The following is a 56,841-nucleotide window of genomic DNA, read 5'->3' on the forward strand; positions in this document are numbered from 1 at the left end:
GCTCGGGCACCCCGGCGCCGGTCAGCACGGCGAGGTGCTGCTCGGCGGGCACGTTCGCGTACGAGATGTCCTTGCCGGTCTGCGCCGCGACCTCGGCGGCGTACTCGGCGAAGCTCCACGCGATGTCGCCGCTGAGCTCGTAGACCTTGCCTTCGTGGCCCTCGCCGGTCAGGACGGCGACGGCGGCCGCGGCATAGTCGGCGCGGGCGGCGGAGGCGACGCGGCCGTCGCCCGCGGAGGCGACGACGGCGCCGTGCTCCAGGACCGGGGCGAGGTGCTCGGTGTAGTTCTCGTGGTACCAGCCGTTGCGCAGGAAGGTGTGCGGCAGGCCGGAGTCGAGGATCAGCTGCTCGGTCGCCTTGTGCTCGGCCGCCAGGTCGAAGTCGGCGTCGGGGCCGCCGAGGATGCCCGTGTAGGCGAGGAGCGCGACGCCCGCCTCGCGCGCGGCGTCGACGACCGCGCGGTGCTGCGGCACGCGCCGCCCGATCTCGCTGCCGGAGATCAGCAGCACGCGGTCGCCCGCGGCGAAGACGCCGCGCAGGCTCTCGGGGGCGCTGTAGTCGGCGACGCGCAGCTCGACGCCGCGCTCGGCGAGGCCGGCGGCCTTGTCCTTGTCGCGTACGACGGCCGCGATGTCCCCGGCGGGGACCCGGGCGGCGAGCAGCCCCTCGATGACGAGACGGCCGAGGTGTCCGGTGGCTCCGGTGACGACGATGCTCATGTCTGGTTGCTCCTGTTACGTCCGGTGGAAGTCGGTATGACACCCACCTTAGGAGCAGCGCTAACTTTCCGTAAGTACCCACTTTGAAGTAAGGTACTGGCATGGACGTAAGTACCTGGAACGTCGCGGGCGAGGAGATGTGCCCCCACCGCCTCGTCCTGGAGCACGTGACGAGCCGCTGGGGCGTCCTCGTCCTGCTCGCCCTGGAGGAGCGTTCGTACCGGTTCAGCGAGCTGCGCCGCGAGATCGGCCGCGTCAGCGAGAAGATGCTGGCCCAGACCCTGCAGACCCTGGAGCGCGACGGCCTGGTGCACCGCGACGCCAAGCCGGTCATCCCGCCCCGCGTCGACTACTCCCTCACCGGGCTCGGCCGCGAGGCCGCCGAGCAGGTGCGGGCCCTCGCGGCCTGGACGGAGCGGCGCATGGGGGACGTGCAGAAGGCGCGCACGGCATACGACGAGGCCCGGTCCTGACGGATCAGGACCGGGCCTCGCGCCGAGCAGGTCGGGCTAGCCGACGACCGTCCATGTGTCGCCGCCCGCGAGCAGTGCGGCGAGGTCGCCCTTGCCGTCCCGCTCGATGGCGGTGTCGAGCTGATCGGCCATGAGCGTGTCGTAGACCGGCCGTCGGACGTTGCGCAGGACGCCGATCGGGGTGTGGTGCAGGGTGTCGGGGTCGGCGAGCCGGGAGAGCGCGAAGGCCGTGGTCGGCGACGTGGCGTGCGCGTCGTGGACCAGGATGTCGGCTTCGTTGTCCGGGGTGACGGCGACGACCTTGAGGTCGCCGGTCACCGCGTCGCGCACGACGCCCTTCGAACCGTCGGCGCCGAAGCGGATCGGCTGCCCGTGCTCCAGGCGGATCACCGCCTCCTCGGCCTGCTGCTTGTCCTTGAGGACCTCGAAGGCGCCGTCGTTGAAGATGTTGCAGTTCTGGTAGATCTCCACCAGCGCGGTGCCGGGGTGCGCGGCGGCCTCGCGCAGCACCGAGGTGAGGTGCTTGCGGTCGGAGTCCACGGTGCGGGCCACGAAGGACGCCTCGGCGCCGATCGCGAGGGAGACCGGGTTGAAGGGCGCGTCGAGCGATCCCATGGGCGTCGACTTGGTGATCTTCCCGACCTCGGAGGTCGGGGAGTACTGGCCCTTGGTGAGGCCGTAGATCCGGTTGTTGAACAGCAGGATCTTCAGGTTCACGTTGCGCCGCAGGGCGTGGATGAGGTGGTTGCCGCCGATGGACAGCGCGTCGCCGTCGCCGGTGACCACCCACACGGACAGGTCGCGGCGCGAGGAGGCCAGGCCGGTGGCGATGGCCGGGGCGCGGCCGTGGATGGAGTGCATCCCGTAGGTGTTCATGTAGTACGGGAAGCGGGAGGAGCAGCCGATGCCCGAGACGAAGACGATGTTCTCCTTCGCCAGGCCGAGCTCGGGCATGAAGCTCTGCACGGCGGCCAGCACGGCGTAGTCACCGCAGCCGGGGCACCAGCGCACCTCCTGGTCGGACTTGAAGTCCTTCATGGACTGCTGGGCGTCGGCCTTGGGCACCAGGGAAAGCGCTTCGATCGTGCTCCCGGTCCCCTCCGGCCCGGCCGTCTTCGTGTCAGCCATCGATGGTCTCCTTGAGAGCCGTGGCGAGCTGCTCGGCCTTGAAGGGCATTCCATTGACCTGGTTGTACGAGACCGCGTCCACCAGGTACTTGGCGCGGATCAGGGTGGCGAGCTGACCGAGGTTCATCTCGGGGATCACCACCTTGTCGTAACGCGCGAGGACGTCGCCCAGATTCCGCGGCAGCGGGTTGAGGTGGCGCAGATGGGCCTGCGCGATGGGGACACCGGCCGCGCGCAGCCGGCGGACGGCCGCGGTGATCGGGCCGTACGTCGAACCCCAGCCGAGCACCAGCGTGTCGGCGGTCCCACCGGCGTCGTCGACCTCCACGTCGGGCACGGCGATGCCGTCGACCTTGGCCTGGCGGGTGCGGACCATGAAGTCGTGGTTGGCCGGGTCGTAGGAGATGTTGCCCGTGCCGTCCTGCTTCTCGATGCCGCCGATGCGGTGCTCCAGGCCCGGCGTGCCCGGGATCGCCCACGGGCGCGCGAGGGTCTGCGGGTCGCGCTTGTAGGGCCAGAAGGTCTCGGTGCCGTCGGCCTCGGTGTGGTTGGGCCCGGAGGCGAACTGCACGCGCAGATCGGGGAGTTCGTCGACCTCGGGGATGCGCCACGGCTCGCTGCCGTTGGCCAGATAGCCGTCGCTCAGCAGGAAGACCGGCGTGCGGTAGGTGACCGCGATGCGGGCCGCCTCCAGCGCCGCGTCGAAGCAGTCCGCCGGGGTCCTCGGCGCCACGATCGGCACCGGCGCCTCGCCGTTGCGCCCGTACATCGCCTGCAGCAGGTCGGCCTGCTCGGTCTTGGTCGGCAGGCCCGTGCTCGGACCGCCGCGCTGGATGTCCACGATCAGCAGCGGCAGTTCGAGCGAGACGGCCAGACCGATGGTCTCCGACTTCAGCGCCACACCGGGACCGGACGTCGTCGTCACCGCGAGCGACCCGCCGAACGCCGCGCCGAGCGCCGCCCCGATGCCCGCGATCTCGTCCTCGGCCTGGAAGGTGCGCACGCCGAAGTTCTTGTGCTTGGACAGCTCGTGCAGGATGTCCGAGGCCGGGGTGATGGGGTAACTGCCCAGGTACAGCGGCAGATCCGCCTGCCGGCCCGCCGCGATCAGACCGTACGAGAGGGCCAGGTTCCCCGAGATGTTGCGGTAGGTGCCGGTCGCGAACGCCTGGGCGGCGGGGGCGACTTCGTAGGAGACCGCGAAGTCCTCGGTGGTCTCGCCGAAGTTCCAGCCCGCGTGGAAGGCGGCGATGTTCGCCTCGGCGATCTCCGGCTTCTTGGCGAACTTGGCCCGCAGGAACCTCTCGGTGCCCTCGGTCGGCCGGTGGTACATCCACGACAACAGCCCCAGCGCGAACATGTTCTTGCTGCGCCCGGCGTCCTTGCGGGACAGGTCGAAATCCTTCAGCGCCTCCACCGTCAGCGTGGTCAACGGCACCGGGTGCACGCTGTAGCCGTCCAGGGAGCCGTCCTCCAGCGGGGAGGTGGCGTAACCGACCTTCTGCATCGCGCGCTTGGAGAACTCGTCGGTGTTGACGATGACTTCCGCGCCGCGCGGCACGTCACCGATGTTCGCCTTCAGTGCCGCCGGGTTCATCGCCACCAGCACGTTCGGCGCGTCGCCCGGCGTCAGGATGTCGTGGTCGGCGAAGTGCAGCTGGAAGGAGGAGACACCCGGCAGGGTCCCGGCGGGTGCGCGGATCTCGGCGGGGAAGTTCGGCAGCGTCGACAGGTCGTTGCCGAAAGAGGCGGTCTCCGAAGTGAACCGGTCGCCCGTGAGCTGCATTCCGTCGCCGGAGTCACCCGCGAAGCGGATGATGACCCGGTCCAGACGGCGCACATCCTTGTCACCTGCGGGCTTGCGTTGTCCTCCGACGACTGCCCCGTCGGCCTGCTCGGCTTGGCTACTGACCTGGCTGGTCACTGAACTGGACCTCCCTCGAGGCGACTGTGCGGAATCGCCGGGACGGCCGGCGCTCCCAAGGTCCACCCTACGTCTGTAAGGGTCGCCTTCCTGGGCTTGCTCGCATTCTGGATGCGTTTCTGAGACGCCGTGTCGCACTGGTTTGCCATGGTTTGCCTCGCCCCCCGGTCCTTCATGGATGACGCTCCCCGCTCATCCTTTGGTTCTAGGACTTGCCTTGACCGACTCCGTGCTCGTGACTCTCTGTGTTCACGCCCGTTCACGCCCGTTCACACCTGTTCATACCTGCCCGGGCCGGAGGGGCGCTCGATTCCGGGTGCCGCCCGACACCGTCTGGCAGGCTGTCAGTCGTTCACGAATTGAGATAGGTGAGGACCGCGAGCACGCGGCGGTGATCCCCGTCACTCTGTGACAGGCCGAGCTTCAGGAAGATGTTGCTCACGTGCTTCTCGACGGCACCGTCGCTCACCACGAGCTGCCGGGCCACCGCAGAGTTCGTCCGTCCTTCGGCCATCAGGCCGAGTACCTCGCGTTCCCGTGGTGTAAGCCCCGCGAGCACGTCCTGCTTGCGGCTGCGGCCCAGCAGCTGCGCCACGACCTCCGGGTCGAGCGCCGTGCCGCCCTCCGCCACCCGCACCACCGCGTCGACGAACTCCCGCACCTCGGCGACCCGGTCCTTGAGCAGATAGCCCACGCCGCGGCTCGACCCGGCGAGCAACTCGGTGGCGTACTGCTCCTCCACGTACTGCGAAAGGACCAGGACCCCGAGGTCGGGGTACTGACTGCGCAGATACACCGCCGCGCGCACGCCCTCGTCGGTGTGGGTCGGAGGCATCCGCACATCGGCGACGACCACGTCCGGCAGGGCGTCCTGCCCGGCGAGGTCGGTGATCGTCTTGATCAGCGCCTCGGCATCGCCCACACCGGCGACCACGTCGTGCCCGCGGTCGGTCAGCAGGCGGGTCAGGCCCTCCCGAAGCAGCACTGAATCCTCGGCGATGACGACCCGCACTTTGTCCTCCATTTTTTGGCCCCCCGGCACTTTTTGGCCCCCCGGCGCGCTTGTCTGGCCCGCATCGGTCCGACAGCGGTCGCGTCGGCCGAACACTCGGCTCCTCAGTATCGCGCGATCCGCCGCCGCCCACCGGGCCGGTCGCCGGACTGTTGCACCCCGGACCACGGGACAGCGCGCGGCCCCGGCTCTGGGGGAGAGCCGGGGCCGCGCGCGGGCGGGTGTCGGGGCCGGTGTCGGATCAGGCCTTGCGCCACGGCAGTTCCGCCGTGACCGTCGTCGGGCCGCCCGCCGGCGAGTCGACGACCAGGATCCCGTCGACCGCGTCGAGCCGCTCCGCGAGGCCCGCAAGGCCGGAGCCCGCCGACACGTCGGCGCCGCCCGCCCCGTTGTCGCTCACCTGGAGCATCAGCCGGTCCTCGGCCCGCCAGACGTCGACGCTCGCGGCGCTCGCCCCGCTGTGCTTGCTGATGTTCTGCAGGAGCTCGGAGACCGTGAAGTACGCGATGCCCTCGATCGCCGCCGCCGGGCGGCTCGTCAGATCCACCTCCATCTGGACCGGCACCGTGCAACGGGCGGCCAGCGAGGAGAGCGCCGCGTCCAGGCCGCGGTCGGTGAGGACGGCCGGGTGGATGCCGCGGGCCAGGTCGCGCAGCTCCTGCAGCGCGACCTTCACCTCGCCGTGCGCCTCGTCCACCATGCGCGCCGCGGCCTCCGGGTCCTCGGCCAGCTTCTCCTTGGCGAGCCCCAGATCCATCGCGAGGGCGACAAGCCGGGCCTGCGCGCCGTCGTGCAGGTCGCGCTCGATGCGGCGCAGGTCGGCGGCGGCGGTGTCCACGACGACACCGCGGTCCGACTCCAGTTCGACGACGCGGGTCGCGAGCCGCGAGGGGCCGAGCAGCCCGGACACCATGACGCGGTCCACGGTCGTCAGGGCCCGCAGGATCCACGGGGTGGCCAGCGTGATGAGGAGACCGGTCGCGGCGGTGATGCCGAGCTCGAACGGATTGTCGAGGTAGATGCGGTGGCCGTCGTCGCCCCCGTAGAGCTGGATGCCGTCCTGCCCCCCGTACATCGGGAAGAGCCAGAACCAGAGCGGATACGTCAGCATCAGCCAGCCGTACGACCAGAACACCGCCGCCACCGCGAACGAGAAGAGCGACCACGGCAGCATCAGCAGCGAGTACAGCAGGTGCCGCCAGGACGCGCCGCTCTTCAGGACGGCACCCATGAGCGCCAGCAGGCCGCCGCCCTTGGGCCGCAGCGGCTCCGGCGGCGCGATGTCCAGACCGAGCAGCCCGCGCGCCCGCGTCCGCTCGATGGCGCCGATGCCGCGGCAGCCGGCCAGACCCGCCGCGAGCACCGGGATGCCGATGAAGGTGATCAGGAGGCCCACGCCGAGCGAGAGCATCGTGATGGCGAAGACGAAGGACGTGATGCCGATCGGCAGGCTCAGCAGGGTGTAGCCGAACTCCCGCCAGGTGCGCGCCTCGATGGGCGCGCGCAGCCCGGCGGGCAGGCGGTGCCGCCGCTCCTCGACGTCGGTGCCCCGGAATTCCGGCCGGTCCATCCGCGCGTACCCCTGTCCGTAGTCCGTGGCCATCGCTGCCGTCCGTTTCTGCGTCTGTGGCTCAGAGGCCCTGTGGCTGGCTCTGTGCTTGTGGTGTCCGCTGTAAGTGCCCTGGTTACAGACTCGTCGGCGCGGCCGCTCGCGACCATGGAGCGGGTCGGCGTCTTCCACCGGGGGTTTTCCCTACCCCACGCGGTCCCGCCACGGCAGCTCCGCCGTGATCGTCGTGGGCCCGCCCTGCGGCGAATCGATCACGAAGAGCCCGTCCACGGCGCCGAGCCGGTCCGCGAGCCCCGCCATGCCCGTCCCGCCGTCGAGCCGCGCCCCGCCGCGCCCGTCGTCCCACACCTGGATGAGCAGCCGCTCCTCCGAACGCCAGACGTCGACGCTCGCGGACTTCGCCCCGCTGTGCTTGCTGACGTTCTGCAGGAGCTCGGAGACCGTGAAGTACGCGATGCCCTCGATGGCGGCCGCCGGGCGCGCCGGGAGCTCGGCGGTCACCTTCACCGGGACCGTGCAGCGCGACGCGACGGAGGAGAGCGCGGCGTTGAGGCCGCGGTCGGTGAGGACGGCCGGGTGGATGCCGCGGGCCAGATCGCGCAGTTCCTGCAGCGCCAGCTTCACCTCGCCGTGCGCCTCGTCGACCATGGAGGCCGCGGCGTCCGGGTCCTCAAGGAGCTTCTCCTTGGCGAGGCCGAGCCCCATGGCGAGGGCGACAAGGCGGGCCTGCGCGCCGTCGTGCAGATCGCGCTCGATGCGGCGCAGGTCGGCGGCGGCGGTGTCCACCACCACGCCCCGGTCGGACTCCAGTTCGGCGATGCGCCGCTCCAACTCGTCGGACGGCGACAGCAGTCCGCGCACCATCGCCCGGTCGGCGTTGGCGAGGCCGCGCGCGATGAAGGGCAGAACCGGCCAGAGCACGAAGAGCCCGGTGAGGGTGACCGTGAAGGTCACCACGCCCCACGGCAGCCGGATGAACGCGTACAGCATGGTGCGCCAGCCCACCGGGTCCTTCAGGTTCGCCCACAGCCGGCCGAGGAAGCCCTGCCCGCGGTGTCCCGGCATCGGGCTCGGCTCGTCGACCCGGACGCCGAGCAGTTTCCTGGCCCGGCCCCGCTCGGCCCTGCCGATGAGGCGCGCGCCGAGCAGCCCCAGCGCGAGCAGCGGCAGACCGATCACCGTCACCGTCAGGCCGGTGCCCACGGCCAGCACGGTGATCGCGTAGACGAAGCCGGCGATCCCCATCGGCAGGTTCACCAGGAGGTGTGCGATCTCCTTCCAGGTGTGCCGGTCGTACGCGAAGCGCGCGGGCGGTGGCCGGTCGTCCTGCGGAGACGTGGTGCGTGCGGTCATACGCGCTAGGGTGCCCGGCTCGCCGCCGCGACGCCATGAGGGCGGCCGCCGGGGCAGCCGGGGGATAACCCCACCCCGGCCGGATCATTGCGTGACGCTCTGCTTACTGAACCTTTAGCAGGCCCTAGACTCCCGTGCGTACAGATCGTCGAAAAGGGTCAGGTTCAGGGAGTGACAGGCGGTCAGGGAGTGAGGGAGTGACGTGCACGTGACGAACGTCGCGGCAAGCTACTACCAGTCGTACTCCGTCGTCGGACTGCTCGCCGTCGTGGGCGTGCTGTTCGTCGCCGTGGCCTTCGGCGCGGGGCGGCTGCTGCGCCCGGTGGTGCCGACCCCGGAGAAACTCCTGACGTACGAGTGCGGCGTCGACCCCGTCGGCGAGGGCTGGGCCCACACCCAGGTCCGCTACTACGTCTACGCGTTCCTCTACGTGATCTTCGCCGTCGACTCGATCTTCCTCTTCCCCTGGGCGACGGTCTTCGCCGCGCCCGGCTACGGCGCGACGACACTCGTGGAGATGTTCATCTTCCTCGGCTTCCTGGCCGTGGGCCTGCTGTACGCATACAAGAAGGGCGTCCTGACGTGGACGTGACCCCGGAGACCGAAGGGCGGCCGCGGCCCGTGCTGCTCCCCGAGCCGAAGAGGCTGGGCGCGCTCGCCCGCCTCGCCCCCGAGCCGATGAAGGTGGTCCTCAACTGGGGCCGCCGGTACTCCCTCTGGGTCTTCAACTTCGGCCTCGCCTGCTGCGCCATCGAGTTCATCGCCGCGTCCATGGCGCGCCACGACTTCATCCGGCTCGGCGTCATCCCGTTCGCGCCGGGCCCGCGCCAGGCCGACCTGATGGTCGTCTCCGGCACGGTCACGGACAAGATGGCGCCCGCGGTCAAGCGCCTGTACGAGCAGATGCCCGAACCGAAGTACGTCATCTCCTTCGGCGCCTGCTCCAACTGCGGCGGCCCCTACTGGGACTCGTACTCCGTGACGAAGGGCGTCGACCAGATCATCCCCGTCGACGTGTACGTCCCCGGCTGCCCGCCCCGCCCCGAGGCGCTCCTCCAGGGCATCCTCAAGCTCCAGGAGAAGATCGCACGGGAGTCGCTGGGGGAGCGGTACGGGAACGGGTCCGGCACCGGGGCCGGGGCCGACGCCGCGAACGGTACCGGGAGCGGTTCCGGTGGCCGGCCCTCGGCGGCCGCGCTCCAGAGCGGCCTGGTGAAGGCGCCCGCGCCGGGGGAGGACCAGGCATGACCGGCTGGCTGCCGAGCCCCGTCGAGGAACTCTTCGGCGCGGAGGCGACGGCCGACGAGTCGTACGACGTACTCACCGTCGACGTCCCTGCCGCCGCGTGGACCACCGCCCTTGAAACCGCCCGCACCACCCTGACCTGCACCTATTTCGACTGGCTGAGCGCGGTCGACGAACCGGGCACCGGTTTCAGGGTGGCCGCCCACGTCGTGGCGCTCTCTCCCGTACGCCGCCTCCTGCTCCGTACGACGGTCGCGCACGACGCCCCGGTGCTCGCCTCCGCGGTCGGCGTCTACGCGGGCGCGGCCTGGCACGAGCGCGAGACGCACGAAATGTTCGGCGTGACCTTTGAGGGCCACCCCGGGCTGACCCCGCTGCTCCTGCCCGACAGCTTCGAGGGCCACCCCCTCCGCAAGGACTTCGTGCTCGCGGCCCGCGTCGCGAAGGCCTGGCCGGGCGCCAAGGAGCCGGGGGAGTCCGAGCACGGCGGACCCAAGCGCCGCCAGATGCTGCCGCCCGGCGTGCCCGACCCGAACGAATGGGGCCCTCTGAAGGGCCAGCTCCCTCCGGCTCCGGCACGTCCGGCGCGCGGGGCGGGGCGCGCCGCCGGGGAACGCCCTGTGCGGCGGACCCGGAGCGTGAGCGAGGGCTCTGCCAGCCAGGCCGCGCCGACGCCTCCGGCGGAGGGCGCATCGGCCACGCCCGCCGAGCGGGAGGCGCCGGCCCGGCCCCCGAGGCGCGCGCGCAGCGCGAGCCAGGGATCGGCGTCACAGCGTGCGCAGACTCCGCCCGAAGCCACGGTTCCGGCCGCAGCTCCGGCCGATGTGGAACCCCAGGCTCCGCGCAGCTCCGACGCTCCCTGGCACCACGCCCGCCCGACGTTCGACACCACGAAGCAGCCCAAGTCCGAGTCCGAGTCTGGTCCTGACCCGACGGCCGAGCCGGAAAATCCCCGTACCGAGGACACCGGAAGCACCGGCGCCACCGAAGACACTGGAGGGAACGAGTGAACGACGCCCTCGACGTCGCCCTGCGCCTCGTCATCGTCTTCGCGGCGTTCCTGGTCCTGCCCCTCGTCGTCGGCCAGACCGAGCACAAGGTGATGGCCCACATGCAGGGCCGCCTCGGCCCCATGCACGCGGGTGGTTTCCACGGCTGGGCCCAACTGGTCGCCGACGGTGTGAAGTTCGCCCAGAAGGAAGACGTCGTCCCGGCCAAGGCCGACCGCCGCGTCTTCCAGCTGGCACCCGCCATCGCCCTCCTCCCGTACCTCCTCGTCCTGATCGCGATCCCGATCGGCCCCGGCGAGGGCGCGGTCGGCGAGGTCGTCGACGCGGGCATCTTCTTCGTGCTCGCGGTCATGGGCGTCGGCGTACTCGGCTCGCTCATGGCGGGCTGGGCCAGCGCCAACAAGTTCTCCCTCCTCGGCGGCCTCCGCACCGCCGCCCAACTCCTCGCGTACGAACTGCCGATGCTGCTCGCCGCCGCCTCGGTCGCGATGGCCGCGGGCACGGTCTCGCTGCCCGGCATCGTCGACGCGTTCGAGTGGTGGTGGCTGCCCTGGCAGATCGTGGGGGCCCTCGTCTTCTTCGTCGCGGGCCTCGCCGAACTCCAGCGCCCGCCCTTCGACATGCCGGTCGCCGACTCCGAGATCATCTTCGGCGCCTACACCGAGTACACCGGTCTGCGCTTCGCCCTCTTCCTCCTCGCCGAGTACGCCGGAATCGTCGTCCTGTGCGGCCTGACCACCGTCCTCTTCCTGGGCGGCTGGCACGGCCCGTGGGGTGCCGACGGGCTCGGCTGGGTCTGGACCCTGCTGAAGACGGCGGTCCTCGCCTTCGTCGTCATCTGGCTGCGTGTCAGCTACCCCCGTCTCCGCGAGGACCAGCTCCAGAAGCTCGCCTGGACCCTCCTCGTCCCGCTCGCCCTCGCGCAGATCGCGCTCACCGGCATCGTGAAGGTGGCGATCAACTGATGCCTCCGATCCCCGGGTCAGGCCTCGCCAAGGGCCTCGCCGTCACCCTCCGCACGATGACGAAGAAGACCGTCACCGAGCAGTACCCCGAGCACCAGCCCGAACTGCCGCCCCGCACCCGGGGCGTCATCGGCCTGTTCGAGGAGAACTGCACGGTCTGCATGCTGTGCGCCCGCGAGTGCCCCGACTGGTGCATCTACATCGACTCCCACAAGGAGACGGTCCCGCCCGCCGCCCCCGGCGGGCGCGAGCGCAGCCGCAACGTCCTCGACCGCTTCGCCATCGACTTCGCCCTCTGCATGTACTGCGGCATCTGCATCGAGGTCTGCCCCTTCGACGCGCTCTTCTGGTCGCCGGAGTTCGAGTACGCCGAGACCGACATCCACGAACTCACCCACGAGCGCGACAAGCTGCGCGAGTGGATGTGGACGGTCCCCGCCCCGCCCGCCCTGGACGCCGGCGCCGAGGAGCCGAAGGAGCTCGCCGCCGCCCGCAAGGCCGCGGAGAAACTGGCCGCCGCCGAGGCCGCCGAAGCCGCCGAAGCCGCCGAGGCCGCCGAGGCCCCCGAGACGAAGGGCGAGGAGTCGTGAACGAGGTCGTGCACATCGCCGCCGAAACACACGGCTTCCTCTCCCCGACCGGCGTCGAGATCGCCTTCCTCCTGGTCGGCATCGTCACGCTCGGCGCGGCGGTCATCACGGTCACGACCAAGCAGCTGGTGCACGCCGCCCTGTGGCTCGTGGTCGCGCTCGGCGGACTCGCCGTCGAGTACCTCCTGCTGACCGCCGAGTTCATCGCCTGGGTGCAGGTCCTCATCTACGTCGGTTCCGTGGTCGTCCTCCTCCTCTTCGGACTGATGCTCACCAGGGCGCCCATCGGCCGCTCCCCGGACGCCGACTCGGGCAACCGTCCGGTCGCGTTCGCGGTGGCCCTCACCGCGGCCGCCGCCCTGGTCTGGGTCGTCGTGGACGCCTTCCGCACCACGGTGATCGACCTGGACGGCGCCGCCCAGGGCTCCACCGATGTGACCGGCTCGGTCCTCTTCCGGCACTGGGTGCTCCCCTTCGAGGCGCTCTCGGTCCTCCTCCTCGCCGCCCTCGTCGGCGCGATCGTCCTGTCCCGCAAGACGGCCAAGGGCACGTCCGCCCCGGACGGAGACCGCTGATGCACCTCCACCTCGCCTATCCCGCCGTCCTCGCCGTCCTCCTCTTCAGCGTCGGCCTGTACGGAGTCCTCGCCCGCCGCAACGCGATCCTGGTCCTGATGTCCGTCGAGCTGATGCTCAACGCCGTCAACCTCAACCTCGTCGCCTTCGACGTCTGGCTCCGCGACTCCCTCCACGCCGGCCAGGCCCTGACCCTCTTCGTCATCGCCGTTGCCGCCGCCGAGATCGGCATCGGCCTCGCCATCGTCCTGGCGGTCTACCGCAACCGCGGCAGCTCCGCCGTCGACGAACTCCGCGACACCGCCGAGGCCGCTGGAACCGCCGAGGCCGCCGCCGAAGAGCCCGACCCCGCACAGCAGCCGCCGTCGGCGCAGACGTCGAAGAAGGCTGAGGCCACCGCGTGACCACGACCACCCTCGCCGTCCTCGTCCCCCTCCTTCCGTTCCTGGGCGCGGCCGCGGGCCTGCTCCTCGGCCGCCGCGTCCCCGGCCTCGTCCGGCCCCTCGCGGTCCTGCCCACCCTGACGGCCCTCGTGCTCGCCGTGCTCGTGGCGGCCCGGCAGGGCGGCGGCACCGGCGGCGGCAAGGCCCCGGTCGACGCCGCGACCGAGCTCACCCCGACCGGCTCGGTCCCCATCGAGCTCGCCCTGCACATCGACGGCTTCGCCGCCCTCGTCGCCGTCCTGGTCGGCGTCGTCGCCTCCTGCGTGCAGATCTACTCGACGGGCTACCTCCGCGACGACCGCCGCTACCCCTCGTACGCCGCTCTCGTCTCCCTCTTCACCTCCGCGATGCTGCTCGTCGTCTACTCCGGCGACCTGATGGTGCTCCTGGTCGGCTGGGAGATCATGGGCATCTGCTCGTACTTCCTGGTGGGCCACTACTGGGAGACCCCCGAGGCGCGCGCCGCCTCCCTGAAGGCCTTCCTCGTCACCAAGCTCGGCGATGTCCCCTTCCTGATCGGTCTGTTCGCGCTCGCCGCCGACACGGGCTCCTTCCGCGTCACGACGATCCTCGCGACGGTCACGGACGGCGGCCTGGACCACCCCACGCTCATCGCCCTGCTGCTCCTCGCGGGCGTGGCGGGCAAGTCGGCGCAGTTCCCGCTGCACACCTGGCTGCCCGACGCGATGGCAGGCCCCACGCCCGTCTCCGCGCTGATCCACGCCGCGACGATGGTCGCCGCCGGCGTCTACTTCGTGGCCCGGCTCCTCCCCGTCTTCGCCGGCTCCGACGCGGCCCTGGTCGTCCTCGCCGTCATGGCCGCCGTCACCATGGCCGGGTCGGCCCTCGCCGCGCTCGCCCAGGACGACATCAAGCGCGTCCTCGCGTACTCGACGATCGGCCAGCTCGGTTACATGACCGGCGCCCTCGCCGTCGGCGACCGCGGAGCCGCCGTCTTCCACCTCCTGTCCCACGGCGCCTTCAAGGCGCTGCTGTTCCTCACCGCGGGCGTGCTCATCCACGCCGCCGGCACCAACTCGCTGGCCGCCATGTCCCGCATGAAGGGCCTGCGCGACCGCGTCCCCGACGCCTACTGGACGATGACCGTGGCGCTCCTCGCGCTCGCCGCGATCCCGCCGTTCAGCGGCTTCTTCTCCAAGGAGGCCGTGCTCGGTGCCGCCGAGCACACGGCCACGGGCCATGCCGCGACCGCGCCCACCGCGGCGGGCTGGATCGTCCTGGTCGCCGGGCTGCTCACCGCCCTCCTCACCGCCGCGTACGCGACGCGGCTCTGGCTGCTCGCCTTCAACGGCCGGGGAACCGAAGCCCCCCGGCACGGCAGGCAGCCCGTCGCCATGACCACCGTGCTCTGGGTGCTCGCCGTCCCCTCCCTCGTCTTCGGTCTGACCGTCGGCGTCCTGCCGGACTGGTTCGACGGCCACTCGCTCGCCCCGACGCTCACCACTTCCGTCGTGGGCACGGGTCTCGCGCTCGTCGGCGGTCTGGTCACCTATGGCGCGTGGCGGCACACCACGGCGCTCACCGCCCGCGTCCCGATGGGCGCGGTCGCCGCGAGCCCCGAGGGTGACGGCGGCCTGGTCGAGGCGGAGGCCATCGCCACCCACGCCCCCGCGTACGGAGACGTGGCCTCGGCACCGGACCCGGCCGACCCCGGCCGCCTGCTGCTCGGACCGCTGCACCGGCACGCGGCCGCCGGCTTCCACCTCGACGCCGTCTACACCGCCCTGTTCGTGCGCCCTGTCCGGGCCGCCGCGGGACTCGTCCGCTTCCTCGACCGCGAGGTCGTCGAGACGTACGTGCGCGGCGCGGGCGCCGCACCCCGCTGGCTCGGCGCGGCCGTCCGCCGCGCACAGACCGGCAACGTGCAGACCTATCTGAGCGCGCTGCTCGCAGGCACGGTCGTCCTGGCCGTCGCCGCCGTCCTCGTCGCCACCGCCGGAGCGTGAGCAGCCGTGATCGGTATCAGTGAGTCCGTGATGCAGTTTCTTCTGGCGTTGATCGTCGTCGGCCCGCTCATCGGTGCCGTGGCCGCCCTCCTGCCGGCCCCGCCCGGGCTGAAGGGAAAGTCGCCCGACCAGGCCGTGCTGCGCCACGGCGTGACCGTGACCGGCGTGATCCTGCTCGCCGCGATCGTCCTCGCACTCGGCTTCGACCACGACCAGCCGTCGAAGATGCAGGCCACGACCGATATCAGCTGGATCCCCGCACTCGACGTGCGCATCCATCTCGGCATCGACGGCATCTCGCTCCCCCTTCTGGTCCTGACCGCGCTGCTGACGTTCCTCTGTGCGCTGTACTCCTACTTCAAGCTGCCTGCGGGCCCGTCCCCCAAGGCATTCGTCGCACTGATCCTCATGCTCGAGTCCGGCACCCTCGCGACCTTCGCCGTCCTCGATCTGCTGCTGTTCTTCCTGGCGTTCGAGATGGTGCTCATCCCGATGTACTTCCTCATCGCCCGCTGGGGCGGTGAGCAACGCACGCAGGCCGCCTGGAAGTTCATCCTGTACACCCTGCTCGGATCCGTCGTGATGCTGCTGGGCCTGCTCCTCATCGGGCTCAAGTCCGGCACATTCGACATGGTGGCACTCGCCACTGACAACGGCCGGGGCCTGACCACATCCGTGCAGGTCATCGCCGTTCTGGCAATCGGGATCGGGCTCGCGGTCAAGACGCCGATGTGGCCGTTGCACAGCTGGCTGCCCGACGCCCACACCGCCGCGCCGACCGTCGGCTCGGTCCTGCTGGCCGGCGTGCTGCTGAAGATGGGTACGTACGGGTTCGTCCGGATCATCCTGCCCATCGCCCCCGACGGAATGCGGGAGTTCGCGCCGTACCTCGCGGCCTTCGCGGTCGTCGGGATCATCTACGGATCCCTGGCCTGCCTCGCGCTCGCCAAGCAGGGCGCGAAGGGTGACCTCAAGCGCCTCATCGCGTACTCGTCCGTCGGTCACATGGGCTTCGTCCTGCTCGGCATCGCGACGATGAGCCCGACCGGCGTGAACGGCGCGCTGTTCGCCAACATCGCCCACGGCCTCATCACCGGCCTGCTCTTCTTCCTCGTCGGCGCGCTGAAGGACCGCACCGGCACCACCGACCTCGACGCCCTCGCGCGGGAGTCCGGTGCCGCGCTGTACGGCAAGGCGCCCCGCCTCGGCGGCCTCCTGGCCTTCGGCGCCGTCGCCTCCCTCGGCCTGCCGGGCCTCGCCGGGTTCTGGGGCGAAATGCTCGCCCTGTTCGGCGCGTTCGAGCCCGCCGCCGACCTGAGCCGCCCGGCCTTCCTCACCTTCATGGCCATCGCCGCCTTCGGCACCCTGCTCACCGCCGCGTACATGCTCATCGTCGTACGCCGTGTCTGCATGGGTCCGATGCCGCAGACCGCCACGGCCGACGAGCCGGCCCCCAAGGCCCTCGCCGACGTCCACGGTTACGAATTCGCCGCCTGGACCCCGCTCGTCGCCCTCACCGTCCTCGCCGGGCTCTGGCCCGCGGCTCTCCTCGGCCTGACCGACCCGGCCGTGCAGAAGCTCCTCACTGGAGGCAAGTCGTGACCGTGGCCGCCGAAAGCGCCGCCAGCCTCGTCCAGTCCGTCGACTGGCTCGCGATCGCGCCGCCGACCATCGCCGCGGTCGTCGGCCTCGTCGTGCTCGTGGCCGACCTCTTCGTGAAGGACGGCAAGAAGGCGCTCCTCGGCTGGCTCTCCGTGGCGGGTCTGGCCGCGGCGGCGCTCTCCCTGCTGCCCCTCCTGGACGACGACCGCTCGACCTTCTGCCTGACCGGCGGGGGCACGCACGCGTGCAGCTACACCGCCGACCGCTTCACCCTCGTCATCCAGCTCCTCGTCCTCGGCGGCGCCCTGCTCGCCGCCCTGCTCTCGATGAGCACCCTCAAGGACTCGGGCGACGAACTCCCCGCAGGGGAGTTCTGGTTCCTGCTGCTCTCCTCCGCGGCGGGCGCCGCCCTGCTGCCCGCCTCGCGCGACCTCGCGACGCTCATCGTCGCCCTCGAAGTGGCGTCCCTGCCGGCGTTCGCCCTCGTCGGCCTCAGGCGCGGCGACAAGCGCTCCTCCGAAGCGGCCCTGAAGTTCTTCCTCTCCTCGGTCACCGCGACCGCGGTGAGCCTCATGGGCGTCAGCTTCCTGTACGCGGCGACCGGCACCCTGCACCTCACGGAGATCGCCACCCAGCTCCAGGAAGTCGACGGGCAGCTCCACACGCTCGCCCAGACCGGTGTCGCGCTCACCCTCGTCGGCTTCGCCTTCAAGGTGGCCGCCGTGCCCTTCCACTTCTGGGTGCCGGACACCTACGTAGGCGCGCCCCTGCCCGTCGCCGCCTACCTCTCCGTCGTCGGGAAGGCCGTCGGCTTCACCGGCCTCATCCTCGTCACCGTCGTCGCCTTCCCGTCGTACGCGGACGTGTGGGGCCCCGCGCTCGCCGTCCTCGCTGCGCTCACCATGACCGCGGGCAACGTGGCGGCCCTGCGCCAGCAGTCCACGCGCGCGTACAGCGCGGTACGCCTCCTCGCCTGGTCCTCGGTCGGCCAGGCCGGGTACCTCCTGGTCCCGATCGCCGCCGCCGGGTACGCCGACAACGAGGCCGCCGCCGAGAAGGCCATCGGCTCCACCGTCGCGTACGCCCTGATGTACGCCGCCGTGAACCTCGGCGCCTTCGCCGTGGCCGCCCTCGTCGGCCGTACGCAGCGCCTGAACCGCGTCAGCGACTACCGCGGCCTGTACGCGCGGAGCCCCCTCGCCGCCCTCGTCCTCGGCTTCTTCCTGCTCTGCCTGGCGGGACTGCCGCCCGGCATCATCGGTCTCTTCGCGAAGGTCACCGTCTTCTCGGCCGCCGTCGACGCGGGCCTCGGCTGGCTCGCCGTGGTCATGGCCGTGAACGTGGTGATCGCGCTCTTCTACTACCTCCAGTGGACGGCGCTCCTGTTCCGCGCCCCGGAAGGGGAGCCGGTCAAGCACCGCGTCCCCGCCCCGCTCACCGCGGCCATCGCGCTGACGGCGGTCCTCGGCATCGCGCTCTCCGGAGCGCCCCAGCTGGTCCTGAGGTTCTCGGACACCGGCCTGTTCTGACGGCCCGCTCCGACAGAGCGCCCCGGCCGCCCCCGGCCGTCACCCGCGCGGCCTACACCGCTCATGCGTGCACAAGGGAACTAGTGCTCCCCGCCTGGCGTTGACCAGTACGGGAGGGTCCACTGAACAGTGGAAGCACCAGTCAGCAGAGGGTTCCCCCACGCACCACCAGGAGGGCGTACCGTGCACCGCCGGCACAACGGGTTGAAGACCGCCGTACTCCTCGGGGGACTGTCCGCGCTCATCCTTGTCATCGGCAGTTTCTTCGGGCGTACAGGCCTGATCGTCGCGCTCTTCGTGGCGCTCGGCACCAACGCGTACGCGTACTGGAACAGCGACAAGCTCGCCCTGCGCGCCATGCGGGCCCGCCCGGTGAGCGAATTCGAGGCCCCCGAGCTGTACCGCATGGTCCGCGAGCTCTCCACCCAGGCCCGCCAGCCCATGCCCCGCCTGTACATCTCACCCACCGAGGCGCCGAACGCGTTCGCGACGGGCCGCAACCCCCGCAACGCGGCGGTGTGCTGCACCGACGGCATCCTCCGCCTCCTCGACGAGCGCGAACTGCGCGGCGTCATCGGCCACGAGCTCAGCCACGTCTACAACCGCGACATCCTGATCTCGTCGGTCGCGGGCGCCCTCGCCTCCGTGATCATGTTCCTGGTCAACTTCGCCTGGCTGATCCCCGTCGGCCGGTCGAACGACAACGAAGGCCCCGGCATCTTCGGCATGCTCCTGATCATGCTGCTCGGCCCGCTGGCGGCCTCCGTCATCCAGCTCGCGATCAGCCGCTCCAGGGAGTACGAGGCCGACGCGTCCGGCGCGCAGCTCACCGGTGACCCCCTCGCCCTCGCGAGCGCCCTGCGCAAACTCGACGCGGGGACGAAGCAGTTGCCGCTGCCTCCCGAGCCCCGCCTCGAGACGGCGAGTCACATGATGATCGCCAACCCCTTCCGTCCGGGACAGGGCATGTCCAAGATGTTCTCCACACACCCGCCGATGGCGGAGCGCATCGCCCGACTCGAGCAGATGGCAGGTCGCCACCAGTGAAGACAATCCTGAACGTCATATGGCTCGTCCTCTGCGGCTTCTGGATGTTCCTGGCCTACTTGGTCGCGGGTGCGATCCTCTGCGTCACGATCATCGGCATCCCGTTCGGCCTGGCCAGCTTCCGCATCGGCCGCTATGCCCTGTGGCCCTTCGGCTACACCACGGTCGAGCGCCGCGACGCGGGCGCGCCCTCCTGCGTGGGCAACGTGCTGTGGCTGCTCCTCGCCGGCTGGTGGCTCGCCCTCGGCCACATCTTCACCGGCATCCTCCTGTGCGTCACGATCATCGGCATCCCCCTGGGCATCGCCAACTTCAAGCTGATCCCGGTCTCGCTGCTGCCCCTCGGCCGCGACATCGTCCGCACCGACCAGCCCTTCGCCGCGCGCTACTGAGGCGCGGTGCCCTGAAAGACGCGCTGGAGTCCGGCGAAGGAGACCTCGGCCCGGGCTCGATTGTCAGTGCCGGGGTCCACCATGAACTCATGAACAACAGCGAGCAGTTGCTGGCCCGTGTCGCCACCGAGGCGCGCGCCACCCGTCCCTGGGGCTGGGACACCCTCCCCACCCCCGTGGACGCGGCGACCCTGGCCCGGGCGGAGGCCTCCCTGGGCTTCACCCTGCCGCCCCTGCTCGCCGCGCTCTACACCCGCATAGGCGACGGCGGCTGGGGCCCGGAGTACGGCTTGTTGCCCCTGCTCGAAGGCAAGTCGTCAGGAGGCGAGCCGGCCGTCGTCGAGGAGTACTTCACGATGCGCGGCTCCGAGTGGGGCTGGCCCGAAGGCGTCCTGCCGATATCCCACTGGGGCTGCGCGATGTACGCGTGCGTGGACTGCCACACCGACGACGCGCAGGTCCTGCTCTTCGAGCCCAACGGCGGCGACCCGCGGCACGCCTGGTTCGTCGACTCCCCGGACCTCACGACGTGGCTCACCGCGTGGCTCGACGGCACGGGCTGGTACGAGGAGGACAGCGACGGCCTGGACCTGCCGGCCTGGCAGGACGCCCGCACGCGCGCGTAGGACACCCGTCCCGCAACCTCGGCCAGAGCACCCCCTCAACCGTCAGTGCCACCGCCCCGCACTCGCCCCCGCACCCCATAGGCGACGACACCCACCGCCAGCACCAGCACCCCGGCCACCACCGACGACACCGGCAGGGCGAACGCCAGCGTGACGCAGCCGATCGCGCCCACCAGTGGCACGACACGCGCTGTCGGCTCCGGACTCAGCGTCCAGGCCGACGCGTTGGCCACCCCGTAGTACACGAGCACCCCGAAGGAGGAGAAGCCGATCGCCCCACGCACATCCGCCGTCGCCGCCACCACCGCGACCACGGCCCCGACGGCGAGTTCCGCGCGGTGCGGCACCCGGAAGCGCGGATGCACGGCCGCGAGCGCCCCCGGCAGGTGCCCGTCCCGCGCCATGGCCAGCGTGGTCCGCGAGACGCCCAGGACCAGCGCGAGCAGCGAGCCGAGCGCCGCCACCGCCGCGCCCGCCCGGACCACCGGCACCAGCCCCGGTGCCCCCGCCGCACGCGCCGCCTCCACCAGCGGCGCCGACGCACCGGCGAGCCCGTCGGAACCGAGTACGGTCAGCGCGGCCACCGCCACGGCCGCGTACGCGCACAGCGTGATGCCCAAGGCCAGCGGGATCGCCCGCGGAATGGTCCGCGCGGGGTCTCGTACCTCCTCGCCGAGCGTCGCGATCCGCGCGTACCCGGCGAAGGCGAAGAACAGCAGCCCGGCCCCCTGCAACACCCCACCGAACCCACCCGAGAGCCCCACGTCGAGGCGTCCCGCGTCGGAGGCCCCCGATCCCGCGCAAGCGGCCACGACGGCCGCCAGCACGGCGAGCACCACAGCGACGATCCCGCGCGTCAGCCACGCCGACTTCTGCACACCCACATAGTTGACGGCGGTCAGCAGCACCACGGCTCCGACGGCCACCGCGTGCGCCTGCCCCGGCCAGAGGTACGCCCCCACGGTGAGCGCCATCGCCGCACACGAAGCGGTCTTGCCGACGACGAACGCCCAGCCCGCCAAGTAGCCCCAGAACGCTCCGAGCCGCTCCCGCCCGTAGATGTAGGTCCCACCCGACGCGGGGTAGCGGGCGGCGAGCCGTGCCGACGACATCGCGTTGCAGTACGCCACCACGGCGGCGACGCCGAGGCCGATCAGCAGCCCCGACCCGGCGGCTCCCGCGGCCGGCCCGAGCGCCGCGAAGATCCCTGCGCCCATCATCGAGCCGAGGCCGATCACCACCGCGTCGAAGACGCCGAGCGTCCGCCGAAGCTCCGGCTGCTGTGTCATACGCCGCACCCTACGGATCACCGCAACCGCGACTCTCCGTAGAGACGTCCTTCAGGACAACAGCGCACAAAAGCTCACCGCGCGAGAAAGGCCGGGTCACCGCATGGGCATCATCAGCTGGATCGTTCTGGGACTGCTGGCCGGAGCCGTCGCCAAACTGCTGCTGCCCGGTCGCGACCCGGGCGGCTTCATCGGCACGACCGTCATCGGCATCGCCGGCGCCTTCATCGGCGGCTGGATCTCCGCCCGCTACCTCGACCACCCCATCGCCGACGACTTCTACGACGGCGCCACCTGGGCGGCGGCCATCGGCGGCTCACTGGTCCTGCTGGTCGCGTACCGCATCCTCTTCGGCCACTCGCGGCGCTGAGACGCCGTCCCCCGATCTGCGGCCAGCAGCAAGGGCGGGCACCCCACCCGGGGCGCCCGCCCTCCGTCGTCCGTACGGCAGCGGACCACCGGCCGTACGACCGGCAGTGCTACCGGTAGTTCACGAACTGCAGCGCGAAGTCGAAGTCCTGCCCCTTGAGCAGCGCCTGTACGGCCTGGAGGTCGTCGCGGCTCTTCGAGCTGACCCGCAGCTCGTCGCCCTGGACCTGCGCCTTGACGCCCTTGGGGCCCTCATCGCGGATGATCTTGGCGACCTTCTTCGCGTTCTCCTGGGAGATGCCCTCCTCGATGGAGGCGAAGATCTTGTACTCCTTGCCGGACAGCTGCGGCTCGCCCACCTCCAGCGCCTTCAGCGAGATGCCGCGCTTGACCAGCTTGGACTGGAAGACATCGAGGATCGCCTTGACCCGCTCCTCGCCGCTCGCCTCCATCAGGATCTTCTCGCCGGACCACGAGATCGAGGCGCCCGTGCCCTTGAAGTCGTAACGCTGCGAGATCTCCTTGGCGGCCTGGTTGAGGGCGTTGTCGACCTCCTGCCGCTCGACCTTCGAGACGATGTCGAAACTGGAGTCGGCCATGTCCTGTGGCTCCTTGTATCGGGGTATGCGTACTCAGCGGTTACACGGCCGACTGACGCTGGCCGCATCCGCAAAGCCTAGCCACCGCCCCCGCGCGGGGTGCCGCTCAATCGGGTGGCGAAGCACCCCTGTGCATCAGGTATCGTTTACGTCGTTGCCACGGAGCGCCGCGAAAGCGGAGCTTGGCGACAAACCCGGCGGTGTGCCCGAGCGGCCAAAGGGAGCAGACTGTAAATCTGCCGGCTCAGCCTTCCCAGGTTCGAATCCTGGCGCCGCCACATGAAGGTAAACCCTCTCCGATCTGCGGAAACGCAGATCGGAGGGGGTTTCTTCGTATGCGGCGGTGCGGGTGTTCAGACCGTGCTGAGACGCCCCCGTACGACTTTCGTGGACTCCGGCAGCAGATGGGCGCCGACAAGGGCGGTGTCCTCGGGGACACGCAGAGTGAGCAGGGAGCGCACCCTCTCCAGGGTGCTGAGGTCGATGCTCGGCTGGAGCGTATCGATGGTGAGCTCGCACAGTTTGGGGAAGAGGCCCAGCCAGTCCCAGGTGGATCCCACGTCCGCCTCGACCCACAGATGGGTGAGGCGCTGCCCCGGGCACGTGGCGACGAACTCCTCGACGGTGAATTCGCCCGTGATCCTGATGCGGGAGCGGCCGCCGAAGCTGCGCAGCGCGCGCAGTTCGTTCAGGTTCGACACGGGGAAGTGGAGCCCGTCCTCAGCGAGGTGAGCGACCACCTCCTGGCCGTACAGCTCGGTGTCGTACCGCCCCCACGCCTGGGCGAGTTCATTGCGTACCCGCAGGTCAGGGTGGTTGCGGTAGAGGGCGAGCACCTCGATCGCGGCATACGTGGCGATGGGCGTGGCGGTCAGCACGGTGAAGTACGCCTCATCGGCCACGACGCGGTAGGCGGCCTCCGCCGCCGCGGCCGCCGCCTTCTGCTCTTCCGTGGCGAAGGGGCCCGGGGCGTTCGGGCGCGTGGGCAGCTCCCGGGGGCCGGACAGCAGCTCGATGACGACGGGACCGATGGCCGCCAGGGCGCGCGCCTGGTCCGGCGAACGCGGCGGGATGAGGGCCGCGGCCCGCTCCTGCACCTCCGCCCGTACCGAAGGGGCGAGCTCGGTCGCGTGCTCCAGGCAGGCGGCCGCGAGGAGGTGGAGCCGGTCCATGCCCTGACGCGAGGTGTCCTCGCGCCTGATGAGGCCGGTGAGGAGATACGTCCGCTCGGTGGGCCGCGCATGGGCGACGGCCATGCGGATGACGTCCTCCCACTGGTCCAGGTGCGCGTTGGCGATGAGGAAGTCGAAGTCGAGCCCTTCGACCGCCGCCTTGGCGCCCAGGTAGTCCTGGAAGGTCCGGTGGACGAAATCCATGGAGTCCGCACTCGGTTCCCGGAGGAGGCCGCTGCGGACGAGCAGATGCCTGTAGACCTCCTCCGGAGTGCCCTGTTCGGCGACCTTCGGCATGGCCGGCAGGACCTGGCCCAGGAGCTCCACCGCGTCGGTGCGGTTCATCTCGGAGCGGCCGTTGCGGATCATCCAGTAGGCCAGTTTCTGGATCAGCTGGATGTGCTCGGCCTCGCTGATGTGGATGGGCCCGGACTTGTGCACACCGCGCTCACGGTCGCGCCGGAAGAGCAGCATGGACAGGGCCGCGTCGTAGATCTCCTTGCGGCCCTCGGGCAGGAAGCCGCGGCGGTCCTGGTGCAGTGCGCAGATCAGGCCGCACATCAGCGGGTTGATCGCGAGCCTGCTCAGGTCCTCCTGGGCGCGGACCGCACGCAGCAGCTCGGTGGCGTACTGGTCACTGATGCCGGCCGCCTTGTGCCACCGCTGGATGAACTCCGCGATGTTGGCCCGGTTCATGGGGGCGAGGTCCAGCTCGGCGAAGTCGTCGTCGGTCAGCCAGCGTTCCCGTACGGCAGACGGCCGGGAGGTGACGAGCCAGCGGTTGTCGGGGTAGGCGCTGAGCAGCTCCCGCAGCCAGCGACGGGCGTCGTTGCGGTCGTCCTCGGGCACCTCGTCGATGCCGTCGACCAGGATGAGCCCGCGTCCCTCCTGCAGCACCCGGTCGATCCAGCCGTGCGGCTGGCTTCCGGCGATCGGGCAGTCCACCGCGGCCAGGAAGCCGTCGGGAGCGGGCAGCGGAGCGCCACTACGGGTCAGGGTACGCAGAGGGAGGACGAAAGGCACGACTCCGTAGAGGTACAGCAGCTGCTCATCCAGGGACTTCTTCGCCGTGGTCACCGCCAGCCACTGGATGAGAGTGGTCTTTCCGGAGCCGGCCACACCTCGTAGGAGTACGCGGTTACGGCCCGCCAGGACGTGGTCGGCCGAGACCACGCTGGGAGTGGCGCTCAACGCGTCGGCGGCCGCGTCCAGCCTGAGGTAGGCCACGTCGAGCCGCCAGCTCTCCGGGGCTCCGGACAGGTCGAGGCCGAAGATGCTCAGCTTGCCGTGCTTGGTCGCGATGTAGTGCGCGTACCGCTCCTCGAACGGCCCGTCAGCCGGGGAGGGTGACCGGGTGATCAGGGAGTCGATCTTGCGGGTCAACTCCTCGATGCCGCGGCTCTGTTCGAGCAGGGTGCGGGGGACGAAGGTGGACCGCTGGGTGAAGAAGTTCAGGATGTGCAGGCACGCGGTGTCCAGCACGCCGGCGTGCAGGGTGACCGCGTCGTGGGACAGGCCGAGCGTCGCCGTCCGGTTCTGGGCGCGCAGGTGCCGGGAGAGCTCCAGATGACCGAGCCGTACGGCCTGCACATCGTCCATGTCGAGTGTGCCGAGGGTGCGCAGGGAGTCGGTGACGGCGTGGATCACGGCCTGTTTCTCGAAGGAGGGCAGCAGCTCTTCCACGCCGGTCGAGTGGGCGGCTCGCTTGACCAGCTCCTCCGCGATCTTGTGCAGATCCTTGTCGGAGAGCGTCCGCTTCTCACCGCGGAACGAGACGAGCCGCGACACCCGGACGGGTCTGTCGACCAGCTCGGCTCCGGCGCCCTCGGACACGAACAACTTCCTGACCAGCGGTCCCACGATGCTCGAGGCGAGCCGGGCTCCGATCACGGCGGGTTCCATCAGCCCAGCCCTCCGAGGCGTTCCGCGCGGCGTGCGCGGCCCGAGCCGCCGACCGCCCTCGCGGCAGGATAGGGCCGAACGCGGGACGGAATGCCCAACTTCCCGGATACGTCACCCAGTTGGGAGTCGCTTCTTTGACCTGCCGGAATGCTGGAGGGATGAGTGTCCGTACGTACTTTCGGAGCGTCTGGTCACGGCGCGCGGCCACGCCGCCCGCACGGGCACACTGATCCCATGTCGTCCCGTCGCAGAAACTGCCCGGAGTGCCGCCGCGAGATCGCCGTCGTCGGCGGCCGGTTCGCCCGCCACGACCCGCCGGGCCCGCGCGGCACCGGTGACCTGATCTCCTGTCCGGGGTCCCGCAGGCAGGCCCCGCTGGGAGCCGCACAGGCGGCTCTGGACGGCTATGTGGTCCCGGACCACCCCGGGCAGCTCCCGCTGTTCTGAGCGGGCCTCAGAAGCCGTCCTCGGACCGGCCGAACGGCGATCCCGCGAACCTCAGTTGCCCGCGACCGACTTGACCGCCACCGACACCGGCACGGACCCGCTGACCAGCTCCAGCGTCAGCCCGGCCGTCGCCGGTGTCTCCAGGAGCTCCGCGAGCACCGCGGCGACGTCGTCCCGTGGGACCGGCCCGCGCCCGGTCGACGCCTCCAGGCGTACGAGGCCGGTGCCCGCGTCGTCCGTCAGCATCCCGGGACGCAGGATCGTCCAGTCGAGGGCGGCACGCGCGCGTACGTTCGCGTCCGCCTCGCCCTTGGCCCGCAGATAGGCGTCGAAGACCTCGTCGCCCTGGTGCTCGGGGTCGGCGCCCATCGACGACACGACGATGTAGCGCCGCACCCCGGCCCGCTCCGCCGCGTCCGCGAAGAGCACGGCCGCGCCACGGTCCACGGTGTTCTTGCGGTCGACGCCGCTGCCCGGCCCCGCGCCCGCCGCGAAGACCGCCGCGTCGGCGCCGCGCAGCCGCTCGGCGACCTCGTCGACCGACGCCGACTCCAGGTCGCACAACACCGGTTCGGCACCCGCCGCGCGCAGATCGGCCTCCTGATCGGCGTTGCGGATCACCCCGGCGACTTCGTCACCACGCGCGGCGAGCAGACGCTCCAGCCGCAGCGCGATCTGACCATGACCCCCAGCGATGACAATGCGCATACTCCCGACCGTACGGCAGGGCGGACGCGATCGCTCAACGCGCGCGTGGGGACCACGGGGAACACGCGCGTGCGCCCCACGGGAACATGCGCGTGGGGCCTGGGAAACACGCGCGGGGGCCCGGGCCCCGCCCGCGTGGGACCCGGAAATCACGACAGCGAGGCACGCCACGCACGCGTGGAGGCCGTCCAGCCCTCAGGAGGACGGCTCGTCACCCTTCGGGCGTCCGGGCGTCGCCCCCGTCGACCGACCCTGCCGCGGCAGGTCCAGCGCCACCGCCACCGCGGAGTCGCAGTACTCGCGCACCGCACTGGTCCGCGCCACGACGCGCCCTCCGTGCACCACGATCCGGCTGTACGCGAGCGACAGCGCCCCCGCGAGCCGGTCGCCGCGCACGGCGAGCAGTTCGGCGGGAAAGCCCGCCTCCACCCGCACCTCGGGCAGCCCCATGGCCGTCCGCGCGGCCCCGCTCACCGCTCCGTAGGCGTCCTCGGGCCGCAGCCCGAACCCCGTGGCCAGCAGGTACGCCGCCTCCAGCGGATCCCCGCGCCCCACCGGGTTCGACACGTCCCGCATCGCCCCGCTGCCCGCGGCGACCCGCACCCCGGCCGCGCGCAGCAGCCGCACGGGAGCCGTCCTGCGCCGTTCCGCGCTCCCGCAGCCGCCCTGAGGCAGACACACCACCGTCACCCCGGCCGACGCGAGCTGCTCGGCGGTGCGCGAGGCCACGTCGGCGGGCAGCCGTCCGAGACCGCCGCACGGCCCGACCGTCACCCCGGCCCGCAGACCGGCCGCCATCGCCGCGAGCCGCCCGAGCCGGGCCGGGTCGTCACCGTCCGTGTGCAGGTCGACCGGGCACCCGTGCTCCGCGGCGAGCTCCAGGACCGCCTCCGTGTAGCCCGTCGGGTCGGGGTCGAGATCAGGACAACCGCCCACTACGGAGGCGCCCATTTTCACCGCGTCCCGCAGCATCGCGAGCCCGTCGGCGCCCGCGACGCCGGTCAGCAGCCGCGGCACCGCGACGGTCGTCATGTCGACCAGACCCCGCAGCGAGCGCCGCGCCTGAAGCACCGCCTCCATCGGGCCGAGCCCCTGCACGTCACCGATCCGCACGTGCGAACGCACCGCCGTGGCGCCGTGTCCGAGCTGCAGCAGGGCCGCCTCGGTGGCCCTGCGCTGCACGTCCGGGACGTCGTACGAGACGGGGCCCACCGTGTCCGCCGACAGCGCCGTGTCGCCGTGTGCGTGCGGCTCCGCGGGCGCCGGCAGCAGGAGGTAGCCGTCGAGGTCCACGCGCGCGGCGTGCGAGGTCAGGCTGCCGGCTGTGCCGACCGCCTCGATGCGCCCGCCGCCGAGCCGGACGTCGACGGTCCGGCCGTCGGTGAGCCGGGCACCGCAGAGCAGCAGGGCCCCCGGATCGTCCGCGGGGCCGGAACCGGACGGTCCAGGGGCACCGGAGGAGTGGGGCTGCTGCGGCTGGCTGTCGGGCATCGCACTCCTGGGGCTCGGGGGACGGCTGCAGTCGTTTCGAGGCGTCAAGATCACGCAGCGCGCGTCGAGCCTAGGACGGCGAAAGGCCCGCTTCGAGGAGGAGCGGAATAGTCGTACCGGTGTGGTTCGAGCAGGCGGACGGGGCGTTCACAGACGCCTGTGGCGGGCCGGCCGACGTCCTGGGGCAGCCCCGGCGAAACGGATTTGGGCGATCGGCGACCAACCGTGTAATGTCTTCATCGCTCGCCCCAATAGCTCAGTCGGTAGAGCGTCTCCATGGTAAGGAGAAGGTCTGCGGTTCGATTCCGCATTGGGGCTCTGATGTCGAGTGATCCTCGCTTTCGGGCGAGGAGATCACGGCATCGCAGCGGTGTAGCTCAGTCGGTAGAGCAAGCGGCTCATAATCGCTGTGTCACCGGTTCAAGTCCGGTCACCGCTACTCCTGGTAGCCGATTGTGGGGTCGGTCCTTCGATCGGCTACTCTTTTATGCGTTCATCCGTCCATCGTCCGTCCAAGGAGCACTCACGTGGCTGCCACCGACGTCCGCCCGAAGATCACGCTGGCCTGCGTGGAGTGCAAGGAGCGGAACTACATCACCAAGAAGAACCGGCGTAACGACCCGGACCGACTGGAGATGAAGAAGCACTGCCCGCGCTGCAACGCGCACACTGCGCACCGCGAAACGCGCTAAACACAGGCTCGTACACGAGGCCGTCCCCGTTGTTCGGGGGCGGCCTCGCGTCGTTTACGAAACCAACCGCAGGAGGTGCCGAGCCCATGGCGCTCGACCAGTCCTTCGTGGGGCGGTCCTATCCCCCCACTGATCCTTATGAGGTCGGCCGGGAGAAGATCCGTGAGTTCGCCGAAGCGGTGGGAGACGCCAATCCCGCCTACACGGACACGGAGACAGCCAAAGCGCTCGGTTACCCCGATGTGATCGCTCCGCCCACTTTTGTGTTTGCGATCACGTTCAAGGCGGCGGGTCAGGTCATCGAGGACCCGCAGCTGGGCCTCGATTACAGCCGCGTGGTGCACGGAGACCAGAAGTTCGCCTACAGCCGCCCGGTGCGCGCGGGTGACCGGCTCACGGTCAGCTCGACCATCGAGGGGATCAAGTCGCTCGCGGGCAACGACATCCTGGACATCCGCGGCGAGGTCCACGACGAGGCCGGCGAGCACGTCGTGACCGCCTGGATCAAGCTCGTCGCGCGTGCGGCGGAGCCCGCGGCAGAGGAGGCGTGAAGCGATGACGGCGAAGATTTCCTACGACGACGTCGAGGTCGGCACCGAGCTGCCGGCCCAGTCCTTCCCGGTGACCCGCGCCACCCTCGTGCGGTACGCGGGCGCCTCCGGTGACTTCAACCCGATCCACTGGAACGAGAAGTTCGCGGTCGAGGTCGGCCTCCCCGACGTCATCGCCCACGGCATGTTCACCATGGCCGAGGCGATCCGCGTCGTGACCGACTGGCTGGGCGATCCCGGGGCCGTCGTCGAGTACGGCGTCCGCTTCACCAAGCCGGTCGTCGTCCCGAACGACGACAAGGGTGCCACCATCGACGTCAGCGCCAAGGTCGCGGCCAAGCTGGACGACAACCGCGTGCGGGTCGACCTTCTCGCGAAGAGCGGCGACCAGAAGGTCCTCGGCATGTCGCGAGCGGTCGTGCAGCTGGCCTGACGGCCGTTGAGGGTCTGCAGGGCTTCTACGTAGACGCAGGTAAGGGGCACCCCGCAATGGGGGGTGCCCCTTACGCATGTCCGCAGAGGCGGCAGCAGAGACGCCAGCAGCACGCTTGACTGCTTAGTGATTGGCCACTAACTTAGCCGCATGGTCAGGATGAGCGCAGAAGAGCGGCGCGAAAGCGTCGTCCGCGCGGCGATGGTCGAGTTCGCCCGCGGGGGCTACAACGGCACGTCCACCGAGGTGATCGCCAAGCGGGTGGGTGTGTCACAGCCGTACCTCTTCCGGCTCTTTCCGGGGAAGCAGGCCATCTTCCTCGCCGCGTCCGGCCGCTGCTGCGAGGAGGTCACCGAGGTCTTCCGCAAGGCGTCCGAGGGGCTGGAGGGGGAGGAGGCGCTGCACGCCATGGGTGAGGCCTATCAGGCGCTCATCGCCGACGACCCGGACAAGCTCCTCATGCAGATGCAGATGTACGTCGCCGTGGCCTCCGCGGAGGCGTCGGGCGACCGGGAGTTCGGCGACGCGCTGCGGGCCGCCTGGATGGAGATGTACGACACGGTCCGCCTCGCGCTGGGCGCGGACGTCGGGGAGGCGACGCAGTTCCTGGCGTACGGGATGCTGATCAACGTCTTGGTGTCGATGGGATTCAAGCCCGACCACCGGGTGTGGGCCGGCTTCTACGATTCTGCGCAGCCCAAGACGTGAGTACGCGCGGGTCGGAGGAGTGCGTTTTTCTACGGCCAGGAAAGTTAGTCATCAATAACTAACCTCAGGGGGAAAGCAATGTCACAACAGACAGCGCAGCGCGGGGGAGCGGCCTGGGCCCTCGTCATCACCAGCGTCGCCGGATTCATGGCGGCACTCGACAACCTCGTCGTCACCACCGCCCTGCCCTCCATCCGCGAGGACCTCGGGGGAGCCCTGCACGACCTCGAATGGACGGTGAGCGCCTACACCCTCACCTTCGCCGTGCTGCTGATGTTCGGCGCGGCCCTGGGCGACCGGTTCGGCCGCCGCCGGCTCTTCATGGTCGGCCTCTCCGTCTTCACCGGTGCCTCCGCCGCCGCGGCGCTCGCGCCGGGTCTCGACGCGCTGATCGCCGCCCGCGCGGTGCAGGGCGTCGGTGCCGCGATCATGATGCCGCTCACGCTGACCCTGCTGACCGCGGCGGTGTCGCCGGCCAAGCGCGGCATGGCGTACGGCATCTGGGGCGCCGTCAACGGCCTCGCGGTCGCCGGTGGCCCGCTGATCGGCGGCAGCCTCACCGAGCACGTCTCCTGGCAGTGGATCTTCTGGCTGAACGTCCCGCTCGGCCTGGTCCTGCTGCCCCTCGCCCGCCTCCGCCTCGCCGAGTCGTACGCCCGCGGCGCCCGTCTCGACATCGTGGGCACCCTGCTGGCCAGCGGTGGACTCTTCGGAATCGTGTACGCCCTGGTGCGCGGCCCCATCGACGGCTGGTCCAGCGCCACGGTCCTCGTCAGCCTCACCGTGGGCATCGCGCTGCTCGGCGGCTTCGTTCGGCACGGGATGCACCACAAGGCGCCCATGCTTCCGATGCGCCTCTTCCGTAGTCGTGCGTTTTCCGGGATCAACGCCGCGAGCCTGCTGATGTTCCTCGGGATGTTCGGCTCGATCTTCCTGCTCAGCCAGTACATGCAGAACGTCCTCGGCTACTCGCCGACCGAAGCCGGGCTGCGGATGCTGCCCTGGACCGGCATGCCGATGCTCGTCTCGCCGCTCGCCGGCTACCTCTCCGACCGGATAGGCGGCCGCCCGGTCGTCGCCGCCGGGCTCTTCCTCCAGGCCACGGGGCTGGCCTGGTACGCCACCGTGGTCGCGACCGACGCCACGTACAGCGCCCAGCTGCCGGCGCTGATCATCAGCGGCATCGGCATGTCCCTGTACTTCGCCCCGGCGTCCAACCTGGTCATGTCCAGCGTCCGCCCGCAGGAGCAGGGCATCGCCTCCGGTGCCAACAACGCGCTGCGCGAGGTCGGCGGCGCCCTCGGCATCGCCGTGATGTCCTCCATCTTCTCGGCGCAGGGCGGCTACGGCTCCGGCCAGGACTTCGTCGACGGCCTGGAGCCCGCGCTCTGGGTCGGCGCCGCGGTGGTGGCCCTCGCGGCGGTGGCCGCGCTGGTCATCCCCTCCCGCGGGAAGACCGATGCGTCCGCCCCGGGCACGTCGAAGGAGCCGAACGGCGAGCTCGTCGCCGCCTGACGCCCCGCTCCACGGCTCACGACAACGGCCCCGCCCTGACCGGCGGGGCCGTTCTCGTACTCTTGAGCACGTGCAGGAACTCCACGATGCCCCGCTCGCCCCGCTGACCACCTTCCGGCTCGGCGGTCCCGCGACCCGCCTGATCACCGCGACGACCGACGCCGAGGTGATCGCCGCCGTCCGTGAGGCCGACGACTCCGGAACGCCGCTGCTGCTGATCGGCGGCGGCTCGAACCTCGTCATCGGCGACAAGGGCTTCGACGGCACCGCCCTGCGCATCGCCACCCAGGGTTTCGCGCTCGACGGCACGAAGCTGGAGCTGGCGGCCGGCGAGACCTGGACCGACGCGGTCGCGCGCACCGTCGACGCCGGTCTCGCGGGCATCGAGTGCCTCGCCGGGATCCCCGGCTCCGCGGGCGCGACCCCGATCCAGAACGTGGGGGCGTACGGCCAGGAAGTCTCGTCGACCATCACCGAAGTGATCGCGTACGACCGGAAGACGCAGGAAACGGTCGCGATGACGAACGCCGAGTGCGACTTCTCGTACCGTCACAGTCGTTTCAAGGCCGACCCCGACCGGTTCGTGGTGCTGCGGGTCCGCTTCGAGCTCGAGGACGCACAGGGGATGAGCGCCCCCATCAAGTACCCGGAGACGGCGCGCACGCTCGGTGTCGAAGCGGGCGACCGGGTCCCCGCAGCGGTGGCCAGGGAGACCGTCCTGAAGCTCCGCGCGGGCAAGGGCATGGTGCTCGACCCCGAGGACCACGACAGCTGGTCGGCCGGCTCCTTCTTCACCAACCCGATCCTCACCGAGGAGGAGTTCGCCGCCTTCCACGCGCGCGTGGAGGACCGCCTCGGCCCGGACGTCACCCCGCCCGCCTTCCCGACGGGCGACGGCCGCGTGAAGACCTCCGCCGCCTGGCTCATCGACAAGGCAGGCTTCACCAAGGGCTACGGAGAGGGCCGCGCCCGGATCTCCACCAAGCACACCCTCGCGCTCACCAACCGCGGCGGCGCGACCACCGAGGACCTCCTGGCACTGGCCCGCGAGGTCGTCGCCGGGGTGCACGCCGCCTTCGGCGTCACGCTGGTCAACGAACCGGTGACGGTGGGCGTCAGCCTGTAGGAGCGGTCAGCCAGTCGTCGATCCCGGCCAGCAGCTTGTCCTGCACGTCGGCGGGCGCGGCCGAGCCGCGGACCGACTGCCGAGCCAGCTCGGCCAGTTCGGCGTCGGTGAACGCGTGGTACCGCCGCGCGATCTCGTACTGCGCGGCCAGCCGCGACCCGAAGAGCAGCGGGTCGTCGGCGCCGAGCGCTATCGGCACCCCGGCCTCGAACAGCGTGCGCAGGGGAATGTCGTCCGGCTTCTCGTAGACCCCCAGGGCCACGTTGGACGCCGGGCACACCTCGCAGGTCACGCCCCGGTCCGCGAGCCGCTTCAGGAGCCGCGGGTCCTCGGCGGCCCGCACCCCGTGCCCGATCCGCGTCGCGTCCAGGTCGTCCAGACAGTCCCGCACCGACGCGGGCCCCGTCAGCTCGCCGCCGTGCGGCGCCGCCAGGAGACCGCCGTCCCGCGCGATCGCGAAGGCCCTGTCGAAGTCCCGCGCCATGCCGCGCCGCTCGTCGTTGGAGAGCCCGAAGCCGACGATGCCCCGGTCCGCGTACCGCACCGCGAGCCGCGCCAGCGTGCGGGCGTCCAGCGGGTGCTTCATGCGGTTCGCGGCGACCAGGACGCGCATGCCGAGGCCGGTCTCCCGCGAGGCGCTCTCGACGGCGTCCAGGATGATCTCCAGGGCCGGGATCAGACCGCCGAGACGCGGCGCGTACGACGTCGGGTCGACCTGGATCTCCAGCCACCCCGACCCGTCCCGCAGATCCTCCTCCGCGGCCTCGCGCACCAGGCGCCGGATGTCCTCCGGCTCGCGCAGACAGGAGCGCGCGGCGTCGTAGAGCCGCTGGAAGCGGAACCACCCGCGCTCGTCCGTGGCGCGCAGCTTCGGCGGCTCGGCGCCGGTCAGCGCCTCAGGGAGCCGCACGCCGTACTTGTCGGCGAGCTCCAGCAGGGTGGTGGGCCGCATCGACCCGGTGAAGTGCAGGTGCAGATGGGCCTTGGGCAGCTCTCTTACGTCTCGTACACGCTCCATTGGAGGATCTTGCCGTACGCACCTGGCGTCCCGGTAGCCGCTTTCCACCTTCGTGGTCTCCCCGAACGAAGAAACGGGCCGCCTCCCCGAAGAGGGGAGACGGCCCGCACGCGCGCGTGGAGCGCGAAAACCACCGAAGCGTCAGTCGCGGGCCTCGGCGAGCAGCTTCTGGATCCGCGAGACGCCCTCGACGAGGTCCTCGTCACCCAGCGCGTACGAAAGGCGGAGGTAACCCGGCGTCCCGAAGGCCTCGCCCGGAACGACCGCGACCTCGGCCTCCTCCAGGATGAGCGCGGCCAGCTCCACGGAGTCCTGCGGGCGCTTGCCGCGGATCTCCTTGCCGATGAGGCCCTTCACCGAGGGGTACGCGTAGAAGGCGCCCTCGGGCTCGGGGCAGACGACGCCCTGGATGTCGTTGAGCATCCGCACGATCGTCCTGCGACGCCGGTCGAAGGCCTCGCGCATCTTCTCGACGGCGACCAGGTCACCGGAGACGGCCGCGAGGGCGGCGGCCTGCGCGACGTTCGACACGTTGGACGTGGCGTGCGACTGGAGGTTCGTCGCGGCCTTCACGACATCCTTCGGGCCGATGATCCAGCCCACTCGCCAGCCGGTCATCGCATACGTCTTGGCGACGCCGTTGACCACGATGCACTTGTCGCGCAGCTCGGGGAGGATCGCGGGGAGCGAGGTGAACTTCGCGTCTCCGTAGACGAGGTGTTCGTAGATCTCGTCGGTCATGACCCACAGGCCGTGCTCGACGGCCCAGCGGCCGATCGCCTCGGCGTCGGCCTCGCTGTAGACGGCACCCGTGGGGTTCGACGGCGACACGAAGAGGACGACCTTCGTGCGCTCCGTGCGCGCGGCCTCCAGCTGCTCCACGGAGACGCGGTAACCGGTGGTCTCGTCGGCGACGACCGGGACCGGGACACCGCCGGCGAGACGGATCGACTCCGGGTACGTCGTCCAGTAGGGCGCGGGGACGATGACCTCGTCGCCCGGGTCGAGGATCGCGGCGAACGCCTCGTAGATGGCCTGCTTGCCGCCGTTGGTCACCAGGATCTGGGACGCGTCGACCTCGTACCCCGAATCGCGCAGGGTCTTCGTGGCGATCGCGGCCTTGAGCTCGGGGAGGCCCCCGGCCGGCGTGTAGCGGTGGAACTTCGGGTTCTTGCAGGCCTCGATGGCCGCTTCGACGATGTAGTCCGGCGTCGGGAAGTCGGGCTCGCCGGCACCGAAGCCGATCACCGGACGGCCCGCGGCCTTGAGGGCCTTGGCCTTGGCGTCGACAGCGAGGGTCGCGGACTCGGAGATCGCGCCGATGCGCGCGGACACCCGGCGCTCGGTCGGAGAAGTTGCAGCGCTCATCACCCCATCGTTCCAGACCCCGAACGGGCCCGGCGCGCGGGTTTGCCGGACCATCGGATCCCTTTCTGTTCGACGGGGCGCCGCTGAGCACGTACACTCACTGCTCGTTGGCCCTCACCGGCCGCTGCCTCCCGACGCACTCCGTGCACTTGGGCGGATGCGGTAGGTTGGGGGAAATCAAAGGGTCGTAGCTCAATTGGTAGAGCACTGGTCTCCAAAACCAGCGGTTGGGGGTTCAAGTCCCTCCGGCCCTGCTACACACTCCTTCGCCAGGATGTGTGCGCATGTACGTACTGCATTGCACCGCCGTGCGGCTCAACCGGGCGCGGCACGGCCACGACCCGGAATCAGGTGAGGACGAGTGACGGACGCCGTGGGCTCCATCGACATGCCTGATGCCCAGGACGAGGCGCCGGAGTCGAAGAAGAAGTCCCGCAAGGGCGGCAAGCGCGGCAAGAAGGGCCCCTTCGGCCGTCTCGCGCTCTTCTACCGCCAGATCATCGCGGAGCTCCGCAAGGTCGTCTGGCCGACTCGCAGTCAGCTCACGACCTACACCACAGTGGTGATTGTCTTCGTCGTCATCATGATCGGCCTTGTGACCGTGATTGACTATGGCTTCAGCCACGCTGTCAAGTACATCTTCGGCTGAGCCGAGAGCGAAGGGCGCTGTTCGTGGCGCCCATTTCGCGCGTTCCACCCCTCTGTATCCAGGAAGAAGCAGCCACCGTGTCTGACCCGAACCTGAACGATGCCGTTGAGCCTCGCGGAGAGAACGCGGAGTCTGTGGAGGACCAGCTCGACATCGTCGAGGCGGCGGACGCCGAGGACCCGGACCAGGCCGACGCTGCCGACGCCGCCGCGGGCGAGCCCGCCGAAGAGGCCGCCATCCACCTGGAGGGCGACGCCGAGGCCGTAGCCGAGTCCGACGAGGACGAGGCCGCCGTCGCCGAGGTCGCCGACGAGGAGTCCGCCGAGGACACCGATGGCGCGGACGCCGCGGACGAGCCCGAGGAGGAGGCCGAGCCGGTCGACCCGATCGTCGCCCTCCGCGAGGAGCTCCGCACCCTCCCCGGCGAGTGGTACGTCATCCACACCTACGCCGGTTACGAGAACCGCGTGAAGACCAACCTCGAGCAGCGCGCCGTCTCGCTCAACGTCGAGGACTTCATCTTCCAGGCCGAGGTGCCGCAGGAAGAAGTCGCCCAGATCAAGAACGGCGAGCGCAAGACGATCCGCCAGAACAAGCTCCCCGGCTACGTGCTGGTGCGCATGGACCTGACGAACGAGTCGTGGGGCGTCGTCCGCAACACCCCCGGCGTCACCGGCTTCGTGGGCAACGCCTACGACCCGTACCCGCTGACCCTGGACGAGATCGTCAAGATGCTCGCCCCGGAGGCCGAGGAGAAGGCCGCCCGCGAGGCCGCGGAGGCCGAGGGCAAGCCGGCTCCCGCCCGCAAGGTCGAGGTCCAGGTCCTGGACTTCGAGGTGGGCGACTCGGTCACCGTCACCGACGGCCCGTTCGCGACGCTGCAGGCGACGATCAACGAGATCAACGCCGACTCGAAGAAGGTCAAGGGCCTCGTCGAGATCTTCGGCCGCGAGACCCCGGTCGAGCTCAGCTTCGACCAGATCCAGAAGAACTAGCCCTCGCGGCTTCCTGAGCTTCCTCTGGAACACACACCTCCGACCAGGTCAGACGGGCTGCCAAAGCCGGTCTGACCTGCTCGGTTTTTAGCCGCGCGACTATACCCGTTATCGTTGTGCGGTATGCCTCCATCCGGATGACCGGATGGCCGGCTGAAAACTCTCACTAGGACCCGGAGAGAGCTATGCCTCCCAAGAAGAAGAAGGTCACGGGGCTTATCAAGCTCCAGATCCAGGCTGGTGCCGCCAACCCGGCCCCGCCGGTCGGCCCCGCCCTGGGCCAGCACGGCGTCAACATCATGGAGTTCTGCAAGGCCTACAACGCCGCGACCGAGTCGCAGCGTGGCTGGGTGATCCCGGTGGAGATCACGGTCTACGAAGACCGCTCCTTCACCTTCATCACCAAGACGCCGCCGGCCGCCAAGATGATCCTCAAGGCCGCTGGTGTCGAGAAGGGCTCCGGCGAGCCCCACAAGACCAAGGTCGCCAAGGTCACCGAGGCGCAGATCCGTGAGATCGCGCAGACCAAGATGGAAGACCTCAACGCCAACGACCTGGACGCCGCGTCGAAGATCATCGCCGGCACCGCCCGTTCCATGGGCATCACGGTCGAGGGCTGAGACTCCTCCCCCGTCTGACCTTTCTCCAGTGGTAGGGCCAAGCGCTGGCCCGCACCACGACTCCATACCTGAACACACCAGGAGCAGAAGTGAAGCGCAGCAAGACTCTCCGCGCTGCGGACGCCAAGATCGACCGGGAGAAGCTGTACGCCCCGCTCGAGGCCGTCCGTCTCGCCAAGGAGACCTCCGCGACCAAGTTCGACGGCACCGTCGAGGTCGCCATGCGTCTGGGCGTCGACCCGCGCAAGGCCGACCAGATGGTCCGTGGCACCGTGAACCTCCCGCACGGCACCGGCAAGACCGCCCGGGTCCTGGTCTTCGCGACCGGTGACCGTGCTGCGGCCGCGGAAGCCGCTGGCGCCGACATCGTCGGCTCCGACGAGCTCATCGACGAGGTCGCGAAGGGCCGCCTGGACTTCGACGCCGTCGTCGCCACCCCGGACCTCATGGGCAAGGTCGGCCGCCTCGGCCGCGTGCTCGGTCCGCGTGGTCTGATGCCGAACCCGAAGACCGGCACCGTGACCCCCGACGTCGTGAAGGCTGTCAACGACATCAAGGGCGGCAAGATCGAGTTCCGCGTCGACAAGCACTCGAACCTGCACTTCATCATCGGCAAGGTGTCCTTCGACGACACCAAGCTGGTGGAGAACTACGCCGCGGCCCTGGAGGAGATCCTCCGTCTGAAGCCGTCGGCCGCCAAGGGTCGCTACATCAAGAAGGCCGCCATCACCACCACGATGGGCCCCGGCATTCCGCTCGACTCGAACCGCACCCGCAACCTCCTCACCGAGGAGGACCCGGCCGCCGTCTGAAACTGACGGCAGCCGCGTCGCGTACGCGTTCTGTGGACGGGCCCCGCAACCTTTCGAGGTGCGGGGCCCGTCCTGTTTGTGTACGGGCCTTTCGGTTACGTCTGTCAGAGGCCTGCGTTAGCGTGCAGACACCATGAACGCCAAGGGGTGGGACAACATGAACAGCACGATCATGCGCCGGACAGGTCTCTCGATCGCGGTGGTCGCGGCACTGACGGGTCTTACGGCCTGTGGCTCGGGGGACTCCTCGGACAAGGCCGACGGCGACAAGGGCAAGGGCGGGATCAGCCTCAGCCCGATAGCCGCCCTGCGCACGGTCGAGAAGTCGACCGACAAGGCGGACACCGCCCGGATCGACGGTTCGACCACCATGGGCACGCTCACGTCCATGGACATGAAGGGCGTCATGGGCTGGTCCGACGGGATCACGGGCAATGTCACGGTGACGTTCACGGGCGGCACGCAGGCCCAGCAGATGCGGCAGCTGGGCCAGACGAAGCTCGACTACCGCTATCTGAAGAACGGCTTCTACGCGAACATGGGCGACAAGTTCGCGGCCCAGGCGGGCGGGGGCAAGCACTGGCTCGAGTACGACTACGACACGCTCGCCGAGATGAGCGGCGCCGCCGGCCAGGCCTTCCAGGACCAGATGCAGAACAGCACGCCGAACCAGTCGGTGAAGATGCTCCTTGCCTCCGGTGACGTGAAGCGCGTCGGCGAGGAGAAGGTCCGCGGGACGCAGACGACCCACTACTCCGGCAAGGTCGACATCGCGGACTTCACCGCCAAGAGCGCGGACCTGGACAAGAACCGGCTGTCCGAGCTGAAGAAGCAGTTCGAGCAGGCCGGCATCAGCACCGAGACCATCGACATCTGGGTCAACGAGGACGACCTGCTGGTCAAGAAGATCGAGAAGGCCGACACGAAGAACGGCCCCTTCGAGCAGACGGCCTACTACAGCGACTACGGCACCCCGCTCTCCGTCGAGAAGCCCCCGGCCTCGGACACCATGAGCTTCAAGGACCTCCTGAACAGGCAGCCCGCGGCATAACCCGTGAGCTCCGGCCCCGCCCCTCGGGTACTCTCTGCAAGCAGAAAATAAGTCGATCATGTGTTCCTAGGGGTGGGGTCATGAGCATTTCCGTACGTATGGGCAGCAAGAGAACCGCGAGCGCCGCGCTGGCGGCCTTGCTGCTCGCCGGCGGCGCCGTCGGCTGCGGGTCGGAGAAGTCCGACAAGGCGGGGGAGGACATGGCGCCCGCGGCGGCCGTCAAGAAGGCCGCGGACAAGACCGAGGGCCTCACCTCGTTCACGTTCCGGATGAAGGGCACCGTCCCGGGTGACGGGCGGGTCCAGGCCGACGCGGCGATGAGCACCAAGCCGCTCGCCATGCAGATGAAGATGTCCGCGCCCGACCAGGGCCCGGACAAGATGGAGCTGCGCTACGTCGACGGCGGCATCTACCTCGGCGGCGGCAAGGCGGCCGCCAAGGAGATGGAAGGCAAGAGCTGGATCAAGTTCGACGCCAAGGCCATGGAGAAGGCGGGCGGCAAGTCCGCCGCCACCTCGGCCTCGGCCCAGGCCGACAACAACCCGGCCGACCAGTCCACGCTCCTGACCGGCTCCAAGGACCTGAAGAAGGTCGGCAGCGAGTCCGTCGGCGGCGTCGAGACCACCCGCTACACGGGCACGGTCACGCTCGACCAGATGCGCAAGCTCATCGAGGACGAGGACGCGGCCACCAAGAAGCGCCGCGAGAAGAGCATCAAGCAGTACGAGGACATGGGCGTCGAGAAGCTCACCATGGACATGTGGGTCGACGGCGAGGACCACACCAAGCAGTTCCGCGCCCGCGGCAAGGGCGACAAGGGCCGCCTCGACATGACCATCACCTTCCTCGACTACAACAAGCCGGTGAACGTCGAGGCCCCGCCGAAGGCGCAGGTCATGGACCTCTCCAAGGAGATGAAGGGCCTCGAGGGCTGACGGCCGACGCCGGATTTGCCTGACGCGGACCCGTTCGCGTAGTCTTCCCCAGAAGCCAAAGACCGCTGGTCGTTGCCGTTCTCTCGCAAGAGGGGGCGGTGGCCGAAGGATCCGCTGAGACGGCGGACGACCCGCGCAGGTGACTGTGGATGTGCTCCTGAATCGCATGCGATTCGGTCGAGCTCACGCCCCGTGCGCCTGCGCCGGGGCGTTTCGTTTTGTCGGCCCCTTTTGAGCGGTCCTCATCACCCGGAAGGAGGCCGACGCTCTATGCCGACGCCCGACAAGGCTGCCGCGGTAGCCGAGCTCACGGACAAGTTCCGCAGCTCGAACGCCGCCGTGCTGACCGAGTACCGGGGTCTCACCGTGGCCCAGCTCAAGCAGCTGCGCCGTTCCCTCGGTGAAAACTCCGAGTACGCCGTGGTGAAGAACACGCTGACCAAGATTGCGGCCAACGAGGCCGGGATCGACACGCTCGACGACCTGTTCACGGGTCCGACGGCGGTTGCCTTCGTCACCGGTGACCCGGTGGAGTCGGCGAAGGGTCTTCGTGACTTCGCCAAGGACAACCCGAATCTCGTCATCAAGGGCGGTGTCCTTGATGGCAAGGCGCTGTCCGCCGATGAGTTCAAGAAGCTCGCGGACCTCGAGTCCCGCGAGGTTCTGCTCGCCAAGCTGGCGGGCGCCATGAAGGGCAAGCAGTCCCAGGCTGCCGCGCTCTTCCAGGCGCTTCCCTCGAAGTTCGTCCGCACCGCGGAGGCGCTTCGTGCCAAGAAGGCCGAGCAGGGCGGTGCCGAGTAATTCGGCTCGCACATTGACCGCCGCCTGAGGCGACGGTCACAGCGGGCCCAACGTACGCCCGCCTCCATGTACACCCGGCACCAGCCGAATTAGTGGAAGGACGCCATCATGGCGAAGCTGTCCCAGGACGACCTGCTCGCGCAGTTCGAAGAGATGACCCTCATCGAGCTCTCCGAGTTCGTGAAGGCCTTCGAGGAGAAGTTCGACGTCACCGCCGCCGCCCCGGCCGCCGTCGCCGTCGCGGGCCCGGGTGCCCCGGCCGCCGAGGCCGAGGCCGAGCAGGACGAGTTCGACGTCATCCTCACCGGCGCCGGCGAGAAGAAGATCCAGGTCATCAAGGTCGTGCGTGAGCTGACCTCGCTGGGTCTCAAGGAGGCCAAGGACCTCGTCGACGGCACCCCGAAGCCGGTCCTCGAGAAGGTCGCCAAGGACGCCGCTGAGAAGGCCGCCGAGGCCCTCAAGGGCGCCGGCGCCTCCGTCGAGGTCAAGTGACCTCACGAGTCGTCTGACTCTCTTCACCGCACGTACGGCGGAAACGCTGTAACGCGCGGGACGCCTAAGGCGATCACCCATGTGGGTGGTCGCCTTTCGGCGTTCCCGGGCACGCGTGTGAGGGCGCCTTGCGATGTCGGTCCCGGCGAGTATGGTGATCTTCGTTGTGCCTCGGGACAGCCCGTGACGGTGAGTGTCCCAGGGCGACGTCTGGGCAGGGGGGCCTTGACGAACCGCACGCAGCGCGCAATTCTCAGGACGCGTCGTCACAACGATCCGGATCCGAGGCATGGATCGGCGGCGAAGAGGGCAGTATCGATGTGCATCGAGGGCGTGGCTTGCAGCAGGGGTTGAGAACAACGAGGGTCTCCCAGAACCCGCACTGGACATCAGTGGGCCAACTGGCTACACTGACCCTTTGCGCTGCCTGTTAGCTGCCTCCTGCCCGTCACCAGGGGCATGCCCATGCTTGAGCACCGTGGACTGAAACTGCCCTGACCTGGCCAAACAGCCAAGTCAGGGGGATCCGTCCCTGTGTCCAGCCTGGGACCGGTACGCGCGTAGTGAGTCCGAGCCCTCGGAAGGACCCCCTCTTGGCCGCCTCGCGCACTGCCTCGACCGCGAATACGAACAACGGCGCCAGCACCGCCCCGCTGCGCATCTCCTTTGCAAAGATCAAGGAGCCCCTCGAGGTTCCGAACCTTCTTGCGCTGCAGACCGAGAGCTTTGACTGGCTGCTCGGCAATGACGCGTGGAAGGCTCGTGTCGAGGCGGCTCTGGAAAGCGGACAGGACGTCCCCACCAAGTCCGGTCTGGAGGAGATCTTCGAGGAGATCTCCCCGATCGAGGACTTCTCCGGGTCGATGTCCCTGACGTTCCGCGACCACCGCTTCGAGCCCCCCAAGAACTCGATCGACGAGTGCAAGGAGCGCGACTTCACGTTCGCCGCCCCGCTCTTCGTCACGGCCGAGTTCACCAACAACGAGACCGGCGAGATCAAGTCCCAGACGGTCTTCATGGGCGACTTCCCGCTCATGACCAACAAGGGCACCTTCGTCATCAACGGCACCGAGCGTGTCGTCGTGTCGCAGCTGGTCCGTTCGCCGGGTGTCTACTTCGATTCCTCGATCGACAAGACGTCCGACAAGGACATCTTCTCCGCCAAGATCATCCCGTCCCGGGGTGCCTGGCTGGAGATGGAAATCGACAAGCGCGACATGGTCGGTGTGCGCATCGACCGCAAGCGCAAGCAGTCGGTCACCGTTCTGCTCAAGGCTCTCGGTTGGACGACCGAGCAGATCCTCGAGGAGTTCGGCGAGTACGAGTCCATGCGCGCCACCCTGGAGAAGGACCACACCCAGGGCCAGGACGACGCGCTGCTCGACATCTACCGCAAGCTCCGTCCGGGCGAGCCGCCGACCCGTGAGGCCGCTCAGACCCTGCTTGAGAACCTCTACTTCAACCCCAAGCGCTACGACCTCGCGAAGGTCGGTCGCTACAAGGTCAACAAGAAGCTGGGTGCGGACGCTCCGCTCGACGCGGGCATCCTCACGGTCGAGGACATCATCGCCTCGATCAAGTACCTGGTGAAGCTGCACGCCGGTGAGACCGAGACCGTTGGCGACAGCGGCACGTCGATCGTCGTCGAGACCGACGACATCGACCACTTCGGCAACCGCCGTCTGCGCAACGTCGGCGAGCTCATCCAGAACCAGGTCCGCACGGGTCTGGCTCGTATGGAGCGCGTCGTCCGCGAGCGCATGACGACCCAGGACGTCGAGGCGATCACGCCGCAGACCCTGATCAACATTCGCCCGGTCGTGGCGTCGATCAAGGAATTCTTCGGCACCTCGCAGCTGTCGCAGTTCATGGACCAGAACAACCCGCTGTCGGGTCTCACCCACAAGCGCCGCCTGTCGGCTCTTGGCCCGGGTGGTCTCTCCCGTGAGCGGGCCGGCTTCGAGGTCCGTGACGTGCACCCGTCTCACTACGGCCGCATGTGCCCCATCGAGACGCCCGAAGGCCCGAACATCGGTCTGATCGGTTCGCTCGCCTCGTACGGCCGCGTCAACGCGTTCGGCTTCGTCGAGACGCCGTACCGCAAGGTCGTCGAGGGTCAGGTCACCGACGACGTCGACTACCTGACGGCCGACGAGGAGGACCGCTTCGTCATCGCGCAGGCCAACGCGCCGCTGACGGACGACCTCCACTTCGCCGAGGCCCGCGTCCTGATCCGCCGCCGTGGCGGAGAGATCGACTACGTGCCCGGCACGGACGTCGACTACATGGACGTCTCGCCGCGCCAGATGGTGTCCGTCGCGACCGCGATGATCCCCTTCCTGGAGCACGACGACGCCAACCGTGCCCTTATGGGCGCGAACATGATGCGTCAGGCCGTGCCGCTGATCACCGCCGAGGCTCCCCTCGTCGGCACCGGCATGGAGTACCGCTGCGCGGTCGACGCCGGTGACGTGATCAAGGCCGAGAAGGCGGGTGTGGTCCAGGAGGTCTCCGCGGACTACGTCACCGTCACCAACGACGACGGCACGTACACCACGTACCGCATCGCCAAGTTCTCCCGGTCGAACCAGGGCACCTCGGTCAACCAGAAGGTTGTCGTCGACGAGGGCGCCCGCGTGATCGAGGGCCAGGTCCTGGCCGACGGTCCCGCGACCGAAGAGGGCGAGATGGCCCTCGGCAAGAACCTGCTCGTGGCGTTCATGCCGTGGGAGGGTCACAACTACGAGGACGCGATCATCCTGTCGCAGCGCCTCGTGCAGGACGACGTCCTCTCCTCGATCCACATCGAGGAGCACGAGGTCGACGCCCGTGACACCAAGCTCGGCCCGGAGGAGATCACCCGGGACATCCCGAACGTCTCCGAGGAGGTCCTCGCCGACCTCGACGAGCGCGGCATCATCCGTATCGGTGCCGAGGTCGTCGCCGGCGACATCCTCGTCGGCAAGGTCACGCCCAAGGGTGAGACCGAGCTGACGCCCGAGGAGCGCCTGCTCCGCGCGATCTTCGGTGAGAAGGCGCGCGAGGTGCGCGACACCTCGCTGAAGGTGCCGCACGGTGAGATCGGCAAGGTCATCGGCGTCCGCGTCTTCGACCGTGAAGAGGGCGACGAGCTGCCGCCGGGCGTGAACCAGCTGGTTCGTGTCTACGTGGCGCAGAAGCGCAAGATCACGGACGGTGACAAGCTCGCCGGCCGCCACGGCAACAAGGGTGTCATCTCGAAGATCCTGCCGATCGAGGACATGCCGTTCCTCGAGGACGGAACTCCGGTCGACATCATCCTGAACCCGCTGGGTGTGCCGTCCCGAATGAACCCGGGACAGGTCCTGGAGATCCACCTCGGCTGGCTCGCCAGCCGCGGCTGGGACGTCTCCGGTCTCGCGGACGAGTGGGCGCAGCGCCTCCAGGCCATCGGCGCCGACAAGGTCGAGCCCGGCACGAACGTCGCCACCCCCGTCTTCGACGGTGCGCGTGAGGACGAGCTCGCCGGTCTGCTGCAGCACACCATCCCGAACCGCGACGGCGAGCGCATGGTGCTCCCGTCCGGCAAGGCGCAGCTGTTCGACGGCCGCTCCGGTGAGCCGTTCCCGGACCCGATCTCGGTCGGGTACATGTACATCCTCAAGCTGCACCACCTGGTCGACGACAAGCTGCACGCGCGTTCGACCGGCCCGTACTCGATGATCACCCAGCAGCCGCTGGGTGGTAAGGCCCAGTTCGGTGGCCAGCGCTTCGGTGAGATGGAGGTGTGGGCGCTGGAGGCATACGGCGCCGCTTACGCCCTCCAGGAGCTGCTGACGATCAAGTCCGACGACGTGACCGGCCGCGTGAAGGTCTACGAGGCCATCGTCAAGGGCGAGAACATCCCCGAGCCCGGCATTCCCGAGTCCTTCAAGGTGCTCATCAAGGAAATGCAGTCGCTCTGCCTCAACGTGGAGGTGCTGTCCTCGGACGGCATGTCCATCGAGATGCGCGACACCGACGAGGACGTCTTCCGCGCGGCGGAGGAGCTCGGCATCGACCTGTCCCGGCGCGAGCCGAGCAGCGTCGAAGAGGTCTGACGGGTCTGGCCGGGGCCTCCTCGTGAGGCCCCGGCCCTGCCCCGGACCCGTACAGACCATGATTGAGACTCGACCCCGAAAGAGGGATTGACGACAAAGTGCTCGACGTCAACTTCTTCGACGAGCTGCGGATCGGCCTTGCCACCGCGGACGACATCCGACAGTGGTCCCACGGCGAGGTCAAGAAGCCGGAGACCATCAACTACCGCACCCTCAAGCCCGAAAAGGACGGACTCTTCTGCGAGAAGATCTTCGGTCCGACCCGGGACTGGGAGTGCTACTGCGGTAAGTACAAGCGTGTCCGCTTCAAGGGCATCATCTGTGAGCGCTGCGGCGTCGAGGTCACTCGCGCCAAGGTGCGCCGTGAGCGGATGGGCCACATTGAGCTGGCCGCGCCCGTCACGCACATCTGGTACTTCAAGGGCGTCCCGTCGCGCCTGGGTTACCTCCTCGACCTCGCCCCGAAGGACCTCGAGAAGGTCATCTACTTCGCGGCGTACATGATCACGTTCGTGGACGAGGAGCGCCGTACGCGCGACCTGCCGTCCCTGGAGGCGCACGTCTCCGTAGAGCGTCAGCAGATCGAGAACCGTCGCGACTCCGACCTGGAGGCCCGCGCCAAGAAGCTCGAGACCGACCTGGCCGAGCTCGAGGCCGAGGGTGCCAAGGCCGACGTGCGCCGCAAGGTGCGCGAGGGCGCCGAGCGTGAGATGAAGCAGCTGCGCGACCGTGCGCAGCGCGAGATCGACCGTCTCGACGAGGTGTGGAACCGCTTCAAGAACCTCAAGGTCCAGGACCTCGAGGGCGACGAGCTGCTCTACCGCGAGCTGCGTGACCGCTTCGGCACGTACTTCGACGGCTCCATGGGTGCCGCTGCCCTGCAGAAGCGCCTGGAGTCCTTCGACCTCGACGAGGAGGCCGAGCGCCTCCGCGAGATCATCCGTACCGGCAAGGGCCAGAAGAAGACCCGTGCGCTCAAGCGCCTCAAGGTCGTCTCCGCGTTCCTGCAGACCAGCAACAGCCCCAAGGGCATGGTGCTCGACTGCGTGCCGGTCATCCCGCCGGACCTGCGTCCGATGGTGCAGCTGGACGGTGGCCGCTTCGCGACCTCCGACCTGAACGACCTGTACCGCCGTGTGATCAACCGCAACAACCGCCTGAAGCGCCTTCTCGACCTCGGTGCGCCCGAGATCATCGTGAACAACGAGAAGCGCATGCTCCAGGAGGCGGTCGACGCCCTCTTCGACAACGGCCGTCGTGGTCGCCCGGTGACGGGCCCCGGCAACCGTCCGCTGAAGTCCCTCAGCGACATGCTGAAGGGCAAGCAGGGTCGTTTCCGTCAGAACCTGCTCGGTAAGCGTGTGGACTACTCCGCGCGTTCCGTGATCGTCGTCGGTCCGCAGCTGAAGCTGCACCAGTGTGGTCTGCCGAAGGCCATGGCGCTGGAGCTCTTCAAGCCGTTCGTGATGAAGCGCCTGGTCGACCTGAACCACGCGCAGAACATCAAGAGCGCCAAGCGGATGGTCGAGCGCGGCCGCACGGTCGTGTACGACGTCCTCGAAGAGGTCATCGCCGAGCACCCGGTTCTGCTGAACCGTGCGCCCACGCTGCACCGCCTCGGCATCCAGGCCTTCGAGCCGCAGCTGGTCGAGGGCAAGGCCATCCAGATCCACCCGCTCGTCTGCACCGCGTTCAACGCGGACTTCGACGGTGACCAGATGGCCGTCCACCTGCCGCTCTCCGCGGAGGCGCAGGCCGAGGCCCGCATCCTGATGCTGTCCTCGAACAACATCCTGAAGCCGGCCGACGGTCGTCCCGTCACCATGCCGACCCAGGACATGGTGCTCGGTCTCTTCTTCCTCACCACGGACGAGGAAGAGCGCAAGGTCATCGGCGAGGGCCGGTCCTTCGGCTCCACGGCCGAGGCGATCATGGCGTTCGACGCGCGTGAGCTCTCGCTGCAGGCGAAGGTCGACATCCGCTTCCCGGTGGGCACCATCCCGCCGCGCGGCTGGACCCCGCCGGTCAGCGCCGAGGGCGACGACTTCGAGGGCGAGCGGGCGTACCAGCAGGGCGACAGCTTCCGGCTGCGTACGACCCTGGGCCGCGCGCTCTTCAACGAGCTGCTGCCCGAGGACTACCCCTTCGTCGACTACTCCGTCGGCAAGAAGCAGCTCTCCGAGATCGTCAACGACCTCGCCGAGCGCTACCCCAAGGTCATCGTGGCGGCGACGCTCGACAACCTGAAGGCGGCGGGCTTCTACTGGGCGACCCGTTCCGGTGTCACCGTGGCCATCTCCGACGTCGTCGTGCCCGAGGCCAAGAAGGCCATCGTCAAGGGCTACGAGGAGCAGGACGAGAAGGTCCAGAAGCAGTACGAGCGCGGTCTGATCACCAAGGACGAGCGCACGCAGGAGCTCATCGCGATCTGGACCAAGGCGACCAACGAGGTTGCCGAGGCGATGAACGCGAACTTCCCCAAGACCAACCCCATCTTCATGATGGTTGACTCGGGTGCCCGAGGAAACATGATGCAGATGCGGCAGATCGCCGGTATGCGTGGTCTGGTGTCGAACGCGAAGAACGAGACGATCCCGCGTCCGATCAAGGCCTCGTTCCGTGAGGGCCTCTCCGTCCTCGAGTACTTCATCTCCACGCACGGTGCCCGTAAGGGTCTGGCGGACACGGCTCTCCGTACCGCCGACTCCGGTTACCTCACCCGTCGTCTGGTCGACGTCTCCCAGGACGTCATCATTCGCGAGGAGGACTGTGGCACCGAGCGCGGTCTGAAGCTCAAGATCGCGGTCAAGGGCGAGGACGGTGTCCTCCGCAAGACGGAGAACGTCGAGACCTCGGTGTACGCCCGCATGCTGGCCGAGGACGTCGTCATCGACGGCAAGGTCATCGCGCCGGCCAACGTCGACCTCGGTGACGTCCTCATCGACGCCCTGGTCGCCAACGGCGTCGAGGAGGTCAAGACCCGCTCGGTCCTGACCTGTGAGTCGGCGGTCGGCACCTGTGCCTTCTGCTACGGCCGTTCGCTCGCCACCGGCAAGCTGGTCGACATCGGTGAGGCGGTCGGCATCATCGCCGCCCAGTCCATCGGTGAGCCGGGTACGCAGCTCACCATGCGTACCTTCCACACCGGTGGTGTGGCCGGTGACGACATCACCCAGGGTCTGCCCCGTGTCGTCGAGCTCTTCGAGGCTCGTACGCCGAAGGGTGTCGCCCCGATCTCCGAGGCCGCGGGCCGTGTCCGCATCGAGGAGACCGAGAAGACCAAGAAGATCGTCGTGACCCCGGACGACGGCAGCGACGAGACGGCGTTCCCGATCTCGAAGCGTGCCAAGGTCCTGGTGCGCGAGGGTGACCACGTCGAGGTGGGCCAGAAGCTCACCTTCGGTGCCACCAACCCGCACGACGTGCTGCGGATCCTCGGTCAGCGCGCGGTCCAGGTCCACCTGGTCGGCGAAGTCCAGAAGGTCTACAACAGCCAGGGCGTGTCGATCCACGACAAGCACATCGAGATCATCATCCGGCAGATGCTGCGCCGCGTGACGATCATCGAGTCCGGCGACGCGGAGCTGCTGCCGGGCGAGCTCGTCGAGCGCTCGAAGTTCGAGACCGAGAACCGTCGAGTCGTGACGGAGGGTGGCCACCCGGCCTCCGGCCGTCCGCAGCTGATGGGTATCACCAAGGCCTCGCTGGCGACGGAATCCTGGCTGTCGGCCGCCTCCTTCCAGGAGACGACCCGAGTCCTGACGGACGCGGCGATCAACGCCAAGTCCGACAGCCTCATCGGCCTCAAGGAGAACGTCATCATCGGTAAGCTCATCCCGGCCGGTACGGGTCTTTCCCGCTACCGCAACATCCGGGTCGAGCCCACCGAAGAGGCCAAGGCCGCGATGTACTCGGCCGTCGGCTACGACGACATCGACTACTCGCCCTTCGGGACGGGTTCGGGTCAGGCTGTGCCGCTGGAGGATTACGACTACGGGCCGTACAACCAGTAGGACCCAGGTCTGTTGAAGGGCGGTCACCTTTTGGGGTGGCCGCCCTTCGGCGTTGTCTACCGGCCCTGTCCCAGGTAGGGGCGCAGCCGGTGCACCCGGGTCGCGTAGTCGGGGTGGGTGGAGAGCAGGCGGGTCAGGAGCCCCGGTTCGCCCGGTCCGCCCATGGCTGCGGCCGCCCGCCGCCTGGTCTCGGTCTCCGCCGTGTGCATGGCCTGCAGCACCTGCGTGAGCATGGGGGCGAAACCGAGGACTGCGGCGTGCCGGTCCGCGCGCAACTCGGCCCGGCGGCCGACTGCCGCGGTCAGATACGGGGTGACCAGCAGGATGAGCGGCAGCCCGTAGAGGAGCGTGATCGTGGCATACGTGAGGATGCCGATCAGTAGCACCAGCGCGGTTGTGGCCAGCCAGGAGAACTGGCTGGTGAGGACCATGGTGTAGCCGACGATCAGGCGGATCGCGTACCAGGCCGCCCGGCCCGGCAACGCGTACCAGTAACCCAGCAGGGACACCCAGACATGGCCGCCTGTGTGGTGCCCCAGCTCATGGGCGAGGACCGCGGCGAGCTGGGAGCTCGGCAACCGGTCGAGGGCGAACCGGGTGACCCCCACGATGGCCGGCCGCGGCATACGCGTTGAGTTCCTCGCTGTCCTCCACCCACAGTTCGTACGTCCGGCCGTCGACACCCGCGCGGGCGGTCACCTCCTGCCAGACGGGGTGGAGACGCGCGTACTCGTCGGGCATGGGGCGGTGCAACCGTAGGAGGTACCGGGCGAGGAGGTCCTCCGTGGGTCGGTGGAAGAGCAGCGCCGCGGACGCGAGCCAGATGGCCGGCGGTATCCATATGGGGACGCCCAGCCAGGCTTCGAGGCCCGCGGACAGTAGGAGGACCACCAGCAGGCTCATGGCTGTGCCGGGTATGTACAGGAGTAACTGGCCGAAGGCTGTGGCGTCGAACCCGCGCTGCCGGGCGAGGTGGTGGAGGCGCCTGCCGCGGTGCCGGTAGTCGAGGTCGTCGTCAGGGGGGTCCGGGCGTGGAGGGTCGGTCGGTGGGGGCATGGTCAACCTCCAGAGAGGGGCGTCAGCCGATGAGGAGGGAGCAGGGGAGCAGCACGACAGCGGTGGCGAAGGCGATGAGGCCCGTGCGGATCCACTGGTGCTTGCGCAGGGCGATTCGGCTGGTCGCGGCCAGCGCGATGAGGATGCTCTCCGACGTGGCACGTTCGGTTTCGATCAGCGCCTGCGTCAGGCGGCCGCAGCGGGCGGCCCGCTGGACGTCGGCGAAGTGCGTCAGGGGAGCGCCGGGGGTCCAGCTGCCGTCGTAGCGGGGCAGGACGGCCATGAGCAGGGCCAGGACCGCGAGCAAGAGGGCGAGCATCCCCGCCCACCATGTGGAGCTGCCCGGCCCGGAGAAGGCGGCTGGGGGCCATCCCCGCTTGGCGAGGAAACCCGTGAAGACTCCGGCCGCCGTACCGAGGGCCGTGACCAGCACGGTCGCTTTGGTGTCGGCGCGGACGATCTCGGTGCGGAGGTCCAGGAGCAGGCGCTCGGCTGCTCCCGCGCCCGGCTCGCGAGCGGGGGCTGGTGTGCGGGTGGCGGTGGGGATGCGGGTGCCGGTCACGGCGTCGGCTCGTCTGTCGCGTCGCCGCTGTTCCCACGGCTGCTGCCGCCGTCACGCCTGCTGCCCTTACCGCCGGTGTCATGGGCCTGCTCCTGCTCCGCCGGGGCGGTGGGGGAGCTGCCGTATCCCGGGGGCGGCCACAGGCTGGGGAGGGGCTCGGGCCGGTCCGCCTCGCGGGCTCCGGGGAGGGTCTGGCTGAGGAGCCTGTCGACCACCTCCATGGCCTGCCGTTTGGGACCTTCCAGTTCGTAGTTCTCGGTCCCGTCGCTGTGCAGCAGCTCCCGTGCCAGCTCCAGCTCGGCGTGCAGCAGCCGGAGTTGGTCCTCGCGCATGGTGTTGAGGACGAGTCGTGAATCCTCCGGGTGCGCGGCCAGATGCATCGCCCAGGCCACCACGCCGCCCTGCTCCAGGTACTTCTGGTAGAACGCGATCTTCTGGATCTCCAGCTCCCGGAGCTCCGCCATGCCATGCCGTTCGACACGGACCTGTTCGACGGCGGTGTGGTCGATGGACTGGAGCCGCCGCTCGTGGTCGATGGCCTGCTGATCGCGGCGGAGCCGGAGGGTCCAGGTCACGCGCAGGCCGCAGGCCGCGCCCGGCGCCGTCAGGCGGGACAGCAGTTCCCCTTCGGCCGTGGCGCTGTCGTCGATGGCGAAACGGCGGGCCAACGGACGGGCCGCCCGCTGCAGTTCACCGAGGAGCAGGACGGGAACGTCCCGGTGGCCGCTCCGCACGAAGGCGGCGGGGTCGCGGACCTGCCAGGAGAAGTCGACCTCGGCGACGAACTCGAAGGCGTCGTTGCTGCTGGGCAGAGTGATGTCGGCCCGATGCTGATGAACACCCATGTCGACCTCGTACACGGCGGTGCAGCGCTTCGCCGCCACTTCCCGGCGACTCGGCCGGAGCGGCGGCAGGTAGGAGAGGTGTCCGCCCGCGGCGGTCGAGAAGACCAGGGCGTGATCGATGCGGGTCAGCGTCCTGCGGGCGAAACCGAACCGCGAGATCTGCCGCACGCTGATGACGGGGTCGACGAGTGAGCTCTGCCGGCCGGAGGGCTGCTGCCAGTCCGGTGAAGGGTGGAAGTCGGGCATGGCTCTGTCTCCTTGACGGATGCGTGAGGAGGGTGAGGGCGGGCCGCGTGGGTTCAGCGGTGGCCGGGGAGGGCGGTCAGCAGGCGTGCGGCCACGGCCGGCGGGGACATGCCGTCCTCGCCGCGCACGGTGCGCAGGAGGTGGCTGGTGCGCCTGTGTTCCGCCGCGGTGGTGATCAGGGCGGGGAGCAGGGCGGCGAGTGCCCATTCGCTCGTCGGGTCCGTGTCGGCGACGCGGACCCAGTCGCCCAGCTCTTGGAGCGCGTCCTTCGTGTGGTGGCGGTCGTCGAGCGCCGAGCGCCAGAGCCGGGCTATCCCGGCCGCGGCACGTCCGCCGTCCGCCGCCGACGTGGCGTACCAGTGGAGGACCAGGGGCTGGCCGTGACGTTCGTCGTTCTCTCTGCGGCGGCACGCGCTGAGGAAGCCGCTCAGGGCGAGGTCGTGCACGGGCCGGTCCTCGTCGAGCACCCGGAGCAGCTCGCCGAGAACCTGGTCGCGGACGGTGGATAGGAGCAGCAGCTCCACCGACTGGGCGAGCTGCTCCATCATGCGCCGGTGAGCGTCGTCCGTATCCGCTTCGGCATCCGGCGCCATCCCGTCGTACTGCTTGCGGGCGGCCGCCCGGAGAGCGGCGAGTGTCTGCTCCGGCCGTTCCGCGCCGATCAGGCCGTACGTGCGAATGGCCACCCAGCGCAGCCCTTGGTCGTCTCCACCGCTCCAGGAGTCGAGGATGCTCGGGACGTTCGGCGCGTCGAGGAGATGCGCGAGCGTCAGCGCGTTCACGGCCACGAGCCGTCGGCGGAACAGATGGGACCGGGCCCAGGGCTCGATGACCAGGGCCATGGTGGAGGGCAGGTCCGCGTAGGCGAGGACGGCCACGGTCGAGGCCGCTCGGGTGCGTACGAGAGGCCTCCCGTCGTCGGCGAGCTGCCGCAGCCACCGCACCAGGGCCGGCCTGGCCGAGGGGTGGCCGGTCCACACCTCGCGCAGCAGGACGAGGGAGATCCGGTCGTCGCGGAAGGCGGCCTTGGACTGGGTGACCGGCCCCCACTCCGTGTTCTCCTTCGCCGGGTAGCGCTTGGCGCGCGCCAGCTGGAGGCGCTTGCCGATGTGGGTGCCGAACACCGGGACCCGGGGGTGGAGGGCGGAGTCCTCTGTGGTCTGCAGCGCGGCGTAGAGCAGGTCGCTCAACTCGGCGGTGAGTGCGTACGGGCCACCGTCGAAGGCGGCCAGTGCCACCAGGAACGCTTTGTCCCGCAGCGGGACCCGGTCCTCGTCCTCCTCGAACCACTCCTGGACCTGGCTCTCCAGAGCGGCCAGCGAGAACGTCCCGATGGAGTCCTCGCCCTCCTCCCCGTCCGCGTACCGCCGCAGGGCCCGGGCGAAGGCCTCGACCTCACGCAACTGGTGATCGCGGCCGAGGAACTCGGCGACGGCGGGAAGAGCCAGCAGCCGCTCCGCCGTCGCCTCGTCGGTCAGCCCGCGCACGTGCGAGGCGAGCACATCGGCAGGGCCCGGCGGCTGCCACTCGGTCGCGGAGATGTCCTCCAGCGCGGCGTGGGGGCCGACGGTGATCACCAAGTACGCGCCGTCCTTGGCGAGCCGCTCGCGGGCTGCGAGCAGATGCGGCTCCCTGAGCGGCTGGTCGCGCCGCGTCGTCAGGTCGCACAGCACGTATCCCTTGGCGGGGTGCTGTTCGTCGCTGAGCTGTTGGACCAGCTCGGCCGGGGTGGTGTCACGGACCAGGGTGCGGACCGGGGACACGCCCAGGCGGTGGAGCAGCATCAGCGCCGCGGTGCGGCGGCCGGTGAAGTGGGCGCCGGACAGCACGATGACCCGCTCGGTACGCAGCCGCGCCAGGAGCCCGCGGAAAGCGACCTCGTCGGTGACGAAGAGCGGCGCGAGTCGGTCAAGCGTGGACTGGGGCACCTCTCCGGAGCTGTGACTCACGGCGGAGAAGCCGTAGTGGTGGACCTCCGTCTTGCTGCCCATGATCACGTCGCCGGCGATCAGGCCGCCGCTCACGCCGTGCTGGTCACCGGTGACCAGGCTGCCGCCGAACCGGGCGTTGGCGCCGACGCCCATCGTTTTCGGACTGTGGTCCACCAGGTCCCGTCGGGCCGACCAGGCGTCCTGGGGCTGGTCCTGCTCTTCCTCCTTCTTCTCGGCGCGCTCAGGAGAGCCGCTCTCCGGGGTGGGCTGTTGTGCGGCGTCGCCGTCCTGGTCGCCGGTGCCCTGCGGAGGGCCCGGTTCGCCGGTGGTCATTTCCGCTCACCGTGTTCACGGGTGTTGCCGCCGAGGTGTACGTCCCCGTGGACGACGCCACCGCTCACGCCGTGCTGGTCGCCGTTCACGAAGCTGCCGCCGAACGACGGGGAGCCGCCGAGGAAGTTGACGGAAGAGGGCTCGGCACGCGTCGGCCCAGGGGGTTCGGCCCGGTGGCCCGTGTCGTCGGGGGCATCGCAGGTGTCGGAGGACACGCCCCGCGGCACCGGACCGTGCAGCCACGCCCGCAGCGGCCCGTTCTTGCTGCCCATGGTGACGGCGTGGAACTCGTCCTTGGGAATGCCCGGGTAGTCGTGCCGGACGATGCCGCTGTGCACCGTCTCCGAGACGCAAAGAGCGAAGTCGTCCGGGCGTTCCCGCAGTGCGGCACGCAGGAGCTCGCCGTCGAGCAGTCGGCAGGCGAGGTTCAGATGGGTGCCCACCCAGCCGTCGAGCTCGTCGATCGTCACGTAGCCCGTGGCGAGCACGGCACGGAGCCGGATCTGGGCGGACGCCGACGCCATCCGGTTCACCGCCCGCAGCTCCACCGGCAGCTCGGACAGCAGGGCACGGAGCAGCCCCGTCATCGAGGCGCCCGCGTCGATGAGCTCCATGACGGAGTCACCGCGGTCGGCACGCCGGCGCAGGGTTCCGTCGATGCCCGCGCTCTCCAGGATGCGGTCGGTGATGCCGTAGAGCATCCGCCGGAGATAGGCCTGCTCGATGTCGTCCCTGTCGCTGTACTTCTCGATGTCGAGCAGGAGGATGGTCCGGCTCACGGGGTCGCTCATGGTCACCTCTCAGCTGGGGTGCTGTGCCGCGCAGCAGCTTGGCGGCGGGGTGACCCGGACCGTGAGGTCGGATGACGCACTCGAAGTGTGACCGCGTGCACAGAGCGGGTCCGGCGCGTGGCATGGGAGCCCGTCAGACGTCCGGGTGTTCGGAGCGGGCGATGCGCCGCAGGACGTCCGGCCGCACGATCAGCAGAGCCCTTCGCCCGGTGACCACGACACCTCGTGCGCGCAGTTCTTTGAGGAGACGCTGGACCGCTTCCCTGGACGCTCCGACGGACCCGGCGAGCTCCTGCTTGCTCAGGGGTACGCAGAGCTCGATGCCCTCGTCGGTACGTCGGCCATGCGTACGGGCCAGATCGAGCAGCAGTACGGCGAACCGCTCCCGCACGCTCATCGAGGCGAACTCCAGGCGCCGTCGGTCGGCGGCACGGGTGCGGTCGGAGGTCAGTCCGAGCAGAGCGAACGAGACGGTGGGGGAGTGGGAGAGGAAGTCGGTGAAGTGCTCGCGCTCCACGGCCACGGCGCGCACCTGTTCCAGAGCGGTCACGGTCGCCGAACGCGGCCGACCGGTCAGCGCGGCGGACTCACCGATGACGTCGCCGGGGCCGCGCAGCGCGAGGAGGGCCTCGTATCCGTTCGGAGCGGCCGCGGTCACCTTGGACCAGCCCTGTACGAGGAAGAGAACGTGGGACGATGGCTCACGCTCGTGCAGGAGCACGACCCGGGGCGCGAAATCGAGTACGTGGCCCAGGGCCAGGAGGGCGGAGCGATCAGCGCTCTCCAACCGTGCGAGGAACGGGACCTGGTCGTCCAGGCCCCCACCCGGTAAATGCGCCCCCGCCATGCCGCCCTCCTTGATCGGTACGCAATGCACCGTTCAAGTTACTGAATGTGCCCATGGTGTAGTTCGAATTGGCCGAACCGGTGGTGGATCAAGGTCGAGAAGTCCGGCGTGTCGCGGTGGCCTGCATTTGTTTTGACCAGACTCGATGAGGTAGGTACGCTCAGACCTTGTGCCTGGGGTGTGCCTGGGCTCGTGCGCGTGTCTTCAACCGCATCGCGAGTCC

The 56,841-nt window shown here is 69.6% G+C and carries 51 protein-coding genes and 4 tRNA genes (1 of these 55 cut by a window edge); 36 read left to right on the forward strand and 19 right to left on the reverse strand.

The features are described 5' to 3' along the window. A protein-coding gene (locus ACH4D5_RS08810) for an SDR family oxidoreductase (RefSeq protein WP_398300114.1) crosses the window boundary here: on the reverse strand, positions 1–721 show its 5' portion. It extends 140 nt beyond the left edge of the window; only the first 721 of its 861 coding nucleotides appear in the window; its start codon is at positions 719–721; the stop codon falls past the left edge of the window. A gap of 101 nt (positions 722–822) precedes the next feature. Between ACH4D5_RS08810 and ACH4D5_RS08815 the strand changes: the two genes are divergently transcribed. Next, positions 823–1,194: a winged helix-turn-helix transcriptional regulator gene (locus tag ACH4D5_RS08815; RefSeq protein WP_398300116.1), complete on the forward strand. Its 372-nt coding sequence runs from the start codon at positions 823–825 to the stop codon at positions 1,192–1,194. A gap of 36 nt (positions 1,195–1,230) precedes the next feature. On the opposite strand, the gene ACH4D5_RS08820 is transcribed toward ACH4D5_RS08815, so the two are convergent. From ACH4D5_RS08820 to ACH4D5_RS08840, 5 genes are all read right to left on the reverse strand, one after another. Next, positions 1,231–2,322, reverse strand: a complete 1,092-nt coding sequence (locus ACH4D5_RS08820) for a 2-oxoacid:ferredoxin oxidoreductase subunit beta (protein WP_398300118.1) — start codon at positions 2,320–2,322, stop codon at positions 1,231–1,233. Next, a complete protein-coding gene (locus ACH4D5_RS08825; protein ID WP_398300120.1) occupies positions 2,315–4,246 on the reverse strand; it encodes a 2-oxoacid:acceptor oxidoreductase subunit alpha in 1,932 nt (643 codons plus the stop codon). Before ACH4D5_RS08825 ends, ACH4D5_RS08820 begins: the two co-directional genes overlap by 8 nt. Positions 4,247–4,598: 352 nt before the next feature. Beyond that, a complete protein-coding gene (locus tag ACH4D5_RS08830) occupies positions 4,599–5,270 on the reverse strand; it encodes a LuxR C-terminal-related transcriptional regulator (protein ID WP_398300122.1) in 672 nt (223 codons plus the stop codon). A 229-nt stretch (positions 5,271–5,499) separates the two neighbouring features. Continuing rightward, complete coding sequence (locus ACH4D5_RS08835) at positions 5,500–6,861, reverse strand: sensor histidine kinase (protein WP_398300124.1); 1,362 nt, start codon at positions 6,859–6,861, stop codon at positions 5,500–5,502. A gap of 150 nt (positions 6,862–7,011) precedes the next feature. Then, the gene (locus ACH4D5_RS08840; protein WP_398300126.1) at positions 7,012–8,181 is read right to left on the reverse strand and encodes a sensor histidine kinase; all 1,170 of its coding nucleotides are present in this window, start codon (positions 8,179–8,181) and stop codon (positions 7,012–7,014) included. A gap of 202 nt (positions 8,182–8,383) precedes the next feature. On the opposite strand from ACH4D5_RS08840, the gene ACH4D5_RS08845 reads away from it, so the two are divergent. From ACH4D5_RS08845 to ACH4D5_RS08905, 13 genes are all read left to right on the forward strand, one after another. Next, on the forward strand, positions 8,384–8,773 hold the full coding sequence (locus tag ACH4D5_RS08845; RefSeq protein WP_055547887.1) for an NADH-quinone oxidoreductase subunit A: 390 nt from the start codon (positions 8,384–8,386) through the stop codon (positions 8,771–8,773). Continuing rightward, the gene (locus ACH4D5_RS08850; RefSeq protein ID WP_398300128.1) at positions 8,764–9,429 is read left to right on the forward strand and encodes an NADH-quinone oxidoreductase subunit B; all 666 of its coding nucleotides are present in this window, start codon (positions 8,764–8,766) and stop codon (positions 9,427–9,429) included. Before ACH4D5_RS08845 ends, ACH4D5_RS08850 begins: the two co-directional genes overlap by 10 nt. Next, positions 9,426–10,436, forward strand: a complete 1,011-nt coding sequence (locus ACH4D5_RS08855; protein WP_398300130.1) for an NADH-quinone oxidoreductase subunit C — start codon at positions 9,426–9,428, stop codon at positions 10,434–10,436. Before ACH4D5_RS08850 ends, ACH4D5_RS08855 begins: the two co-directional genes overlap by 4 nt. After that, positions 10,433–11,401 (forward strand): NADH-quinone oxidoreductase subunit H, encoded by a 969-nt coding sequence (locus tag ACH4D5_RS08860; RefSeq protein WP_398300132.1) that lies wholly within the window; start codon positions 10,433–10,435, stop codon positions 11,399–11,401. Before ACH4D5_RS08855 ends, ACH4D5_RS08860 begins: the two co-directional genes overlap by 4 nt. Further along, positions 11,401–11,991, forward strand: a complete 591-nt coding sequence (locus ACH4D5_RS08865) for a NuoI/complex I 23 kDa subunit family protein (RefSeq protein WP_398300134.1) — start codon at positions 11,401–11,403, stop codon at positions 11,989–11,991. Before ACH4D5_RS08860 ends, ACH4D5_RS08865 begins: the two co-directional genes overlap by 1 nt. Further along, entirely contained in the window at positions 11,988–12,566 is a 579-nt protein-coding gene (locus ACH4D5_RS08870; RefSeq protein ID WP_398300136.1) for an NADH-quinone oxidoreductase subunit J, read from the forward strand. The genes ACH4D5_RS08865 and ACH4D5_RS08870 overlap by 4 nt, the downstream gene beginning before the upstream one ends. Continuing rightward, positions 12,566–12,970 carry an NADH-quinone oxidoreductase subunit NuoK gene (gene nuoK, locus ACH4D5_RS08875; RefSeq protein ID WP_398300138.1) on the forward strand — a complete coding sequence of 135 codons (405 nt, stop codon included), beginning with the start codon at positions 12,566–12,568 and terminating at the stop codon, positions 12,968–12,970. The genes ACH4D5_RS08870 and nuoK overlap by 1 nt, the downstream gene beginning before the upstream one ends. Further along, the gene (locus ACH4D5_RS08880; protein WP_398300140.1) at positions 12,967–14,976 is read left to right on the forward strand and encodes an NADH-quinone oxidoreductase subunit L; all 2,010 of its coding nucleotides are present in this window, start codon (positions 12,967–12,969) and stop codon (positions 14,974–14,976) included. Before nuoK ends, ACH4D5_RS08880 begins: the two co-directional genes overlap by 4 nt. Before the next feature lie 6 nt (positions 14,977–14,982). After that, positions 14,983–16,578, forward strand: a complete 1,596-nt coding sequence (locus ACH4D5_RS08885) for an NADH-quinone oxidoreductase subunit M (RefSeq protein ID WP_398300142.1) — start codon at positions 14,983–14,985, stop codon at positions 16,576–16,578. Beyond that, complete coding sequence (locus tag ACH4D5_RS08890; protein WP_398300144.1) at positions 16,575–18,107, forward strand: NADH-quinone oxidoreductase subunit N; 1,533 nt, start codon at positions 16,575–16,577, stop codon at positions 18,105–18,107. The genes ACH4D5_RS08885 and ACH4D5_RS08890 overlap by 4 nt, the downstream gene beginning before the upstream one ends. A 183-nt stretch (positions 18,108–18,290) precedes the next feature. Next, positions 18,291–19,154, forward strand: coding sequence for a zinc metalloprotease HtpX (gene htpX, locus ACH4D5_RS08895; protein ID WP_393473013.1), 864 nt, complete (start codon positions 18,291–18,293; stop codon positions 19,152–19,154). Then, positions 19,151–19,546, forward strand: coding sequence for a YccF domain-containing protein (locus ACH4D5_RS08900; RefSeq protein WP_398300146.1), 396 nt, complete (start codon positions 19,151–19,153; stop codon positions 19,544–19,546). The genes htpX and ACH4D5_RS08900 overlap by 4 nt, the downstream gene beginning before the upstream one ends. Before the next feature lie 89 nt (positions 19,547–19,635). Continuing rightward, entirely contained in the window at positions 19,636–20,172 is a 537-nt protein-coding gene (locus ACH4D5_RS08905) for an SMI1/KNR4 family protein (RefSeq protein ID WP_398300148.1), read from the forward strand. A gap of 35 nt (positions 20,173–20,207) precedes the next feature. Here the strand turns inward: ACH4D5_RS08905 and ACH4D5_RS08910 are convergent, their stop codons facing one another. Continuing rightward, positions 20,208–21,461: an APC family permease gene (locus ACH4D5_RS08910; protein WP_398300150.1), complete on the reverse strand. Its 1,254-nt coding sequence runs from the start codon at positions 21,459–21,461 to the stop codon at positions 20,208–20,210. 103 nt (positions 21,462–21,564) lie between these two features. On the opposite strand from ACH4D5_RS08910, the gene ACH4D5_RS08915 reads away from it, so the two are divergent. Continuing rightward, complete coding sequence (locus ACH4D5_RS08915; protein WP_362994366.1) at positions 21,565–21,831, forward strand: GlsB/YeaQ/YmgE family stress response membrane protein; 267 nt, start codon at positions 21,565–21,567, stop codon at positions 21,829–21,831. A gap of 109 nt (positions 21,832–21,940) precedes the next feature. Here ACH4D5_RS08915 and ACH4D5_RS08920 read toward each other — a convergent pair whose 3' ends face one another. Next, entirely contained in the window at positions 21,941–22,429 is a 489-nt protein-coding gene (locus ACH4D5_RS08920; protein WP_362994368.1) for a YajQ family cyclic di-GMP-binding protein, read from the reverse strand. 196 nt (positions 22,430–22,625) lie between these two features. Here ACH4D5_RS08920 and ACH4D5_RS08925 point away from each other — a divergent pair. Continuing rightward, positions 22,626–22,707: transfer RNA gene (locus ACH4D5_RS08925), tRNA-Tyr, on the forward strand. A gap of 75 nt (positions 22,708–22,782) precedes the next feature. Here ACH4D5_RS08925 and ACH4D5_RS08930 read toward each other — a convergent pair. After that, complete coding sequence (locus ACH4D5_RS08930) at positions 22,783–25,503, reverse strand: NACHT domain-containing protein (RefSeq protein WP_398300152.1); 2,721 nt, start codon at positions 25,501–25,503, stop codon at positions 22,783–22,785. Positions 25,504–25,737: 234 nt separating this feature from the next. Here ACH4D5_RS08930 and ACH4D5_RS08935 point away from each other — a divergent pair, with 234 nt between their 5' ends. Next, positions 25,738–25,950, forward strand: a complete 213-nt coding sequence (locus ACH4D5_RS08935) for a hypothetical protein (protein ID WP_362994372.1) — start codon at positions 25,738–25,740, stop codon at positions 25,948–25,950. Positions 25,951–26,001: 51 nt separating this feature from the next. Here ACH4D5_RS08935 and ACH4D5_RS08940 read toward each other — a convergent pair whose 3' ends face one another. Both ACH4D5_RS08940 and ACH4D5_RS08945 read right to left on the reverse strand, forming a co-directional pair. Continuing rightward, complete coding sequence (locus ACH4D5_RS08940) at positions 26,002–26,658, reverse strand: SDR family oxidoreductase (protein ID WP_398300154.1); 657 nt, start codon at positions 26,656–26,658, stop codon at positions 26,002–26,004. A 195-nt stretch (positions 26,659–26,853) separates the two neighbouring features. Then, complete coding sequence (locus ACH4D5_RS08945; RefSeq protein WP_398300156.1) at positions 26,854–28,149, reverse strand: amidohydrolase family protein; 1,296 nt, start codon at positions 28,147–28,149, stop codon at positions 26,854–26,856. Positions 28,150–28,394: 245 nt separating this feature from the next. Between ACH4D5_RS08945 and ACH4D5_RS08950 the strand changes: the two genes are divergently transcribed. The 8 genes from ACH4D5_RS08950 to ACH4D5_RS08985 all read left to right on the forward strand — a co-directional run bounded on the left by ACH4D5_RS08950 (position 28,395) and on the right by ACH4D5_RS08985 (position 33,174). After that, positions 28,395–28,467: transfer RNA gene (locus tag ACH4D5_RS08950), tRNA-Thr, on the forward strand. Between the two features lie 48 nt (positions 28,468–28,515). Beyond that, a tRNA-Met gene (locus ACH4D5_RS08955) sits at positions 28,516–28,588 on the forward strand. A gap of 88 nt (positions 28,589–28,676) precedes the next feature. Next, positions 28,677–28,841 carry a 50S ribosomal protein L33 gene (gene rpmG / locus ACH4D5_RS08960; RefSeq protein ID WP_004571794.1) on the forward strand — a complete coding sequence of 55 codons (165 nt, stop codon included), beginning with the start codon at positions 28,677–28,679 and terminating at the stop codon, positions 28,839–28,841. Between the two features lie 86 nt (positions 28,842–28,927). Continuing rightward, the gene (locus ACH4D5_RS08965; protein ID WP_398300158.1) at positions 28,928–29,392 is read left to right on the forward strand and encodes a MaoC family dehydratase N-terminal domain-containing protein; all 465 of its coding nucleotides are present in this window, start codon (positions 28,928–28,930) and stop codon (positions 29,390–29,392) included. A gap of 4 nt (positions 29,393–29,396) precedes the next feature. Next, on the forward strand, positions 29,397–29,825 hold the full coding sequence (locus ACH4D5_RS08970; protein WP_362994382.1) for a MaoC family dehydratase: 429 nt from the start codon (positions 29,397–29,399) through the stop codon (positions 29,823–29,825). Positions 29,826–29,975: 150 nt separating this feature from the next. Further along, positions 29,976–30,533, forward strand: coding sequence for a TetR/AcrR family transcriptional regulator (locus tag ACH4D5_RS08975; RefSeq protein ID WP_398300160.1), 558 nt, complete (start codon positions 29,976–29,978; stop codon positions 30,531–30,533). 78 nt (positions 30,534–30,611) lie between these two features. Continuing rightward, positions 30,612–32,048: an MFS transporter gene (locus tag ACH4D5_RS08980; RefSeq protein WP_398300162.1), complete on the forward strand. Its 1,437-nt coding sequence runs from the start codon at positions 30,612–30,614 to the stop codon at positions 32,046–32,048. A 70-nt stretch (positions 32,049–32,118) separates the two neighbouring features. Further along, on the forward strand, positions 32,119–33,174 hold the full coding sequence (locus ACH4D5_RS08985) for a UDP-N-acetylmuramate dehydrogenase (protein WP_398300164.1): 1,056 nt from the start codon (positions 32,119–32,121) through the stop codon (positions 33,172–33,174). On the opposite strand, the gene ACH4D5_RS08990 is transcribed toward ACH4D5_RS08985, so the two are convergent. Together ACH4D5_RS08990 and ACH4D5_RS08995 are read right to left on the reverse strand one after the other, a co-directional pair. Then, on the reverse strand, positions 33,164–34,192 hold the full coding sequence (locus ACH4D5_RS08990; RefSeq protein WP_398300166.1) for an adenosine deaminase: 1,029 nt from the start codon (positions 34,190–34,192) through the stop codon (positions 33,164–33,166). The two genes, ACH4D5_RS08985 and ACH4D5_RS08990, sit on opposite strands and share 11 nt — an antisense overlap. Before the next feature lie 141 nt (positions 34,193–34,333). Beyond that, a complete protein-coding gene (locus ACH4D5_RS08995; protein WP_398300168.1) occupies positions 34,334–35,560 on the reverse strand; it encodes a pyridoxal phosphate-dependent aminotransferase in 1,227 nt (408 codons plus the stop codon). Positions 35,561–35,741: 181 nt separating this feature from the next. Here ACH4D5_RS08995 and ACH4D5_RS09000 point away from each other — a divergent pair. The 11 genes from ACH4D5_RS09000 to ACH4D5_RS09050 all read left to right on the forward strand — a co-directional run bounded on the left by ACH4D5_RS09000 (position 35,742) and on the right by ACH4D5_RS09050 (position 50,007). Next, positions 35,742–35,814: transfer RNA gene (locus tag ACH4D5_RS09000), tRNA-Trp, on the forward strand. Positions 35,815–35,921: 107 nt separating this feature from the next. After that, positions 35,922–36,209 carry a preprotein translocase subunit SecE gene (gene secE / locus ACH4D5_RS09005; RefSeq protein ID WP_398300170.1) on the forward strand — a complete coding sequence of 96 codons (288 nt, stop codon included), beginning with the start codon at positions 35,922–35,924 and terminating at the stop codon, positions 36,207–36,209. A gap of 77 nt (positions 36,210–36,286) precedes the next feature. Next, a complete protein-coding gene (nusG, locus tag ACH4D5_RS09010; RefSeq protein ID WP_398300172.1) occupies positions 36,287–37,204 on the forward strand; it encodes a transcription termination/antitermination protein NusG in 918 nt (305 codons plus the stop codon). A gap of 185 nt (positions 37,205–37,389) precedes the next feature. Beyond that, positions 37,390–37,824, forward strand: coding sequence for a 50S ribosomal protein L11 (rplK, locus tag ACH4D5_RS09015; protein ID WP_030782612.1), 435 nt, complete (start codon positions 37,390–37,392; stop codon positions 37,822–37,824). A gap of 89 nt (positions 37,825–37,913) precedes the next feature. Then, positions 37,914–38,636: a 50S ribosomal protein L1 gene (rplA, locus tag ACH4D5_RS09020; protein ID WP_362994399.1), complete on the forward strand. Its 723-nt coding sequence runs from the start codon at positions 37,914–37,916 to the stop codon at positions 38,634–38,636. Between the two features lie 157 nt (positions 38,637–38,793). After that, positions 38,794–39,687 carry a hypothetical protein gene (locus tag ACH4D5_RS09025; RefSeq protein ID WP_398301387.1) on the forward strand — a complete coding sequence of 298 codons (894 nt, stop codon included), beginning with the start codon at positions 38,794–38,796 and terminating at the stop codon, positions 39,685–39,687. Between the two features lie 80 nt (positions 39,688–39,767). Next, a complete protein-coding gene (locus ACH4D5_RS09030) occupies positions 39,768–40,622 on the forward strand; it encodes an LppX_LprAFG lipoprotein (RefSeq protein ID WP_398300175.1) in 855 nt (284 codons plus the stop codon). 270 nt (positions 40,623–40,892) lie between these two features. Beyond that, complete coding sequence (rplJ, locus tag ACH4D5_RS09035) at positions 40,893–41,423, forward strand: 50S ribosomal protein L10 (RefSeq protein ID WP_398300177.1); 531 nt, start codon at positions 40,893–40,895, stop codon at positions 41,421–41,423. Between the two features lie 108 nt (positions 41,424–41,531). After that, positions 41,532–41,915: a 50S ribosomal protein L7/L12 gene (gene rplL / locus ACH4D5_RS09040; RefSeq protein ID WP_398300179.1), complete on the forward strand. Its 384-nt coding sequence runs from the start codon at positions 41,532–41,534 to the stop codon at positions 41,913–41,915. 593 nt (positions 41,916–42,508) lie between these two features. After that, positions 42,509–45,994, forward strand: a complete 3,486-nt coding sequence (gene rpoB / locus ACH4D5_RS09045; RefSeq protein WP_362994408.1) for a DNA-directed RNA polymerase subunit beta — start codon at positions 42,509–42,511, stop codon at positions 45,992–45,994. 98 nt (positions 45,995–46,092) lie between these two features. Continuing rightward, the gene (locus ACH4D5_RS09050; protein WP_398300181.1) at positions 46,093–50,007 is read left to right on the forward strand and encodes a DNA-directed RNA polymerase subunit beta'; all 3,915 of its coding nucleotides are present in this window, start codon (positions 46,093–46,095) and stop codon (positions 50,005–50,007) included. 56 nt (positions 50,008–50,063) lie between these two features. Here ACH4D5_RS09050 and ACH4D5_RS09055 read toward each other — a convergent pair whose 3' ends face one another. From ACH4D5_RS09055 to ACH4D5_RS09080, 6 genes are all read right to left on the reverse strand, one after another. Beyond that, positions 50,064–50,633, reverse strand: a complete 570-nt coding sequence (locus ACH4D5_RS09055; protein ID WP_398300183.1) for a M48 family metalloprotease — start codon at positions 50,631–50,633, stop codon at positions 50,064–50,066. 452 nt (positions 50,634–51,085) lie between these two features. Beyond that, the gene (locus tag ACH4D5_RS09060; protein WP_398300185.1) at positions 51,086–51,625 is read right to left on the reverse strand and encodes a Pycsar system effector family protein; all 540 of its coding nucleotides are present in this window, start codon (positions 51,623–51,625) and stop codon (positions 51,086–51,088) included. After that, entirely contained in the window at positions 51,622–52,716 is a 1,095-nt protein-coding gene (locus tag ACH4D5_RS09065) for a hypothetical protein (protein ID WP_398300187.1), read from the reverse strand. Before ACH4D5_RS09065 ends, ACH4D5_RS09060 begins: the two co-directional genes overlap by 4 nt. A gap of 53 nt (positions 52,717–52,769) precedes the next feature. After that, a complete protein-coding gene (locus ACH4D5_RS09070; RefSeq protein WP_398300189.1) occupies positions 52,770–54,980 on the reverse strand; it encodes a hypothetical protein in 2,211 nt (736 codons plus the stop codon). After that, positions 54,977–55,771 (reverse strand): hypothetical protein, encoded by a 795-nt coding sequence (locus ACH4D5_RS09075; RefSeq protein WP_398300191.1) that lies wholly within the window; start codon positions 55,769–55,771, stop codon positions 54,977–54,979. The genes ACH4D5_RS09070 and ACH4D5_RS09075 overlap by 4 nt, the downstream gene beginning before the upstream one ends. 133 nt (positions 55,772–55,904) lie before the next feature. Beyond that, positions 55,905–56,618: a Crp/Fnr family transcriptional regulator gene (locus ACH4D5_RS09080; RefSeq protein WP_398300193.1), complete on the reverse strand. Its 714-nt coding sequence runs from the start codon at positions 56,616–56,618 to the stop codon at positions 55,905–55,907. Positions 56,619–56,841 lie beyond the last annotated feature (223 nt).

The organism is Streptomyces sp. NPDC018029, assembly GCF_044327655.1.
Taxonomy (GTDB): Bacteria; Actinomycetota; Actinomycetes; order Streptomycetales; family Streptomycetaceae; genus Streptomyces.

Coding starts and splice junctions, on each gene's coding strand:
- ACH4D5_RS08975 (WP_398300160.1), top strand. CDS start 29,976: ATGGTCAGGATGAGCGCAGAAGAGCGGCGCGAAAGCGTCGTCCGCGCG.
- ACH4D5_RS09030 (WP_398300175.1), top strand. CDS start 39,768: ATGAGCATTTCCGTACGTATGGGCAGCAAGAGAACCGCGAGCGCCGCG.
- ACH4D5_RS08820 (WP_398300118.1), bottom strand. CDS start 2,322: ATGGCTGACACGAAGACGGCCGGGCCGGAGGGGACCGGGAGCACGATC.
- ACH4D5_RS09065 (WP_398300187.1), bottom strand. CDS start 52,716: ATGCCCGACTTCCACCCTTCACCGGACTGGCAGCAGCCCTCCGGCCGG.
- ACH4D5_RS08905 (WP_398300148.1), top strand. CDS start 19,636: ATGAACAACAGCGAGCAGTTGCTGGCCCGTGTCGCCACCGAGGCGCGC.
- ACH4D5_RS09070 (WP_398300189.1), bottom strand. CDS start 54,980: ATGACCACCGGCGAACCGGGCCCTCCGCAGGGCACCGGCGACCAGGAC.
- ACH4D5_RS08840 (WP_398300126.1), bottom strand. CDS start 8,181: ATGACCGCACGCACCACGTCTCCGCAGGACGACCGGCCACCGCCCGCG.
- ACH4D5_RS08980 (WP_398300162.1), top strand. CDS start 30,612: ATGTCACAACAGACAGCGCAGCGCGGGGGAGCGGCCTGGGCCCTCGTC.
- ACH4D5_RS09055 (WP_398300183.1), bottom strand. CDS start 50,633: ATGCCGCGGCCGGCCATCGTGGGGGTCACCCGGTTCGCCCTCGACCGG.
- ACH4D5_RS09075 (WP_398300191.1), bottom strand. CDS start 55,771: ATGAGCGACCCCGTGAGCCGGACCATCCTCCTGCTCGACATCGAGAAG.
- rplL (WP_398300179.1), top strand. CDS start 41,532: ATGGCGAAGCTGTCCCAGGACGACCTGCTCGCGCAGTTCGAAGAGATG.
- ACH4D5_RS08990 (WP_398300166.1), bottom strand. CDS start 34,192: ATGGAGCGTGTACGAGACGTAAGAGAGCTGCCCAAGGCCCATCTGCAC.
- ACH4D5_RS08995 (WP_398300168.1), bottom strand. CDS start 35,560: ATGAGCGCTGCAACTTCTCCGACCGAGCGCCGGGTGTCCGCGCGCATC.
- ACH4D5_RS08910 (WP_398300150.1), bottom strand. CDS start 21,461: ATGACACAGCAGCCGGAGCTTCGGCGGACGCTCGGCGTCTTCGACGCG.
- ACH4D5_RS08920 (WP_362994368.1), bottom strand. CDS start 22,429: ATGGCCGACTCCAGTTTCGACATCGTCTCGAAGGTCGAGCGGCAGGAG.
- ACH4D5_RS08830 (WP_398300122.1), bottom strand. CDS start 5,270: ATGGAGGACAAAGTGCGGGTCGTCATCGCCGAGGATTCAGTGCTGCTT.
- ACH4D5_RS08940 (WP_398300154.1), bottom strand. CDS start 26,658: ATGCGCATTGTCATCGCTGGGGGTCATGGTCAGATCGCGCTGCGGCTG.
- ACH4D5_RS08915 (WP_362994366.1), top strand. CDS start 21,565: ATGGGCATCATCAGCTGGATCGTTCTGGGACTGCTGGCCGGAGCCGTC.
- ACH4D5_RS08965 (WP_398300158.1), top strand. CDS start 28,928: ATGGCGCTCGACCAGTCCTTCGTGGGGCGGTCCTATCCCCCCACTGAT.
- ACH4D5_RS08815 (WP_398300116.1), top strand. CDS start 823: ATGGACGTAAGTACCTGGAACGTCGCGGGCGAGGAGATGTGCCCCCAC.
- rplJ (WP_398300177.1), top strand. CDS start 40,893: ATGCCGACGCCCGACAAGGCTGCCGCGGTAGCCGAGCTCACGGACAAG.
- ACH4D5_RS08835 (WP_398300124.1), bottom strand. CDS start 6,861: ATGGCCACGGACTACGGACAGGGGTACGCGCGGATGGACCGGCCGGAA.
- ACH4D5_RS08945 (WP_398300156.1), bottom strand. CDS start 28,149: ATGCCCGACAGCCAGCCGCAGCAGCCCCACTCCTCCGGTGCCCCTGGA.
- rplK (WP_030782612.1), top strand. CDS start 37,390: ATGCCTCCCAAGAAGAAGAAGGTCACGGGGCTTATCAAGCTCCAGATC.
- ACH4D5_RS09080 (WP_398300193.1), bottom strand. CDS start 56,618: ATGGCGGGGGCGCATTTACCGGGTGGGGGCCTGGACGACCAGGTCCCG.
- ACH4D5_RS08935 (WP_362994372.1), top strand. CDS start 25,738: ATGTCGTCCCGTCGCAGAAACTGCCCGGAGTGCCGCCGCGAGATCGCC.
- ACH4D5_RS08930 (WP_398300152.1), bottom strand. CDS start 25,503: ATGGAACCCGCCGTGATCGGAGCCCGGCTCGCCTCGAGCATCGTGGGA.
- ACH4D5_RS08970 (WP_362994382.1), top strand. CDS start 29,397: ATGACGGCGAAGATTTCCTACGACGACGTCGAGGTCGGCACCGAGCTG.
- ACH4D5_RS08865 (WP_398300134.1), top strand. CDS start 11,401: ATGCCTCCGATCCCCGGGTCAGGCCTCGCCAAGGGCCTCGCCGTCACC.
- ACH4D5_RS08855 (WP_398300130.1), top strand. CDS start 9,426: ATGACCGGCTGGCTGCCGAGCCCCGTCGAGGAACTCTTCGGCGCGGAG.
- nuoK (WP_398300138.1), top strand. CDS start 12,566: ATGCACCTCCACCTCGCCTATCCCGCCGTCCTCGCCGTCCTCCTCTTC.
- ACH4D5_RS09025 (WP_398301387.1), top strand. CDS start 38,794: ATGAACAGCACGATCATGCGCCGGACAGGTCTCTCGATCGCGGTGGTC.